This is a genomic window from Corynebacterium sp. HMSC063G05, from assembly GCF_001810555.1.
Classification (GTDB): domain Bacteria; phylum Actinomycetota; class Actinomycetes; order Mycobacteriales; family Mycobacteriaceae; genus Corynebacterium; species Corynebacterium jeikeium_D.
Genome location: NZ_KV801861.1, coordinates 57,099 through 104,472, shown reverse-complemented (window position 1 = coordinate 104,472; position 47,374 = coordinate 57,099). Strand labels below are relative to the sequence as shown.

At 58.0% G+C, this 47,374-nt stretch carries 37 protein-coding genes (1 of these 37 running past the window's edge); 19 read left to right on the top strand and 18 right to left on the bottom strand.

Translation table 11 applies throughout. The features are described 5' to 3' along the window. Positions 1–283 precede the first annotated feature (283 nt). The 6 genes from cas2 to cas7u all read right to left on the bottom strand — a co-directional run bounded on the left by cas2 (position 284) and on the right by cas7u (position 8,622). Complete coding sequence (cas2, locus tag HMPREF2751_RS08525) at positions 284–583, bottom strand: CRISPR-associated endonuclease Cas2 (RefSeq protein ID WP_070595873.1); 300 nt, start codon at positions 581–583, stop codon at positions 284–286. Further along, on the bottom strand, positions 583–1,974 hold the full coding sequence (cas1, locus tag HMPREF2751_RS08520) for a CRISPR-associated endonuclease Cas1 (RefSeq protein ID WP_246823208.1): 1,392 nt from the start codon (positions 1,972–1,974) through the stop codon (positions 583–585). The genes cas2 and cas1 overlap by 1 nt, the downstream gene beginning before the upstream one ends. A 205-nt stretch (positions 1,975–2,179) precedes the next feature. Then, the gene (locus tag HMPREF2751_RS08515) at positions 2,180–3,214 is read right to left on the bottom strand and encodes a hypothetical protein (protein WP_083304434.1); all 1,035 of its coding nucleotides are present in this window, start codon (positions 3,212–3,214) and stop codon (positions 2,180–2,182) included. Further along, the gene (gene cas3u, locus HMPREF2751_RS08510) at positions 3,211–5,862 is read right to left on the bottom strand and encodes a type I-G CRISPR-associated helicase/endonuclease Cas3g (protein ID WP_070595872.1); all 2,652 of its coding nucleotides are present in this window, start codon (positions 5,860–5,862) and stop codon (positions 3,211–3,213) included. Before cas3u ends, HMPREF2751_RS08515 begins: the two co-directional genes overlap by 4 nt. Beyond that, a complete protein-coding gene (csb2, locus tag HMPREF2751_RS08505; RefSeq protein ID WP_083304433.1) occupies positions 5,855–7,420 on the bottom strand; it encodes a type I-G CRISPR-associated protein Csb2 in 1,566 nt (521 codons plus the stop codon). The genes cas3u and csb2 overlap by 8 nt, the downstream gene beginning before the upstream one ends. Before the next feature lie 2 nt (positions 7,421–7,422). After that, positions 7,423–8,622 carry a type I-G CRISPR-associated RAMP protein Csb1/Cas7g gene (cas7u, locus tag HMPREF2751_RS08500; RefSeq protein WP_246823207.1) on the bottom strand — a complete coding sequence of 400 codons (1,200 nt, stop codon included), beginning with the start codon at positions 8,620–8,622 and terminating at the stop codon, positions 7,423–7,425. Positions 8,623–9,195: 573 nt separating this feature from the next. Here cas7u and HMPREF2751_RS08495 point away from each other — a divergent pair. Further along, complete coding sequence (locus tag HMPREF2751_RS08495) at positions 9,196–9,735, top strand: GNAT family N-acetyltransferase (RefSeq protein ID WP_371325900.1); 540 nt, start codon at positions 9,196–9,198, stop codon at positions 9,733–9,735. Here HMPREF2751_RS08495 and HMPREF2751_RS08490 read toward each other — a convergent pair. Beyond that, positions 9,692–10,609 carry an FAD-dependent oxidoreductase gene (locus tag HMPREF2751_RS08490; RefSeq protein WP_049172575.1) on the bottom strand — a complete coding sequence of 306 codons (918 nt, stop codon included), beginning with the start codon at positions 10,607–10,609 and terminating at the stop codon, positions 9,692–9,694. The genes HMPREF2751_RS08495 and HMPREF2751_RS08490 overlap by 44 nt on opposite strands. A 54-nt stretch (positions 10,610–10,663) precedes the next feature. Here HMPREF2751_RS08490 and HMPREF2751_RS08485 point away from each other — a divergent pair, with 54 nt between their 5' ends. After that, positions 10,664–11,662, top strand: a complete 999-nt coding sequence (locus HMPREF2751_RS08485) for an LLM class oxidoreductase (RefSeq protein ID WP_049172573.1) — start codon at positions 10,664–10,666, stop codon at positions 11,660–11,662. On the opposite strand, the gene HMPREF2751_RS08480 is transcribed toward HMPREF2751_RS08485, so the two are convergent. Further along, the gene (locus HMPREF2751_RS08480; protein WP_049172571.1) at positions 11,646–12,683 is read right to left on the bottom strand and encodes an aldo/keto reductase; all 1,038 of its coding nucleotides are present in this window, start codon (positions 12,681–12,683) and stop codon (positions 11,646–11,648) included. The genes HMPREF2751_RS08485 and HMPREF2751_RS08480 overlap by 17 nt on opposite strands. A gap of 145 nt (positions 12,684–12,828) precedes the next feature. Here HMPREF2751_RS08480 and HMPREF2751_RS08475 point away from each other — a divergent pair, with 145 nt between their 5' ends. The 3 genes from HMPREF2751_RS08475 (at position 12,829) to HMPREF2751_RS08465 (ending at position 15,166) form a co-directional block, all read left to right on the top strand. Then, positions 12,829–14,157 carry a PepSY-associated TM helix domain-containing protein gene (locus HMPREF2751_RS08475; RefSeq protein WP_069359349.1) on the top strand — a complete coding sequence of 443 codons (1,329 nt, stop codon included), beginning with the start codon at positions 12,829–12,831 and terminating at the stop codon, positions 14,155–14,157. Between the two features lie 79 nt (positions 14,158–14,236). Then, on the top strand, positions 14,237–14,722 hold the full coding sequence (locus HMPREF2751_RS08470) for a hypothetical protein (RefSeq protein ID WP_070595889.1): 486 nt from the start codon (positions 14,237–14,239) through the stop codon (positions 14,720–14,722). Between the two features lie 108 nt (positions 14,723–14,830). Further along, the gene (locus HMPREF2751_RS08465; RefSeq protein ID WP_049189837.1) at positions 14,831–15,166 is read left to right on the top strand and encodes a YciI family protein; all 336 of its coding nucleotides are present in this window, start codon (positions 14,831–14,833) and stop codon (positions 15,164–15,166) included. A gap of 1 nt (position 15,167) precedes the next feature. Here HMPREF2751_RS08465 and HMPREF2751_RS08460 read toward each other — a convergent pair whose 3' ends face one another. Then, positions 15,168–16,019 (bottom strand): SDR family NAD(P)-dependent oxidoreductase, encoded by an 852-nt coding sequence (locus HMPREF2751_RS08460; protein ID WP_070595871.1) that lies wholly within the window; start codon positions 16,017–16,019, stop codon positions 15,168–15,170. After that, the gene (locus HMPREF2751_RS08455) at positions 16,016–17,233 is read right to left on the bottom strand and encodes a saccharopine dehydrogenase family protein (protein WP_070595870.1); all 1,218 of its coding nucleotides are present in this window, start codon (positions 17,231–17,233) and stop codon (positions 16,016–16,018) included. Before HMPREF2751_RS08455 ends, HMPREF2751_RS08460 begins: the two co-directional genes overlap by 4 nt. Positions 17,234–17,339: 106 nt before the next feature. Here HMPREF2751_RS08455 and HMPREF2751_RS08450 point away from each other — a divergent pair, with 106 nt between their 5' ends. Then, on the top strand, positions 17,340–18,548 hold the full coding sequence (locus tag HMPREF2751_RS08450; protein ID WP_070595869.1) for an MFS transporter: 1,209 nt from the start codon (positions 17,340–17,342) through the stop codon (positions 18,546–18,548). A 200-nt stretch (positions 18,549–18,748) separates the two neighbouring features. Next, positions 18,749–19,963 carry a Fic family protein gene (locus tag HMPREF2751_RS08445; RefSeq protein ID WP_065421712.1) on the top strand — a complete coding sequence of 405 codons (1,215 nt, stop codon included), beginning with the start codon at positions 18,749–18,751 and terminating at the stop codon, positions 19,961–19,963. Positions 19,964–19,977: 14 nt separating this feature from the next. Here HMPREF2751_RS08445 and HMPREF2751_RS08440 read toward each other — a convergent pair whose 3' ends face one another. Continuing rightward, entirely contained in the window at positions 19,978–20,364 is a 387-nt protein-coding gene (locus tag HMPREF2751_RS08440; protein WP_049172555.1) for a Rieske (2Fe-2S) protein, read from the bottom strand. Positions 20,365–20,394: 30 nt separating this feature from the next. Further along, positions 20,395–21,117, bottom strand: coding sequence for a YggS family pyridoxal phosphate-dependent enzyme (locus HMPREF2751_RS08435; protein WP_070595868.1), 723 nt, complete (start codon positions 21,115–21,117; stop codon positions 20,395–20,397). Between the two features lie 58 nt (positions 21,118–21,175). Between HMPREF2751_RS08435 and HMPREF2751_RS08430 the strand changes: the two genes are divergently transcribed. The 3 genes from HMPREF2751_RS08430 (at position 21,176) to HMPREF2751_RS08420 (ending at position 24,746) form a co-directional block, all read left to right on the top strand. Beyond that, positions 21,176–22,366, top strand: coding sequence for a glycosyltransferase 87 family protein (locus HMPREF2751_RS08430; protein ID WP_168164782.1), 1,191 nt, complete (start codon positions 21,176–21,178; stop codon positions 22,364–22,366). Positions 22,367–22,398: 32 nt separating this feature from the next. Continuing rightward, entirely contained in the window at positions 22,399–23,424 is a 1,026-nt protein-coding gene (locus HMPREF2751_RS08425) for an acyltransferase family protein (RefSeq protein WP_070595866.1), read from the top strand. Positions 23,425–23,606: 182 nt separating this feature from the next. Then, a complete protein-coding gene (locus tag HMPREF2751_RS08420; RefSeq protein ID WP_168164781.1) occupies positions 23,607–24,746 on the top strand; it encodes a glycosyltransferase family 87 protein in 1,140 nt (379 codons plus the stop codon). 51 nt (positions 24,747–24,797) lie between these two features. Here HMPREF2751_RS08420 and HMPREF2751_RS08415 read toward each other — a convergent pair whose 3' ends face one another. Continuing rightward, positions 24,798–27,215 carry an ATP-dependent RNA helicase gene (locus HMPREF2751_RS08415; RefSeq protein ID WP_070595864.1) on the bottom strand — a complete coding sequence of 806 codons (2,418 nt, stop codon included), beginning with the start codon at positions 27,213–27,215 and terminating at the stop codon, positions 24,798–24,800. A 43-nt stretch (positions 27,216–27,258) separates the two neighbouring features. Between HMPREF2751_RS08415 and HMPREF2751_RS08410 the strand changes: the two genes are divergently transcribed. The 4 genes from HMPREF2751_RS08410 (at position 27,259) to HMPREF2751_RS08395 (ending at position 30,388) form a co-directional block, all read left to right on the top strand. After that, positions 27,259–28,152: a cation diffusion facilitator family transporter gene (locus HMPREF2751_RS08410; RefSeq protein ID WP_070595863.1), complete on the top strand. Its 894-nt coding sequence runs from the start codon at positions 27,259–27,261 to the stop codon at positions 28,150–28,152. Positions 28,153–28,261: 109 nt separating this feature from the next. Further along, positions 28,262–29,209, top strand: coding sequence for an alpha/beta hydrolase family protein (locus tag HMPREF2751_RS08405; protein ID WP_069359342.1), 948 nt, complete (start codon positions 28,262–28,264; stop codon positions 29,207–29,209). 12 nt (positions 29,210–29,221) lie between these two features. Next, complete coding sequence (locus HMPREF2751_RS08400; RefSeq protein ID WP_049172545.1) at positions 29,222–29,722, top strand: methylated-DNA--[protein]-cysteine S-methyltransferase; 501 nt, start codon at positions 29,222–29,224, stop codon at positions 29,720–29,722. 3 nt (positions 29,723–29,725) lie between these two features. After that, the gene (locus tag HMPREF2751_RS08395) at positions 29,726–30,388 is read left to right on the top strand and encodes a nitroreductase family protein (protein WP_070595862.1); all 663 of its coding nucleotides are present in this window, start codon (positions 29,726–29,728) and stop codon (positions 30,386–30,388) included. Between the two features lie 11 nt (positions 30,389–30,399). Here HMPREF2751_RS08395 and HMPREF2751_RS08390 read toward each other — a convergent pair whose 3' ends face one another. Next, complete coding sequence (locus HMPREF2751_RS08390; protein ID WP_070595861.1) at positions 30,400–32,460, bottom strand: oxidoreductase; 2,061 nt, start codon at positions 32,458–32,460, stop codon at positions 30,400–30,402. A gap of 183 nt (positions 32,461–32,643) precedes the next feature. Between HMPREF2751_RS08390 and HMPREF2751_RS08385 the strand changes: the two genes are divergently transcribed. Further along, positions 32,644–33,405, top strand: coding sequence for an SDR family oxidoreductase (locus tag HMPREF2751_RS08385; protein ID WP_049172538.1), 762 nt, complete (start codon positions 32,644–32,646; stop codon positions 33,403–33,405). 24 nt (positions 33,406–33,429) lie between these two features. Then, entirely contained in the window at positions 33,430–34,161 is a 732-nt protein-coding gene (locus tag HMPREF2751_RS08380) for an SDR family oxidoreductase (protein WP_049193379.1), read from the top strand. An 82-nt stretch (positions 34,162–34,243) separates the two neighbouring features. On the opposite strand, the gene HMPREF2751_RS08375 is transcribed toward HMPREF2751_RS08380, so the two are convergent. Together HMPREF2751_RS08375 and HMPREF2751_RS08370 are read right to left on the bottom strand one after the other, a co-directional pair. Continuing rightward, positions 34,244–35,941, bottom strand: coding sequence for an AMP-binding protein (locus HMPREF2751_RS08375; protein WP_016421788.1), 1,698 nt, complete (start codon positions 35,939–35,941; stop codon positions 34,244–34,246). 539 nt (positions 35,942–36,480) lie between these two features. Continuing rightward, the gene (locus HMPREF2751_RS08370; protein WP_083295689.1) at positions 36,481–37,338 is read right to left on the bottom strand and encodes an HNH endonuclease family protein; all 858 of its coding nucleotides are present in this window, start codon (positions 37,336–37,338) and stop codon (positions 36,481–36,483) included. Between the two features lie 314 nt (positions 37,339–37,652). On the opposite strand from HMPREF2751_RS08370, the gene gltB reads away from it, so the two are divergent. Next, positions 37,653–42,275, top strand: coding sequence for a glutamate synthase large subunit (gltB, locus tag HMPREF2751_RS08365; RefSeq protein WP_070595888.1), 4,623 nt, complete (start codon positions 37,653–37,655; stop codon positions 42,273–42,275). After that, positions 42,268–43,809, top strand: coding sequence for a glutamate synthase subunit beta (locus tag HMPREF2751_RS08360; protein WP_049172536.1), 1,542 nt, complete (start codon positions 42,268–42,270; stop codon positions 43,807–43,809). The genes gltB and HMPREF2751_RS08360 overlap by 8 nt, the downstream gene beginning before the upstream one ends. An 8-nt stretch (positions 43,810–43,817) precedes the next feature. Here the strand turns inward: HMPREF2751_RS08360 and HMPREF2751_RS08355 are convergent, their stop codons facing one another. Further along, complete coding sequence (locus tag HMPREF2751_RS08355; RefSeq protein WP_070595860.1) at positions 43,818–46,385, bottom strand: multicopper oxidase domain-containing protein; 2,568 nt, start codon at positions 46,383–46,385, stop codon at positions 43,818–43,820. 132 nt (positions 46,386–46,517) lie between these two features. Further along, entirely contained in the window at positions 46,518–46,670 is a 153-nt protein-coding gene (locus HMPREF2751_RS10830; RefSeq protein WP_161798520.1) for a hypothetical protein, read from the bottom strand. A 366-nt stretch (positions 46,671–47,036) separates the two neighbouring features. Here HMPREF2751_RS10830 and HMPREF2751_RS08350 point away from each other — a divergent pair, with 366 nt between their 5' ends. Further along, a protein-coding gene (locus tag HMPREF2751_RS08350; protein WP_070595859.1) for a polysaccharide biosynthesis protein crosses the window boundary here: on the top strand, positions 47,037–47,374 show its beginning. 1,540 nt of this gene lie beyond the right edge of the window; 338 of the gene's 1,878 nt are visible here — the first part of the coding sequence; the start codon lies at positions 47,037–47,039; its stop codon lies beyond the right edge, outside the window.

The window sequence follows — 47,374 nt, the reverse complement described above, 5'->3', positions numbered from 1 at the left end:
CTCAATGAAAGGCTGCCACCGAAATGGCAGCAACAGCTTTCCCAGGCCATGACGGGAACATCACTTGACTGGCCTCAATGAAAGGCTGCCACCGAAGTGGCAGCAACAGCCCCCTTGAATATAGCCTGCTGAACAGGCTTTTCAAGAAGGTTTGCGAGTATCCTACCTCTGGCTTTCGACGGCACGGCATTTCAACATGCGGAAGAGGCGGAAAAACAGGGTTTGCCTGCATGTTTTGAGGAGCGAGCATCTACCATCATTGTTGGAGAGTAAGGAATGCTCGTTAGACGATTAACGGTCCACTGCTGGTAACCGTGCGTTCTTGCCCAAGGTAGGAGTAGTGAGTTTCGCTGAGGCGGGAGACTAGACCCAAGTCACAGAAGAGGATTGAGTCTTCCCGGTCGTTTATTATCTTTCGCACTTCCTCTTTGAGACGAAGTAGCGCAGCTGGGTGGATATCAATAACAAAGACGCTGTACTGGACTCGATCACCGTAGCTTTCTAGCGTCTTGGCCACTTTTGTTCTCCTCCGATCATTCTGGATGTCGTAGGCGATAATGGTGCGACGGGTGTCTTTTCGCATCAGCGTGTCACGATACCTTTGTACGACGGCTGCGTCCCATCGATGACTCCGAGCAGCATTCGTGCTTGTACTTCGATGGCTCGACGCCATGTCACTTTGTATCCAAATGTTGGATGTGTGAATTCTTCTTCAAGACGGTTTTCCATTGATCGGACTATGGCCTTTTTGCCGTCATCGGAAAGCCTTAGAGTCTCACCATTCCTACTGAATCCGCGTAGCGGAAATGCCAACTTATTCAACATCCTAATGACAGCTGAGTCAGCGACGATTGGTCGGAACTCCTCCATCAGGTCGAGTGCCAGAGCCGGTTTATTTCGGCTACTACTGTGTAAAACACCAGCATGGGGATCTAGTCCGCACGAGACAAGCGCACGGATACATTCGACCGTCAACATTCCGTAGGCATAATTCAACAGAATATTCATGGGATCTGTTGCACCTCGGCCGTGTCGACCAACCCATTCGAAGGAGTATTTCTCCATTGCGCGTATTTTGACTAATTCACCAAAATTCGAGAAGTAGTAGCTAGCGCCCTCTCCTTCAATCCCAAATAGTTGGTTTATGTCGGTGCACTCCAATGCAGCGCGGGCCAGCTCACGCAAAATTGTTGTATCGGGTGTTGTACGGGAATTCCTTCGTAGAAACGTTGCCTGGTTGTGTAACTTGGCAAAAATCATTTTCTGGGCAATTGGGAGATAACCGTTTTGAAAAAGAACATGTTGTCTCATTCTCGAAGCACCATTGGGACCATCGGCTGGTTGCGACCACCCATACACACGCCCCGTAGAAGAACACCACACTACAGGGTTTCGTCGCCACAGCATCTGACGAAGTAATGGTGCAGAAATATCAATGTTGCCGTGGACGACAATGCCATCGACGTGTTCGGCGGCGACCGTCGCTAACTCTTCCTTGTGCTTAGAAATGCGAACTCGACCACGGGACAATGAGACACGACTACCAGGGACCGTAACGTGCAGAAGCTGACCACCGGAATCGGTAGAGCGGATACGCCGCCTCACTGTTTTCTGCTGGCGTTCGTCTGGGAGACATACTGATAGGTGGGAGCATGAATTGCAGCGGGCATCATCGATATGTGGGGCAGGAGCATTCCTTGACTCGACGATTTCCTGCGTCTGAGCCACGTAATCAAGTGCTGTTTCACGGAGGCGGCTGGAAAGGTCTACCGGGATGGTTCGGTTGTGATCCGTGAATCGGACTGACGCACCGGAAACCAAGAACCCACTTTCTTCGAGGCACAATGCTTGAAGAGCAAGCTGCACCTTTTGAGCCTGGGTCACTGTGGCAGTTTTTCGAAGGGGCGTTGCCTTGTACTCAACCAGGCGTACAGAGACGTCATCTGTATGGACGAGATCCGCTTTGCCGACCACCCATGTGTATCTGAGCGGACGGTTAGACTCCGCAGTTCGTTGGGGCGCGATTGCCCTGGACTATCTACTCGACGATGGGCAGAGTATCTTGCCTCCATCTGATAGGTATCCGTCTTCTCACCATTAGCTTCGAGCCATGTTCGCCGCGGACAAAATACCGTGTGGCATACAAGGCTGATTGGTAGGTATTCGGTATCGGGAAGAGTCATAAAACCACCAGGTTTCCGTTGAGGACTTGGCGTTCAGGTGCAGAAGCACTACCGGCTTTTAGGATGGAAAAGACCGCCACGGCAGGCACGCCGCGATTACGTAGCCAGATTTTCCCAGCCTCGGGTGCGCCGAGTCGATCACCGTTTATTTCGAGCACAGACATGGCTACTTCGTCGAGCTGCTTTGACAGCAATATGCTGCGCAGCCGTTCGCTCGTGACCGGAGTTGTGGGGACTGGCAACACCATCCAGTGAGGATGTGTGATGTTTTGTGGATAGGCTCCTGGGGTTACGCTGAGCGCATCGATATTCCGGATTGGTGGCACCATACCCATACCGAGTAATGCAGCGAACGCTAATGCGTTATCTGTCGGACGTGGGGCGGTAAACCCTGATGCGCTGCGTGAGTCGGCTTTGTTCTTCCCGATAACATCATTGAGAATCTTGCCTTCCAGGCCACCTAGAATCTGTCCCACAGGCCACGTGGCTAACTCGGTTACTAACGGTGCCAGGCGATGAACGATAAACTCTTCCCCGCGGTTACGTGTTTTCATTTCCCATCGCGAAGCTCCCTCGTCGGGACGTGGGGAATTGGATTCTTGACGCCAATACGCTGCTTCACCTAATCCTTGGATGAATTGGAGCGCAATGGAATCAGTGGATAAAGAATCCAGGTACTTGTTGCGAAATGAACTGTGGAGTTCCCAGACTAGAGAATCGCCGAACTGTTTGATGCGCGGTGAGAAAGGTGATCGCGCTACGGTTTGTTTTCCATCGGGATATTCCATTGTTGCCTGTGCCCAGGATTTTCTGTCTGCCCAGCGCTGAGCAATAGCACTCAACGCCGTTGCAACATCGAGGGGCGTGCATCCATTAATTTCAAGAATTGCTCGTGGGTAGGTCTCTTCGGTAAAAAAGACACGTGACTCAGCGCCATCAATATCTGAGTCGATGAGAAGAGCTAGACCATAGGTCGCGAAATGTGTCAACGCACTTGACACATTTCCGGCAATTAACATGCGTTGCGTCACTTCGTCTCCTTCGAAATCTGGGCATCAGCAGCACGCTCAACTGCCTCAGCGAAAGACACCGCGTAATGGCCGTATTTCCGATTCGTCCGCATAATCAACGAGTCCCAACCACCTGTGGTGAATAAGTGCTCAGCAATATCACGCAAAATGGCATCATTTTCCTCATCAAGAATTTCCGCACCTACGTGAGGAAAACTCAGTCTGCCTCGCCCATGGCTCGTCCCGACTACTCGCAGTGCTATTTCATTGTCAGAGGCCAATCCGTGCTTCTGTGCGAGTAGTAGCGCAGACAACTGTTCATGGCGCCACCCTGCGGGTAGCCCACTGAGCATGCGCGCCCTGTGCACCTCTTGCTTTGTTCGTTCGCGACTTTTCGCAAGTTCCGCTTCGTCCTTGATACGGCCTAGCATCGCTTGGAATCGTGGGTCAGATTTACCATCGTCGTGGTGTAGCGCAGCCCGCTCAATCTGTTCAGCGTAAGGATTTGTAATTCCAAGTGCATCTGCAATGAGTCGGGCACGTTCCGCAACCTCCTTTTGATGTTCTTTCAAAAAGACGGCACGGGTAGACGGTGTCCACTCTTGCAGAATCTCTGAACCTACTGCTACCAGGGGCTTCAGGGCGTACCAGGCAACGGCATCGCGGCGATTCGAGTCGACTATCGTCTTTGACAAGACGACTTCCCAGTTCTGCATATCCACGCCGAGTTTCTCTGCGGCCTCAGAGGAATTTAAATTGACGAGCTGGCGGAATATATTTTTCTCTGCTTCGCTGTCACTCGGTGAGTGCACTTTTACTAGGGGGCGCGATGCGTCGTCGATGACCACTTGACATGGGGGATCATCTGACGGGTGTTCATCAACAACAAATTCAGTTGTGAAACGTAGCCCTTCGTCGACGATGATGATGTCACCCGGTTTTAATCCGTCCTCAGATGCGTCAAAGGTGACAACATCGTCGTCACGGTATAAAAATACCCGTAAGTTTCTATCACGTTGGAGGATACTTCGAATCTCAGAAAACTTGGCGGGGAAGACTTCCTCCGCAAAGGGGGGAAACTCCTTCAGAAGTTCGAGGGTTGCTATGCCATCAGTCGGAAGATTGTCGCGTACAACAATTCCGAGTGCTTTTGTGTCATCTTCCAGACTGTCGCGCAGCCAAAGCTCCAAGCTTGGTTCCGCGACAAGAGGGTCAGAAGTTCGAGATAAGAAATCAAGGTCAGCCAGTTCAATTCGCTGCTCGACTACACGGGACAGTTCGCTGGGAGGAGGTGGAATCTTTTCCAGGACAGCGGGAGACGCAGATTCTTCCTCTTCGAGTTTTTCTACCCATTGCCTTGCGGAGCACATGTCGCTAGCGGAATAGGGAGGTGCATCTTTGGTGACTTTTTTATCTGATGGCGGACCTATAACGATGATGTCGGCATTGTCATATTTGCCGAGCCGGTTAGTTCTCCCGAACCGTTGCGCAAGCGATGAAGGGGGAGCTAATTCGGTGACAAGGGATGTAAAACTTATATCTATGCCCACTTCAAGTGTTTGTGTGGCAACAATGACATCCACCGTTGAGTCTCCGGTTACGGTGAAGGCATTTGGATATTTCTTACGCAGCTGCTCAAGGTCCCATGGCCTCATTCGTCCGACAAGGGTCAAGGTCGTGAGACCTGCTTTTCGCAACGTAGAAGCAATGGAAGTGGCGGTCTTTATATGGTTCACTATGATGCCGACAGTGGCGCCATGTGTGCTGTGGAGGCGTTGAGCATGTTCGACTGCAGCATTAATAACTTGCAAGTTTTTTGGACGCCCGTCCCACCGGTTGACCGGCACGTATGTGAACTTTTTGTTCGCGAAGAGGCGCTTGCGCAGCAAAGCATCGCAGTCGCGTGATAGTTCCTGTGCGCGTACAGCAATTGTTGTCGCGGCATCCCCATCGGTGGCTACTGTCGCAGAGGTTTCCGTAACCTGCAGTGTTGGCACACCGATGCGCTGTTCCCGTCGTTGCAGCTGGGCAACCCTACGTGCAGTGGCTACCAGCTGTCTGCATAGGTGGGACTCGTCAACGACAACAACCGAATCCATCCCGACCAAGGCGGTTTCTCTTGGCCGAGCGTGTTTGCTTGAACCATAGCCACGGAACAGCAGGCGAGAGCCCCACATATCTGGAGTCGCGGCAATTACACTGCACGCAGAAAGCTCCTCAAGGGGGAGAGTCCTTGTGGGAAGCTCTCCTCGTAAATGCCCCACTTCCAGCGGAGTGTCATCGCAGTCTCCCCGCAACTTGCACAGTGCCTCAGCTACTTCCTGGAGGATTGGGTTTTCGGTCTCCCCTTGCATCGCCATCTGTAGTAATTTTTTGATGCGCTGCGCGTGATCCGCCTGGTTATCAACAAGAGCGCGACGGTTGACTACGGTGTGCAGCCGGCGAGGAATTCGAGGCCCATCAGCCGATGCCACCGCATTAGCGAAGATATGAACATCGACAACCGCAGATTTCCCGGCCCCAGTGGGAGCCGTCACCTGACGCGGCCATTCTCCATGGTCAAGGATGTAGTCGAGTAATTCTTCCTGCCAGGTAAAAGGAGAGTGTCCACTGTTCACAGCAGCAAAAAACTCGGCGAAGTGCGATCTTTTCACGGTTTGTTCAGGCATCGCGCATTCCTTCCATAAGTCGCGTATACTCCTCGAGCTCTACGTCGTGCGGTACAAGTAAGCCACCACCCATGTGCCGAGACTGCCCGATAGCGACCATGCCAGTTTCTGGGTGTAGGTTTCCGAGATCAACGATGCCGGTCCATGGCTGAACGCTTACGGATTTCGGCATGGTGTGCGCGTAGTCGCGAGGTTTCCTGGCCACCGTCTTCGCCTTTAGGATGTGGCACCCTCGTTGGTATGCGGTGTCACGTGCGCTCAAGTAGAGCGTTTCGTGTCGACCAGAGAAGTCGAGGTCATCTTTGAATGTGAATGCAACAGACAAGAGCCCGGCGTCACGTAGATTCCATCTCCGCCCCAGTTTTTGCTCGCTTACCGGGCGCGTATCGGGCACCACTGGTGTAGCGGTAAACCATAAACGCTTCATTCCTGTTTCCGGTTCTGGCCAAAAATCAGTGGCGGGAACGGAATGCCCATTAAAGGTCACTTTCCGTCTGCCTAACCGTCGTGACCATAATCCGTTCTTGGCTACAGAAGGCAGCGCCGTCGTTAACTGCTTCAAATCTAGCTCCTCTGCACTGCGGGGAATAAGGAGCATGACTACACCGTGGTCATAACCGAAACGTTTCGCTTCTACACGGGGTAGATAATGCACGGCAAGATGATTTGCCGGCCGATTCGATAGGGACTTTGGGTACTTGCCGGTAATCATGGGGGAGGTACCGTAGCCTGCGGCAGCGACAATTGCCCGGTGGACTACCTTCGCCAGTTCCACCCTAAGGTGAATCGGAACTTCGTCACCCGGCAAACCAAGGAAAACGACATGCATCCACGGTCCCGTGGTTGGCTGCTGTTTGAAACCCGCATAGCGATGTCGAGTAATGAACTCTCGAGGCACCGGCGGAGCAACTGGAAGCTCGGACTTACTGTACTTCTCGGTTTTGGGGGGCTTCTGTTTGCGTAGATTCTCGAATTGATTGAGAAGATAAGCTGTGCGACCTGGTGAAGGACAATCCAATCCAACACCACCTCGCTTAAAGGGGGAAGAGGTCTTATCGAGTACTAATGTTGGAGTGACTTCACCCGGTTCGACAACCGCGATGCTTTCGGCTTCGCCGATATAAGCAATGTCCCCCGTAAGATCCTCGATAGTTGAAGCGATTCTCACCGGGACGTTGTTCCACATGAACCCAAAGTGGGAGGCGACTGTCACACCGTCAGAAATTGCACGTTCTTCTGTGCGGTGCTTAAAGTTCACAGAACTGACATTGCGGTAGATGAATCTTCTGTGCGCAGAATCAAGCCAGCGATGCTCAGGCACCTCGATGCCGTCGGGGGCGTGCTGTTCCAGCCACTTGAGAGCAGTAATGGATTCCTCCGAGGGACGTAAGAATCCTTTTGCGGTGCGAATAGCGGCTGTTCCCCTACCTGCAGAATTGAGCAATGCAGAGTGTAAACGTGCTGGCTGAGGCATGAGTTCAGGGCTTTTGTCGGGGGAATGCCCTTGATAGATGCCTCTGAGGAACCGCACACGCAGAGCAAGCGTGGTGGTTTCCATGGTTATGCCTCGGATTTCTCAATAGCGCCGCTCAGGATTACTGGGTCTCCCCGGAATTCGAGGACCTGTCCATGCCAGTCAACGACACCGGCAGAAGTAGCCTTGTCCAGAGCTTCTGCAAGCAATGCGTCAGAGGCTTCCACCGTGAAGGGTTTGAGATTCTCGGTTTCTCCGAAGCGCTTGTCCAGAGTGACCACAGGAACTCCAGATTCAACTAGGTGGCAGTTGGCTCGAAGGTATAACTCTTCCTCGGCTCGAGCTATGAGCGCGACACCGAGAGCAGCTAGGAGGGCACGACCGGCAACGTCCTGCTCCACCGTGCCACCGAAACGTAGCTGGCGTAGCGTTGCAAAGCTCAAAACCCAAGAACGAATGATGTTGCGGCATGAGACTCCACCGAGAGATTCGAGCGTGGGAGGAATTCCGCCTAGCCCCAGGGGTGATGCGGAGATGAGTTCACCTTTTTTGGTTTTCTTGATTTGAGTTTCAAATTTGTCAACCAGATTCGGGCTTAGCTCATCGCGTTGTGCATCCACCAGTTTTTTGGCATCAGTCGGAGTGAGACGCACGCTCATCGCTAGCGGATCGACACGTGCTCCACCTCGTAGTGATTGTTGCTCTTTACCACTGCGTTCCTGGTCGGCAAGGACACCGATGACTTCGCCAACAAGGGCACTGGGTAGCCGTAGCTGCCCCTTGGGGCGGGTGGAATCCCAAGCACCGCAGACGGCGGCGATTGGAGCAGCATTAACCAGCGCTGTGATGTTGTCCGTGGTTGCATTGCGGACTTCCTTATAAGCAGGGTGCTTTGTTGCTTCAACTCCATCAATCGTGGCTGCGCGCAGGTGACCATCAGCAAACCGGTGGGGAAGCTGAAGGTCGGAAAATTCCTCCCCATTTGGGTAGGTCACACGCATCCGTGGCATACGAGAAAGAACACTGTTTCCTGCTTCAATGTCGTGGACGAGAGCCAACTCAGCACGGTTATTGGCGGACTGTTTTGAATCAATTATCACCACAGTCTGCGGTTCACCGTCGATGTAACGGGTTTCAAAAGCGAAAACCGATTCTTGCCGGTCAACGAACTTCGCGGGAGCCACTGACGCGTGAGTGCCTGCCGCAGGCTGTAGGTTGGTGACTGATGTCAAGGCGTTGGCTCCGCCACGTGAACACGCTTCTGAGAGCTTAGAATAGGTCAACACGGTTCCTCCTAAAAAGGTGGTCAATAGCTGTGGGAGGGTATTCGGGGATATGAGTCCGACGTTAACCTTTGGGTTTGTAATCAAAGACTTCTCGTCGTAACCCCAATCTAACAAAGTCGGGAATGCCGGTGTTTTTAGACTTTCAACTGTTTAAAGAAAGTAGCTAGAACAGTTTTATGCACCCTCATGTCTTATTCTCAGTGCAAGCCGAGGTATCGGTCGATTTCTGCTGTATGCAAACGAGTGATGGTTGAGGGCTATCTTCTCGTAGACGAGTGGTAACGTGACGTCAAAAGGGAAAGTCCAACTTTCCACCGTTTATAGAAATCTTCAATGAAAGGCCACGCTACCTTGCGTACATCATACGCATGGCAGCAGGCGTCCCACTGGCAGTATGTGAGATTTAATTCGCCAGGGGAGAACGGTCGGAGAAAATATCGCTAAGAGCGTTTTGCTAGCGAGGCTGTCAGTTTTGGGATTTTCAATACCCCAACAGACGCGGATATCTAGCCAGAAGTCCCAGCTTGCTACTGTTTGATCGAAGTTCAATTTGGGCGAGGTGGTCAACGAAACATGAGTGAGCCAGCGCAGATAATCATCCGACAGGCAACGCGGGAGGACGCCGCGGCAATCGCGGAGATCTACAACGAAGCCGTAATCAACACCGTCGCCATCTGGAACGATGACACCGTCAGCGCGGAGAATCGCATCGCATGGCTGGAGGCGCACTGGGACAAGGGCTACCCGGTTTTCGTCGCCACGCTTGACGACGAAGTCGCTGGATATGCCACCTTTAGCGATTTCCGTGACTTCGACGGGTTTCAGTACACGGTGGAAAACTCCATCTACGTGCATCCGAACTTTCAAGGCAGGGGAATTGGAGGCGCACTGTTAAGCGCGACCATCGATGCTGCTCGTGAGGCGAGAAAGCACGTCTTGGTTGCGGCGATTGAAGGCAGTAACGAGGGGTCGACTGCGCTGCACAAAAAGTATGGCTTTCAGCGTGTTGGGCTACTGCCGCAGGTGGGGACGAAGAACGGGCGATGGTTGGACATGCTGTTGATGCAGGTCATGCTGACAGACGGGCAGCCACCCGCTCGGCCGCGCGCTTAGCAAAGGGGCCAACACCCATGATCGTGGCGGCACCGGGGCCAACCCAGTCGCCGTAGCCGACGAACTCGATGAGGTCAGAGTCGATGCTGCGGAAAGGGTCGAGCGCTGGGCGGAAACCGGTGCACCAGATGAGGTGGTCCGCGTGGACGTCGTCAAGCGAAGAAAACATGGGTGTCCAGGTGAGTGCGCCGGAGTCGCGGGCTTTGCGGACGGGCGGTAGGGCAACGATGTCGCCAATGCTGTCGGTGGCGCCCTGGCGGTAGCGTTTGAACAGGACGCGGCCGTCGACGTCGTCGGGCATCCAGCGTGGTTCGTGGCGGGTGAACCAGGTGGTGTCGATGCCGGAAAGCACCAGTTCAGAGGCTATTTGGGCGCCGGAGTTCGCCGCGCCGACAACGGCAACGCGGGAGCCTTCGAATGGCTCGGGACCTGGGTAGTTGGCCGAATGCCACTGTTTCGCGGAGGTCGTGCCGGGGTAATACGGGACGAAGGGCCGGTTGCCGGTGGCGGCGATGAGCTGTCGGGATTCGAAGTCGCCGGCATCGCTGGTGAGCTGGAAGGTGCCGTCATGGGAGACGTGCGTGACGGTGACCGGGCGCTGGACGCGCAGTTCGTAGCGCTTTTCGTAGGAGCTGAGGTAGTCAATCACGTGGGAAGCGGGCGGGAAACCGTCATAATCGGGCATCTGGATGCCCGGAAGGTTGGAAAAGTCCGGGGTGGAAAAGAGCGTCAGTGAGGGCCAGACATTGCGCCAGGAGCCGCCGGGAGCGGGCTGATTGTCCAGAATGAGCGGATCAATGCCGCGTTTGTGCAAGTAATAGGCGGTAGCGAGGGCAGCTTGGCCGCCACCGACGATGATGACATCCTCAAGCATGCTCCCAGCTTAACGACGAGTGCCGCACCTCGAGCTGTACTACCGTGGAGCACCATGAGCTCGCTGTTTGATCTTTCGGACAAGCCTATCGACGAACTACCCGGTTACCAGCGCACATTCGCGCCGGGCCGACTCACGGTAGGGCTGAGTCTGCCCATCGAGCAGGACGCCGAAGCCGAGCCCAGGGACGCGCTGAGCAACCAGATTCGGCTGATTCAGAAAGTCGAACGCGCAGGCATCGCGGCGGTCTGGGCACGCGACATCCCGCTGCGCGTGGAAACATTTGGCGACGTCGGCCAGGTCTACGACCCCTGGATGTACCTCAGCTACATCGCCGCACACACCACCGATATCGCGCTCGGCACCGGTGCAGTCGTCGTGCCCTTCCAGCATCCGCTGGTGATGGCCAAGCGCGCTGCCACACTGGACAGGCTTTCCGACGGCCGTTTCCTCTTTGGCGTTGCCACCGGTGACCGACCCGAGGAGTTCCCCGCCTTTAACCAGGACAAAGGCAAGCGCGGTGAGCGCTTCCGCGAGCATATCGAGGTCTATGAAAAGGCCCTCAGTACTAGCTACCGGCCCATCCGCTGGTCCGAGGGCAAGATGGGCGGATCCGATGTGGTGCCCAAGCCACTGGCACGCCGAGTTCCGCTGTTGGCCACTGGCTCCTGTCAGCAGAGCCTGGAGTGGAAGGCCGCGCATACCGACGGGTGGTTCATGTACCACAAGGGCCTGGAGATGCAGAAGAAAAACATCGCCAACTGGCAGGAGGCTGTGGCTCAGGAGTGCGGTGAGGACGTGTTCAAACCATTCCTGGAATCACTGTGGATTGACCTGCATGAAGATCCCGACGCCCCCGCGCAGGGCGGCCACTTCGGGTACCGCCTTGGTCGCAACAAGCTCATTGAACTGCTGCAATCCCAGCGACAGCTCGGCATCAATCACGTCAGCATCAACTTCCGCACCTCGAAGCGGGATGCGGAAGAACAGATTGATGAGCTGATCGAGTATGTGCTGCCGGCGCTCGATGAGCTCCCTACACAGACTCCGTAGCGCCCTGCCACTGATTAATCCCGCGGTCGACAGCCCACTTGTCGATTTCCGCGAGTTCTTCATCGCTAAACGGTGCAGCGTCCAGGGCGCCGAGGCTGTTCTTCAGCTGCTTCACCGAGGATGCACCGATCAGGGCTGAGGTCACTTCGTCACGGCGGAGCACCCACGAGATGGCCATCTGTGCCAGGGACTGGCCTCGTCGTGAAGCAATGGCGTTGAGCTCGCGGATGGCGGTGAGCGTGTCGTCGTTGAGGAACCCCGAGTTCATCTTGTGCGCCCCGAGACGCGAGGACTCCGGCACGCCATCCAAGTAGCGGTCGGTGAGAAGCCCCTGCGCAAGCGCGGAAAAGGCGATGACGCCCATGCCTTCGTCGGCGCAGGTTGCCAGCAGCTCGTCCTCGATCCAGCGGTTGAACATGGAGTAGCTCGGCTGGTGAATGGTCAGCGGTGTGCCCAGCTCACGGGCGATTTTCTGCGCGCGGCGGGTGAGTTCGGGGGAGTAGGAGCTCACGCCGACGTAGAGCGCGCGACCCGAGCGGACGAGGAAGTCGAGGGCGGCGACGGTTTCCTCGATAGGCGTATCCGGGTCGGGGCGGTGGTGGTAGAAAATGTCCACGTAGTCCAGCCCCATGCGCTTCAGCGAGGCATCGCAGCTGGCCACGAGGTACTTCCGCGAGCCGCCGAAGCCGTAGGGGCCATCCTGCATGTACCAACCGGCCTTGGAGGAAATAATCATTTCATCGCGGTAGGGAGCGAAATCCTTGGCCATGATGCGACCGAAATTCGCCTCCGCAGAGCCCTGCGGTGGGCCGTAATTGTTGGCGAGGTCGAAGTGTGTGACGCCGTGGTCGAACGCGGTGCGCAGAATCTCACGCTGCGTTTCCAGCGGCCGGTCATCACCAAAGTTATGCCAAAGTCCCAGCGTAATGGCTGGAAGCTTCAGCCCCGTGCCGCCGGAGCGGTTGTACGGCATCGTCTCATAGCGGTTGTCATCGGCGCGGTACACGTCTGGATAAGCCATGTATTCGAGGGTACGCGGGCTTTACGACGAGTAGTTGTGCACAAGGTGGCCGACAACGAGGCGCGTGGCCGAATGGCTACCCCTGGAAGTAATAAAAGTGAGCTTGCTGGGGAACAACTGGGGCAGTTCGTCCGACTAATAAGGCATGACTTCAATAGCCACAGGCGATGCCGCTGGAACGCCAGCCGCAAACCCCGTCGCACAGACTCAGAAAAATGGTGGGCCACGAGCATTACTGCACCGAATCCATGTCGTTGCAGGCATCCTCGTTGCGCCACTACTTGTTATTGCAGCTATCACAGGCGTGGCGTATGCCCTCGCCCCGAGCATAGAAAAGGTGGTTTACCACGAAGAGCTAACCGCAACATCAAGCCTTCCCGCACAACCGCTGGAAAAGCAGGTTGAGGTCGCGCAGCGCGTGCACCCTGACCTGCCGGTGACCGCAGTGCAGGTCCCGGAAAAGCCGGGGCAGACAACGCGAGTCATGTTCAATGACGAGCAGCTGAAGTCGGAGTCCTACCGACATGCGGTGTTCGTTGACCCAGGCGACTTGAGTATCAAGGGTGACCTGGTGCAATACGGTTCCTCGGCGGCGCTGCCACTGCGGGCGTGGATCTCGGAAGGGCACCGCAGGCTCTGGATTGATAGCAACTTTGGTCGCCTCTACTCCGAGACGGCAGCATCCTGGATGGGCGCACTGGCTATTGGTGGCCTCTGGCTCTGGTGGGATCGTTCGCGTCGCAAGCGGACACAGGGAACGAGTAAGAGGGCGCATCATATGCGTCGTCACGCGAATGTTGGCGTGGCGGTTAGCGTTGGACTTCTGTTCCTGACTGTCACCGGCCTGACGTGGTCGTGGGTGGCTGGAACGGGCATCGCAAAGCTGCGCGAGACGATGGACTGGTACGCGCCGAAACCAGCCATGACTGCGACTGCGCCAGCGAATTACGACTGGTCAGAGGCAGATAATGTTATGAACCTCGCACGTTCCGAGGGCCTGTCCGGGAAAGTCGAACTGACACCACCGGAAGCTGGCACGGTGTGGATGGCCAAGGAAGCCCGCGAGGAATGGCGGATGGGTATTGAGACCGTCACCGTTGACGGGTCGACCGGAACGATGGTCGATCGGATTCACTTTGCGGACTGGCCGCTGCCGGCGAAACTGACCGAATGGCTGATTAACGCGCACATGGGCATCTTGTTCGGTTGGGTGAATCAGCTGGTCCTGGCACTGATCGGTGTCGCTCTGTTGGCGATGATTGTGCGCGGGTACGCCATGTGGTTTGGGCGCGGTCGAGGTGGCCGCCCTGGCAGGCTCCCGGCGCCGACGCGTTGGCGGGACATTCGCCCGGGTGTTGCAGCAGCTGTTGTGGCGCTGTTGATTGCCTACTCGGTGGTTGCACCACTGTTTGGTGTGACGCTTGTTGGCTTCGTGATTGTTGATTGGGTCTGGCGGAAGCTGCGGAGAGGTTAGTGTAGGTTCTGTCGCCTTCGGGTTCCCTGTACCTAACGGCGTGGTAAGACCCATGAAAAACACTCAGGAGGGTAAACGCATGACAAGGTATTGGGATCACAGCGGCAGTATCTACAAAGACGACGGTCAGGAAGACTGGTGCGTTTACAATCCGTCTTTGCGTGATTGGGAGCGCACCCCGCGTGCTAAGGAAGCCTACGACAAGGCAGGACAAGACTCGTTCGACCCCATCACCGAGCAACAGGCACTCGCTGAGATCGCAGAGCAGCAGGAACAGCATGACGAAAGGACGAAGAACAAAATCAAGGAACTGCGCGCGAGAATGAAATCGGTCGGCGCGCAGGCCAGGCAGACCACCGAACAGCCGTATCCAACCTTTTCTCAGCAATCCGCCGCATACCGTGAGGGCGCGCAGGCCTACAACGAGGGCAAATCTTGGCGCGATAACCCGCATGCCCCCGAGTCAGGTCTAGCCGCCCCGTGGCGCATGGGTTTCAATACCCGCAAGCAGCAGGTAGCGGAGATTAGGGCACAGCGAGCCGCCGCTGCGAGACAGGAAAACTAGGCCCTGGCCGCAAGAACGCTCAACCAAAGCCCCAAATTCCCCGCAAATTCCCGGTTCCAGCCCCGCGCAATCTGTTACACTTAGCAAAACGAAACTCAGGAGCTTGGTGTGCAGTACTTTTTCACGGTCCATGGCCGCAGAGATATCAACGCGTATGACTCTGATGAGGAAATGCACGCTGCCTTTGAACGGATTGGACGCTTCAATCAGAAGCTTCAGGACGAAGGCCACTGGGTTATGTCCGGCGGGCTGGTTCCACCGGAGGATGCCATGACGGTGCTGCCGGATGGTTCACATAGTGATCTGCCGTACTACAACGCGATGACGTTCCCGTCAGCTTTTTGGATCGTCCAAGTCGCAGACGAGCAAGAGGCCATCAACCTAGCCCACGAAGCCGCGGAGGCGTGTGCGCAGGCCGTTGAAATGCGCGCCGTCGCCGATTAACTCACCGCAGCCCGTGCACCCGGCGCATGATGGTCAACATCGCTTGCGTCGGGATTCGCCGCATGAAGGGCACTGCCACGCGTGCCGACGACCCCCGCGCCACCAGGGCCAAAGGTCGCTCGGCAGCCACTTCGCGCATAACCACTTCAGCAATCTCAGAAGCGGGAATGCCGCCTTTCTCATTGGCGTTCAACTTCGTCAGCATGCGGTGGACATCAGCAGCGTAAACGGAACCGTCATCGCCATACGTCGTCCGACGTGTAGAAATCCCCGTGTTGATGGCACCCGGTTCGACAACCGTCACCCCAATACCGAACTGCGCGACTTCACCGCGCAACGAAAGCCCAAAGCCGCGGATAGCGGCCTTCGTCGCCACATAGGAAGAACGGTAGGACAGCGGCAACCCGCCGAGCATCGAACCAACCAGCACAATTCGGCCACGACCGGCCTCGCGCATGCCGGGCAGCAGCTGCTGTAACAGCTCCACCTGCCCCAGAACATTGACTTGGAAGAGACGCTCAAGCGCCTCGCGGGGTAGCTCCTCGAAAGCGCCCGACTGGCTCTCACCGGCGTTGGCGACGACGACGTCGTAAGGCCCGTGGGCGACCACAGCAGCGATGTCGTCGGCGCTGGACATGTCGAGCGCCACCATCTGCACGCCCTCGGGGTGCGGCGCCTCCGCGCCCCTGCGGGACGTACCAACGACCTCGAAACCGGCCTCGACCAGTGCCTCCGCGCATGCCCAGCCGATGCCGGAGGAAGCGCCGGTCACTAACGCACGGCCGCCACCTACACTCGGCAGTTTCGGTCCGCGGGTGAGATTCGCAAAAGCACCGGTCAGGCCACCAATCATCGAGCCTGCACCGCCTCAATGGTCATGCCGCCCGCGCGGAGACGGCGGGATAGGGCGTCGCCAAGCGCGACAGTGGGAGTGAGCACGCCGGTAGCGTCCGGCAGATCGTCGTGGACGAGCGCGAGGGCGGCGCTGGAAATCATGATCGCGGTGCCTGCGTACCCCGGGTCTTCCTCGAGCGACACCTTGGAACGCCAGTGAATACCGGAAGTATCGACGGTGTAGGCCTCGATGGTGAAGCGTCCCTCGGCCTGTTCTTCAGCGCTCGGGCCCTCACCCGGCTTCGGCAGCTTCTTATCAATGAGCTTGGCCGTCGGCCCGAACGCCATCGCCGCCAGTGCCAACCTGCAGACAGCCGCAAAAATATTTGCGCGGACGAAAGCCCTCGGACCACGGCCGACATTGAGTAGCTCGCGGTAGCGGAAGGAATCACCGTAATCCGCCAGCATCGCCGAGCGCTGAACAATGCGGGTGTTGAACGGCGACATGAAGAAGGGTGCTCGCCAATGGCGGCGGAAGCGCGCCGGGCGCAGGTCGACGCCGAACTTACCCTGGTCGGGACCCGGCTCAGCCAGGGCGTACTGATCGGCGATGATGCGACGCAGCTTGGGGTCCTTCTTGGCCTGTGCAAGCTGGACGCGGACCGAATCGATAGTGCCGCCGGAGACCCCGCCCTTGACGTGCTTGAACAACAGGGTTGTCTCACCGAGCTTGGTGTGGGCCGCCTCGTGGAGCTCGCGGACAGCGACGTCGGAAGGAATCGAGTCGAAGCCGCAGGAGTGGACAATCTTCGCTCCGGTCTGCTGCGCCACCTCGTGGTTATTCGCAATGGAGTCGTGGACGAACAGCACCTCGCCACACAGGTCGACGTAGTGAGTACCGGCCTTGGCGCACTCGGCCACCAGAGTGCGGCCGTACTTCGCGTACGGTCCCACAACGGTCAGCACCACCTTTGTGCTGGCCGCAAGCTGAGCCACCGCTTGCTGGTCGGCGGCATCCGCAACAATGACCGGCCAGTCCGATACGCCTGCGTTCTCCGCGACGTCGGCAAGCTTCTGGGCGTTCCTGCCTGCGAGCGCCACCTTCGTCTGACCGGCGTGTTTAGCCAGATAGTCCACAATCAAGCGGCCCACGAAACCCGTGGCACCGTAGACGACGATGTCGTACTCGCGGTCGTGATTGCGACTCTGTGGCTGTGCGGAAGAAGTAGTCATGCCTACGAAACTAATAAAACGAAAGCGATACCGCGGGCGAATTAAAAAGGTTTTCTGAATCCGGGTACTCAGCGAGAGGTTTGGAGGGAGGGCTAACGTAGGACAAGTGACTAGCGCTAACGAAAACCCCGAACAGATCGAAGGACTACGGCCAGAAGATCCCGGATTCCGTCGCGCGCTTATTGCTGTGCTTTTCGCTGGCCTGGCATCGTTCCAAGCGCTCTACGCAACGCAGGCGCTACTGCCCACGCTTTCCGACGAGCTATCGGTCGACCCCGCCACCGCCGCGCTGACGGTATCCGCCACCACCGGTGGCTTGGCCTGTGCGATTATCCCGGTGTCCATTTTGTCGGAGCGCTTTGGGCGCAGGCGCGTCATCGTCATCAGCGCATTTGTGGCAACGCTACTGGGGCTCGTGGTGTCAATTGCGCCGGGCATCGGTTCGATGATTGCGCTGCGCCTGTTGCAGGGCATTGTCATTGCCGGTGTGCCCGCAGTGGCTATGGCGTATGTCAGTGAGGAAGTCCACGCCGACCATGTCAGTCGCGTGATGGGGCTGTATATCTCGGGCACGACGGTCGGTGGCCTGCTCGGCCGTATTATTCCGTCCATTGTGCTGGAGTTCGCCTCCTGGCGGGTGGCGATTGCGGTCTCGGCGACGGTGGCGTTTGTTTTCGCCATTCTGACCTGGTACTTCCTGCCGCAACAGCGTAGGTTCCAGCCGAAGCAGCTGTCGTTTGCAGGGGAGGGGCAGGCCATAGCGCGGCACTTGCGCGACCCGCGCATTCTCGCGCTGTGCGCCCTGGCGTTCCTGTTTATGGGGTCGTTTGTCTCTCTGTACAACTACCTGGGCTTCCGACTGGGCGATAAGTTCGGGCTCTCCCCGGCACTGGCAGGGTTCGTATTTATTCTCTACCTGTCGGGCACGTGGTCGTCGGCACGCGCGGGCGTGTGGGCGAAGACGGTGAGCCGCCGTCGCCTCATCGCCATTGCGACTCTGGCCGCGTGCGTGGGCCTGGGGCTGGCGCTGCTGCCGTGGCTGCCCGCATTGGTTGTGGGCGTACTTGTATTCACGGCATCGTTCTTCGTGGCGCACTCACTGTCCTCGTCCGGCGTGGGGCTGGTGGCGCAGCGCGACCGCGCCGAGGCGTCATCGATGTACCTGTTCAGCTACTACGCGGGCTCATCGATTGTCGGTTGGGTCTCCGGCATGGTGTTCAGCCACTTCGAGTGGGCAGGGCTGATTCCGTGGCTGGTGGCGCTGTCCTTCATCGCTGGTGCGTGTGCTGTGGCGGGGTTGAAGCCGCGGCGGTAAGGGTAACGCGGTAGGGGGAGAATCGCCAGCAAGGTACATTTAGACACCAAGAAACGAACCCTTAATGTAAAAAACGGTGATTTTTTACATTAAGGGTTCGTTTTTAGGGCACTATATGTAGAAAGCATCATGTAAAAAGCATTGGAAACAGAAGGGGGAGACTCGCCGTGAAGCACTATCCGCTTAAGAGGATCTTCCACATGTCTGCACACGATGCGGAACAGGCAGTGGAGAGCGAGTACCAGTCACGCAAAGACTCCCCGTCGACGATTCAGTGGCACTTTCCGCTGGGGCAGTGGCCACTCTTTTGCTGCATTACAAGCGATCTCGCAGCCAAGGTTGAAAAGATTCTGTCTCTAGAGCTGCAGATTTCACAGTTGTGGAATCGTCTGCCGGGTGCAGCGCGGACTCACTATCTCTTCAATCTGCTCCTGGCCGAGGTGGTAGCCACCAATGAGATTGAGGGAATCCACTCCACACGGCGAGAAGTCGCCGAGGCGTTGGACAACACTTCGGGAACCCAGCACAAGCGCTTTCATGAGTTCAGTCAGCTCTATTTCCGGCTGGCAAACGATGAGCGGATTGAGTTTCCGACAACGCTCACAGGGATCCGGCAGCAGTACGATCAACTTCTCGGCGATGAAATTGGCGCCGAGGACGAGTTAGACGGTGAACTCTTTAGAGCATCAACGGTCACAATTACCGATGGGCAGCGACAGATTCATCGCGGTGTTGAAAGTGAAGCTGCCATTCACCAACTTCTCAATGAGTTCCTGGAAACGGTGAATTCCTCAGAGGACAATCGGCTTATTCGAATCCTGGCAAGCCATTTCATGTTCGAGTTCGTTCACCCGTTTTATGACGGCAATGGTCGGATGGGGCGTTTTCTGCTGTCAGTGGCTTTGCGGGAGACACTCTCACCTGCCACAGCGCTGACTATTTCTCGCCAACTCGCTGAGGATAAAGCGAAGTATTACAAGGCTTTTACCACTACGGAAGACCCAATGAACCGGGGCGAAGTCACGTTCTTCGTCGAGGTGATGGCTGATGTCATTCTGAATGCTCAGCAGTATTTGCTGGAAGAGCTGCAGATGAAGTCCCACCAGTGCGAGAAGCTTGAACAGCGGGTAGCTGAGCTAACCAACTCGCCCGAGCAGGCACTATCCGTGTCGCTGACAGACAACGAGATCGGGACGCTGTTTGTCCTGGCACAGGCTCGGTTGTTCGGACCTGATTATGGAATCAAGCTCGAACACGTCGCCGACACCATCGGCAAGGAGAAGCGGACAGCGCGAAAGTATCTCGCCGAGTTAGAGGCTCAAGGACTGGCAACGCCGACGAGCCGCCGTCCGCTGCGATTCCAGCTGGCGCCGGCTGGCGTAGATCTTCTAGGCCTTGAACCCACCGACCACTAATCTGCTTCCGGAACCTACTTCTGGCCCACAATCAGCTCAGTGCCTTCGGCTGAAAGCGATGCCTGACCAGCGGGCTTACGCGAGGGGCCAGAAACAACCTCACCAGTAGCAATATCAAAGTGGGAGTTGTGGTTCGGGCAAATCATCACACCATTGCTGACCTCAGTGATACGACCATTCTGGTGCGGGCAGGAGCTGGAGAAAGCGGCGAACTTGCCTTCCTCCGGCTGCGTGACGACGTAATTGCCGATCACCACACCGCCGCCAACCGGAATGTCGGCAGCGTCAACCTTCTCCACCGCAGACTTTGGTGCACAAGCGGCTACGAGTGCGCCAGCTGCAGTGGCGGCAGTTCCCAGGAGGAAACGACGACGGGAGCACGGGGAGACATCAGAACTCATGGCACTGAGATTACCTTCATTTGATTACCTTTATTTCTGATAGGAGCGCTCACCGAAGATGGCGCGTCCCACACGCACGGTAGTCGCCCCCTCGGCGATGGCTTCGCGGTAGTCGCCGGACATACCCATTGACAGTTCGTCGAGGCTGACACCCTCCGGCAAATCCCCGAGCAGACTGTCCCGCAGCTCCCGCAGTTCCGCGAAGGTCTCGCGCACATTCGGATCATTCTGGGCCGCGATGGTCATAAACCCGCGTAGACGCAGGTTCGGGTATTCGCCATCGGGTCCAAACATGCGGACAAACTCCGCCGCGTGGCTCGGCGCCAGACCCGACTTCTGCGGCTCGCGGGAGGCGTTGACCTGAATCAGCACATCGAGCGTGCGCTCGGAATCGGCCAAGCGACGCTGCAGCGCCCCGGCCACCTTCGGGCGGTCCAGAGCCTGAAACTCATCGGCACAACTGACCAAGTGGCCGGCCTTATTCGTCTGCAGTGGACCAATGATGGCCATATGCGGTGCCTTGTCGCCGAAGGCCTCCCGGAATGCCTCCGCCTTGGCCACCGCTTCTTGGACGCGGTTTTCCGCCAGGCCAGCGCAGCCGGCTGCTGCGAGCTCCGGCCAGGATTCCACCAGGGCGTCGACAGGCACAGTCTTGCTGACGGGCAGCAGGCGGACCTCGGAGGGTTGGCGCCCTGCCCGTCGACAAGCATCGTCGATCTCAGAGCGAACCTTGCGATAATTTTCGGCGAACATACTTCCTAGTCTAAGGCCTGAACTGGGTGCGTAGTGCGGTAGTGTCGGAGACATGCTAATGGACAGACTCTCGACGCTTTCCGCTCTGCAGCGGCGGATTTTAGCAACTGTATTTTGTTTACTCACAGCTGTAGTGTCGGCTACCTCACTTTATGATGCTGCGACGGAATATCTTATGGATCTCGAGGTATTTCAAGACGCAGGTTGGGCGATCCGTCGAGGGGACGACTTGTATTCGGATGAGTTTCCTACGCGATCAGGGTTTCGATTCATATATCCGCCATTCGCTGCATTAATCTTTTTCTTTCTAACATGGTTAAAAGCAGTGCCACTCCAAGTGGTTTGGACGGGGATCACAATTGGAGCTGCATGGGCAGTATTGGTGATGGTAAGTGCGAAGCTAAAATTGCCAAGACCAATGCTTATCGCAACCTGCCTTTTAGGCCCGGTATTACTGCTTGCGCCGATTCGAGATAATCTTGGATTTGGACAGATTAACGTAATTTTAGCATTATTAATAGTCGCCGACTTATTCGGATACGTTCCAAAACGGCTTAAAGGAATGGGGATCGGTGTCGCAGCAGGTATTAAAATTACGCCGGCCGCTTATGCATTAGTATTCCTTATGCGAAAAGATTATGCTGGTGTGGTGAAGAGCTGCCTCTGGTTCAGTTTCACGGTAGTGCTAGGGTTCATCGCAAGATTTGAAGAGTCAAAGTATTTTTGGTCAGATGAATTTCTTAAGACAAATAGAGGTGGCAGCTATTCTACCGAAGCGAACCAGGCTCTTAGTGGCCTGATAGCAAGAGCTGGCGTCGATTATGACGTTGTACAGTTAATTGTTCCTATGTTCCTACTTCTGTCGGCTATCCTGGCCGCATTGATAGTCAGGGACTTAGAAAAAACAAGCCAATCAGTACTAAGCGCAGCCGTTGTTGCACTTTTTGTTTGCTTGTCATCGCCGATTTCTGTCAACCACCACTGGTCTATTTTAATGCTGTTTTTGCCGACGGTGCTAGCTCTAAGAGATAAGTCCTTGATTATATCAATAATTGTTCTAATAGGCGCGTTCTACTGGGCGCCATGGATTGTTTTTAAAGATTTACCATCGCAAATAGCAACGAGCCCGGCCTTATGGCTGTATGGAAATATGCAAGGAATAACTGCCCTGATATTGTATGTGTTGATCACAGCCCAGTGGATAACAGAAAGACAGAGAACCAAAAGTAAGAAACAAATATCAAGTTAGTCTCTAGTTGGATATTTCATCAGGAAACTTCTGTGACCAAGCAACGATTACTATGGCCGGATATAGCGAAGGGCATATCTATTTTGGGCGTTGTACAGTATCACGCTGTACTCGCCTCGGAAACGTCCGGGACCTGGAGCGCAAACCTATCTGAAATGATAATGCCCTTAAGAATGGGCATGTTCTTTTTTGTTTCAGGAATATTTGCATATAAAATTAGACGCCAGTCGCTAAAAACCATTCTTGCAAGCCGGATCTATATGTGGGCTGTACCGTATTTTCTTTGGGCGATTTTGACCTGGAGTATCGGCAACTATTTAGGAGTCAAAGTTCTGGCTGAAAATCCTTGGATCGGGATGGTATATCCTGTAAACGGTATGTGGTTTCTGTTTTCATTAACGGTTTGCACTTTTTTTGTGTATTTGACAAAAAGATTACCAACAATCATGGCGCTTCTATTGGCAATGTGCGTGCCATTATTGGTAACTTATTTTAATTGGCATTGGACTTATTTGCGGGTTTTTCAATTTTTGCCAATTTTTGTTGCGGGGATTTATCTCTCCGGGAATATGAAAAAGTTAAATGAAAAGCTAGCAAAAGAAGCTTCAAGAAAAATGAAGTTCACTGCTGGCGCGTTGTCGGCAGCTCTATTCGTAGTATCTTTATCGATCCATAATGGATGGATGTCCGTGCCGGCCATACCAGGCTTTATTCCTGAGCGAGTTGCTAATCAAGCATGGAGATTGCTCGTTTATTTTTTCGCGTTACCTTTCGGTACTATTTTGGCAATTATTATTTCAAAGGATCGTATCCTCTCTAAAATTCTATCTTGGTATGGTCGCCATACTTTACCGATTTATATAACTAACGAAATGTTAGTCTGGATTGGGGCTATCCTTTTTAGGAAGCTGGGCGTGCTCAAGTGGGGAAGCGACGATCTGTATATATCGCTAATATTTGTCCTAGCGATACTTGGCGGACACGTGGCTATTTACCTTAGTGAAAGAAAATACATCGGCTGGATATTTATACCGCCGAAGCTTCCGGTTGGAAATTAATATTAGTCGTGCAGCCCATTACTGCTGACGTTTTTCGCTATTATCATATTTAATTAGTTCTGCATATTTTGGATGGAAAGTGTATGATAAAAATTAATCTAAATGCGGCTCGCGACCGATATGCTGAGTATAGATCTGTAATCTGTACGGTACTTGCAATTGCGACTGTATGTCTTCTTGTTGTGCGCACTATTGAGGCGATGTGTAGTGGTGGAACGGATTTCAGTCCAATATGGCGGGCCGTTGAATCATTTTCCCGTTCAGAGCCGGTTTATGATGAGAATTATCAGGGAAGCTTTCCACATTATTTGTATTCTCCCGGTGCGACTTTACTCGTCGCCCCATTTTCTATTTTTGGCACGGAGGAGTTAGCTCGCAATGCTGCCGTCATTTTAGGCTTCGCCGCTTTTATTTTAGCCGTTTCTATCTTTGCTGCCATCTTGGTAGACCATCATAGGACAGAGGTCGCCCTGCTGTCTTTGTTTCTGAGCTTAATTCCTTACGAGCCACTCAATTCAACGCTACAGTTGACGAATATTAACGCGTTTCTTGCTTTAGTACTCGCAGTGTTTGTCGTCGGTCTTGTAAAGCCGGGACTCACTAAATGTGCGTCCGATAAATTGTCCCAACCCTATTTGAAATCGATGAAATTCAGATACTCATTGGCTGGTGGGGTAGCATTTGGCTTTTTAGTGACTTTTAAGCCACAATTTGGTGTGCTCGGGGTGTTAGCTTTAATTCAGCTGGATTTTGCGCTTTTGTTTGTCGCGATTCTTTTTTTCGTGTTGTTTTTCGCCGCCGGTTACTCATTAATTTCGGAGCCGCGACAGTATTTTGAGAATTTAATTCCGTATCTTAGGGAGCCGCGTGCCGCTGCCAATGGTTCCGTTGGAGGTTTAGCGCACGTTCACAATTGGAGTCAAAGTACGGTTATATATATCTGTATAGTTCTTGTGGCTTTATGCGTTGTTTCGCTGATACTGATAGACCAGCTAAGAACTTGTAGCCCGGAGGTTTGGGCCGTGTCGGGAGTGGCCGTGCTCCTTAGCACTGGGTTTCTGTGCTCAGGTTTGCTTCAGCATTATTATTCCATCTGGCTTATTCCCTTCGCGATGAGTATTTTTAGCCTTCGATCGCCAATGCACTATTGGCTTAACTGGTTGTGCATAATTGGCTGCACTGCGGCGCCGCCGCTGCTACTTGGCTTTCTTTTTCGCGCAGATACGCAGCTAGCTGTCTCAGCCTGTTGGTCACTAATTCCGGTCGGGATTATTTTATGGAAGTTGTCCCCGATGATGTATTTAATTTATGAATCGAAGTAGGATGGATTTTTTGCGGAGGGTGCTCAACTTCTAGCTCGTTACGGCGAACGCTTAACGACGGCGCTTCGTTCTCGCAGTAGCCTGCTCCTCCCACGGGTTCTCCGGCCACGGGTGCTTGGGGTAACGGCCCCGCATCTCGGAGCGAACCTGTGCGTAGGCGCCATTCCAGAAACTTTCCAAGTCTCCAGTGACCGCGAGTGGTCGCTGAGCCGGTGACAGCAAATGCATTGTCACCGGCTTTTCCAATACCTGCGGGGTCTCCGCCAGGCCAAAGCACTCCTGCAACTTCACAGCCAGGACAATCTGCGCCTCTTCGTCGGTGGGGTCCTCCGGGTACTCCAGGCGAATCTTCGAACCGGATGGGACCTCCAGGCGTTCGGGCACCAGCCGGTCGAAGTCCGAGGCCTCCGGCCAGGGCAGCAGGCGGCGGAGGTGCTCGGCATCTAGCTTGGGTGGGGTCGGACGGTCCAGCTCACCAGCGAAGAGAAGCTCTGTCTGGGCCGCGAGCCCTGCGGGGGAGACATCCGGCCACGGAGCACCGCGATGAGCGTGGAGAAAGGCCATGCGGCGGCGGAGCTGTTCGGTGTCGCGGTCGAAGTTGGGGGAGGCGTCGGTAAGCGCGGTGGCAAGCCAAGCGGAGTTGGCGGCGATGCACTGCTCGGGCGTCGGGGAGACCTGGCGGGAGGACAGTTCGATGGCACCGAGCAGGTCGCGCGCGCGGGCGCGAACGCGGCCCTGTTCGACGCGCGCCGTGGTCTCCGTGCGGGCAAGATGACCGGCGGCGAGCATGGCGATTTCCAGGTCAATTGCCTCGCCGTCGCGAATCAGCGCGCGCCCATGGGAGAGCCGCGAGATGTCGGCGGCTGCGATCCATTCGTGGCCGCGCAGGTCAGAACCACGGGTGAGTTCCGCAGCGGTGCCGCCGGTGAAGAGGTATTCGTCGGAGTTCGCACTGCGGCGTCGCCCGATGAAATCCGGCCACGCCAGGGCCGTGACCAGAGCGGGGATTTCCGAGGGCAGCAGGTTGGCGGGGGCCGCAGTATCCAGCTCAATGCGGCGAACCTGCTTGGCCAGACCATGGGCATCGGTGAGTTTCTCCACCGCGCGTGCGACCGCGTCGGCGTGCTGCGGCATCATGGCCGTGGCGGTCAGCAGCGCGCGTCCCATGCGCGGATGCACCGGCAGGGTAGCCAGGGTGCGGCCGAGTTCCGTGATGTCACCGGCCTCATCAACAGCGCCCAGACCAGCCAGAATGCGGTTTGCGACCTCCGCGTGGTGGGGTGGTGGGGCGTCGAGAAGCTTCAGTCCCTGCATCCCCGGCGTGCCCCACGCGGCGGCGTCGAGGAGCGCCTGGGTCAGGTCGGCGACCTCGATTTCCGGCGCGGGCCAGGCGGGAAAGGACGCGAATTCCGACTGGGAGACGCAGCGCACCACGATGCCTGGGCCTTCACGTCCCGCTCGGCCTGCGCGCTGGTTCGCCGAGGACTGTGCACACGAGCTGGTGACCAGGCCGGAGAAGCCACGCGCAATGTCGAGTCGCGGTCCGCGCGCGAGGCAGGCGTCGACAACGGCGCGCACGCCCGGCACAGTCACGGATGATTCCGCAATCGCGGTGGACACAATTACGCGTCTACCATCCGCTTGCCGACGGAACACGCGGTCCTGCTCCTCGGAGCTCTGCTGGCCGTGCAGCGTCAGCACCGCCACCTCCGAGGAGTCCGCGATATAACCGGCGCAGCGTTCCACCTCGCGGATGCCGGGGAGGAAAACCAGCACATCACCGGCGGCTTCTTCCGCGAGTGTGCTGGCCTGTGCAGCAACGTGCTGCAGGAAGTCGTCGGTCACACCGCGTGCATCCAGCCGCTGCGGAAAGGGCGCGTAGCGGATGTCCAGCGGGAAGATCTCTGCCTCCGCCGCCACAATGGGGGCCGGGGTGGAGCCGCCGAGCAAGGCCGCGAACTTCGGTGCGTCCACCGTTGCCGACATAGCGACAAGGCGCAGGTCATCGCGGATATCCCGCAGGTCGCGCACCATTGCCAACGCCAGGTCGGTGTCCAAGCCGCGTTCATGCACCTCATCGATGAGCACCGCGCTGGCATCCACATCGCCGTCGCGCAGCAGTCGGCGCAGCAGCACACCGGGAGTGACAAACTCCACGCGGGTGGCGCGGGAAACTTTTGCGTCGCCACGCACCGAGTAGCCAACTTCCTCACCGAGCTTGGTGCCCGACAACTGCGCCAACCGCCGCGCCGCCGAGCGCACCGCCACGCGCCGGGGAGCCGTGACCACAATGCGGCCGCCCAGGGTGTTGGCCACCGCCGGTGGAACCAAAGTGGTCTTGCCGGTACCCGGTGGGGCCTGGACTACTACGTCGTGGTCGCGCACGGCGTCGGCAAGCGAGGCGAGTTGCGACGCGAACGGCAGGCCTGCAGAAATGTTCTGCAAATTGAACTGGAAATCGGTGCTCATAGAACTGGTAGTAACTCCGGAAAGGCGGGTAAAGTGCCCGCATATGCAGGACTTATCTCGTTTTGGTTGGCTTTCAGTGGGGGCGGCGGTCGTCACCATCGCGCTGAAGTTTTGGGGCTACACTCTGACCGGATCGGTGGGCCTGCTTTCCGACGCGACGGAGTCGATTGTCAATCTGGTTGCGGCAGTTGTCGCAATTATCGTGCTCAAGGTTATCGCGCGGCCCGCAGACCGCGACCATGAGTTCGGCCATTCCAAGGCAGAGTACTTCTCGGCCGGGCTGGAAGGTGCCATGATCTTCGTGGCGGCGGCGGCCATTATTTATGTCTCCATCGAGCGGTTGGTGAACCCGCAGCCGATTGAGCAGATTGGCCTGGGCCTCATCGTGACCGTGATTGCCTCGGTGATCAACGGTGCGGTGGCGCTGGTTCTGCTTAAGGCCGGGCGCCAGCACAACTCCCTGGCGCTGACCGCCGACGGCAAGCATCTTATGACCGATGTGTGGACCTCCGCCGGCGTTCTGGCGGGTGTGGCTCTGGTGTGGGCTACCGGCCTGTGGTGGCTCGACCCGATTATCGCGCTGGCCGTGGCCGTAAACATCCTGGTCACCGGCTACAAGCTGCTGCGCGATTCCGGTAACGGCCTGATGGACAAGGCCATGGAGGGCGACGACCGCGTGGCGGTGGATGAGATTTTGGCCTCGCACCGTGACCGGAGTCGTGGCATCGACGTCCACGAAATCCGCACTCGCGAGTCGGGGCATCAGAAGTTCATTGAGTTCCATGTGCTGGTGCCGGGCGCGTGGAGCGTGGAGCGCGGTCACGATGTGCTTACCGCGATGGAAGATGAGCTGCGGGAGCGTTTCCCAGGTGTGCATATCTCCTCGCATCTGGAGCCAGTTGAGGACGAACGCGCCTATGGGGATGTGCAGTTGTAACGCGTGTGAGGCAAATTCCACGAAAGCGCTGAAAGTGATGAGCCTTACACTTTAAGATTGTGTATACAAAATCATGCACTGTTTAAGTCCACTCGAAGGAACTGCATAAATGACCTCCGAAGCCTCAACCACTTCCACTGGGGATAGCCGTTTTTCCGCGAAGAGCCCGAAGTTGCCGGAGCCGTGCCCTCGGCAGGACATCATTATTCCGGCTAATGACCGCGTCCTGCTGCGCGGAACCATGTTCCGCCCGAAGGAGAACCCAGAGAACATTCCCAACGGCATCATCACCGTTCACTCCGGTACCGGTGTGCCGCAGGGTTTCTACCACCGTTTCGCTGAGACCGTGGCAGAAAAGGGCTACGGCGTTATCACCTATGACTACCGCGGAATTGGCCAGTCCGCTCTGAAGACTGACCAGAACAATGAAGACATCCGGATGTCGGACTGGATCACCAAGGATATTCCGGGTGTGATTGAGTGGGCCAAGGAGACCTACCCGGACGTGCCGCACTTCGCTGTCGGCCACGCGGTTGGTGGTCACGGCATCGTCTACGCCGGCTCCGAGGGCACCTATGACGCAGCGGCGTTGGTCAACTGCCGCGGTATGCGTATTTCCAAGGTGCCGTCCCTGGCGGGCAAGGTCCGCGCATTCTTCATCTTCAATATTCTCGGCCCGATTAGCGGTTTCATTACCGGCCATATTCCGGCGTCGGCGTGGCGTCTGGCTGTTGAGCCGCCGAACGGTGTCATGCGTCAGTGGGCTCGCTGGGCTCGCAAGGAAGGCTACTTCTTCGACGACTCCGAGTTCGACTTCGCTAACCGCTTCTCCAAGGCTCCGCAGCCGTTCCTGTCCATCCGCGTTCCGGATGATTACTGGACTGAGGAGTCCTCGGCAGACCTGATCACCAATGTGATGAGCTCTGCTGAAAAGATTGAAAAGCGCCAGGCTCAGCCGGCTGGCGGCAAGGGCGTGGGCTACGGTGGTTACTTCCGCTCCGGTCACGAGAAGGAGTGGGACGAGCTGCTGGCCTGGTTCCAGGCCAACAAGGGCTAAGTAGGAGGTTTTATGGCGATTTCCCAGGTAGAAACGCCTTTCGGCGTGCTTGGAATCGCCACCTCCGCTCGCGGGGTCGTCGAAGTCAATCTCTTAGGCCCCGTGCTTGACGACGACCCCAGCGCCGCCGACCCCGAAGCGCAAGCGGTGGCGGAACAGGCAGCGCAGCAGTTCCGCGAGTACTTTGCCGGGCAGCGCCGCGAGTTTGCGCTGCCGCTGGACTGCGACATATTCACCCAGGATTCTTTCCGCGCCCGTGCGCTGACCGCACTGCGCGATGTGCCGTATGGCCAGGTTGTGACCTACGGTGAGCTCGCTGAAATGGCCGGCTCACCCCGTGCCGCCAGAGCTGCCGGTTCGGCCTGTGCCACCAATCCGCTGGGCATTCTGATTCCCTGTCACCGCGTGGTGCCCGCCAGTGGGGGAGCGGGGTCTTTCGGATCTTATGCCGGCGGCCGCGAAATGAAGCGCTGGCTGCTCGAACTCGAAGGTTGGCAAACAGTTATTCTTTAATGCATGACTTCGCATTCTCCGCGTGACCAGTTCGCCACCGAATTTGAGAACATCATCCGCAACCGCCGTGCCACGCGCGTCTATGCTGACGAACCGCTTGACGACGCTGACGTGCGCCGCCTCCTGGAGCTATCTCTGGAAGCTCCCAGTGCTTTTAACATTCAGTCTCGGGCTATCGTGCGCATCGAGGACCCTGAGGTGCGCCAGCAGGTAGTGGAAGCTGCCGGTGGTCAGAAGCAGGTTGCCAATGCGCCGCTGCTGCTCGCCTTCATTGGTGAGCCGACCGGCTGGAAGCGCGGTATTCCGCGCCTGGTTGAGGCCAACAAGGCGACTGGCCTGTGGGACGAAGTTGCCGCTGCCGAGCGGGAGGCCTCGATGACCTCCTTCCATGAGGCCCGCGAGGAAAAGGGTCTCTCCCGTGAGTTCGCAATCCGCGACGCTATGATTGCCGCTTCTTTCGCTATGGTCACCGCCAGTGCCTTTGGTTGGGCTAGCTCCCCGATGACGGGCTTCAGCGAGCAGGGGGTCAAGGAAGCTATCGGTGCCGGTGACACCGATGTGGCGGTAGCGCTGTTGCTGGCCATCGGTGTCCCGGGTGAGTTCCCGGCTCACCCGGGCCGTTTCGAGTTCGAGCAGCGCGCCTACACCGACCGCTACGAGGCGTAGCAGCCCTAGCCCTACAGCGCGAGCGCTACCTCGACGGCCTGGCGGATGGCACGCTTTGCGTCCAGCTCAGCGGCCACGTCCGCGCCGCCGATGATGGTGACATTGGAGTTATCGCCGGTGACGCTCTCGCGATCCTTTCCGCCCAGGCAGTCCAGATTGGATACCTGACCAGTACAGACAATCACGTTGTCAACCGCGATGACCTGTGGCTTTTCATCGATGGTGATGTGTAGGCCCTCGTCATCGATACGGTTGTAGGTCACGCCGGTGTACTGCTTGACACCGGCCTTCTTGATCTCCGCACGGTGAACCCAACCAGTGGTCTTGCCCAGGCCCTTACCGATGCGGGAGGTCTTGCGCTGCAGCAGGTGCACCTCGCGCTCAACCTCAAACTCCTCAGCCGCGCCAGAGACCGTGCCCGGCTTGGTCAGACCCGCGCGGAACTCCGCAGGGTCACCGACGCCCCAGGCGTCCTTCCAGGCTTCGATGGTCTGGTTCGGCTTGCGCGTGAGGTATTCACACACGTCCACACCGATACCGCCAGCACCGATGACGGCCACCTTGTTACCGGCCTGCTTTGCACCCGAGAGCAGCTCGTCGTAACGAATGACCTTCTCGTGGTCGATACCGTCAATGCCCGGGATACGCGGGGTGACACCCGTGGCCACAATCACGTGGTCAAACTTGGTCTTGAGCTCGTCGACGTCGGCACGCGTGTTCAGGTGAACCGGAACTTCGAGCACCTCCAGGCGACGGGAGAAGTACTTCAGCGTCTCGCCGTAGTCCTCCTTGCCCGGAATCTGTGCGGCGAGGTTGAACTGGCCACCAATCTGGTCGGCGGCCTCGAAAATCTCCGGGTGGTGACCGCGCTGAGCTGCGGCTTCCGCGAAAGCGAGTCCAGCCACACCAGCACCGATGACGGCGACGCGCTTGGCCTTGTCCTTCGCAACCGGCACGGATACCAGCTCGGTTTCGTAGGCTGCCTTCGGGTTGACCAAACAGGTGGAGCGCTTGGCCGCGAAGGTGTGGTCCAGGCAGGCCTGGTTACAGGCGATACAGGTGTTGATCTGGTCAGCGCGACCGTCGCCTGCCTTGATGGCGAAGTCCGGGTCGGCCAGCAGTGGGCGGGCCATGGAAACCAGGTCCGCATTGCCGTCAGCGAGGATCTTCTCCGCAACCTCGGGGCGGTTGATTCGGTTGGAGGCTGCCACCGGGACGTCGACAAGCGAACGGAGACGACCCGTCAGATCTGTGAATGCGGCGCGCGGCACGGACGTAACGATGGTGGGGACGCGTGCTTCGTGCCAGCCGATACCGGTGTTGAAGACATCGACGCCAGCCTCGACCAGACGCTGCGCGAGTTCAGTGGTCTCGGACCAGGTCTGGCCGTCTTCCACCAGGTCAAGAAGCGAAATGCGGTACTGCAGCAGGAAGTCCTCGCCCACTTCGGCGCGAATGCGGCGGACGATCTCGATGGGCAGGCGCATGCGAGCCTCGGCGCTGCCGCCCCAGTTGTCCGAGCGGTGGTTGGTGCGCTCGGCCAGGAACTGATTGAGCAGGTAACCCTCGGAGCCCATAACCTCGATGCCGTCGTAACCAGCACGTTTCGCGAGCTTCGCGGCGCGGACATAGGCGCCGATAGTGCGCGAGACATCAAAGCCGGTGAGGCGGTGAGCCTTAAACGGGCTAATCGGCGACTGACCGGTATTGGCGGAGCGAGCCAGCGGGCTGTAGCTGTAACGACCGGCGTGCAGCACCTGCAGCACGATGTGGCTGCCGTGGGAGTGCACGAGGTCAGTAACGCGGCGGTGATTGTCCGCCATGCGCTTCGACGCCATCATCGAACCGGCCGGAGTCAGCCAACCCTCGATGTTGGGAGCATAACCGCCGGTGACGATGAGCCCCACGCCACCTTCGGCGCGCCGACCCAGGTAGGCAGCCAGCTTGGGGATATCACGGGTGCGATCTTCCAGGCCGGAGTGCATTGAGCCCATGATGATGCGATTGCGCAGAGTTAGAGGACCGACGTCGAGAGGGGAGAGAAGATGTGGGAAGTGAGGCTGGTCAGACATGCAACCAGTATCGCGGTTTTAGCAGCTGCGTATGAGGTGAATCGGGAAAATTCCTGCACAGTTTTATATACGTTTCACGTGGAACATCAGGTGTAAAGCACGCGCAGTCTTCGGCGCAGGAGGGTGTCGTATGACTACAGTCGGGAATATCAGTAGACGCATGTAGCAAGGAGTTAAGCCCCCATGACCTCTGAAACTTCAACTAATGGCAAGAAAGTAGCTGTAGTTACCGGTGCTTCTTCCGGTATTGGTGCAGCCACTGCCAAGCAGTTCGCAGCTGAAGGTTTCCGCGTCGTGCTGGGAGCCCGCCGCGAGGACAAGCTTGAGGCTGTCGCGGAGGAGATTCGCGCTGCCGGTGGTGAAGCGACGGTCTACAAGGTTGACGTGACCTCTGACGCCGATGTGGCGGCGCTGGCTAAGACCGAACCGCGCGTCGACGTGCTGGTTAACAACGCCGGTGGCGCCTGGGGCATGGAATCGGTTGAAGGCGCTGTCGAGGAAAAGTGGCGCTGGATGTACGAGGTCAACGTGCTGGGCACCCTGCGCGTCACCCGCGCGCTGCTGCCCGCATTGAAGTCCACTAGCGGCATTGTGCTCACCGTCGGCTCGATTGCCGGCCGTCAGGTCTACACCGGCGGCGCCGGTTACAACGCAGCCAAGCACGCTGAGCGCGCGCTGGTGGAAGTCCTGCGTCAAGAGGTTGCTGCCGATGGCGTGCGCGTCACCGAAATCGATCCGGGGCGCGTCCACACCGACTTCTCACTCGTGCGTTTCGACGGCGACGAGACCAAGGCCGCAGCGGTCTACGATGGCGTTGAGTCGCTGACCGCCGATGATGTTGCCGACATCATTGTGTTCGCGGCCACCCGTCCGAAGCGCGTCAACATTGACTTCCTGCAGGTGACCCCCATCGACCAGGTGGGCGGCGCGAAGCCGAAGAAGTAAACCGACTACATAGAGGAGCCGTACATGAGCATCGATATTGCCGCTGACACCAAGATTGCCCTGGTCACGGGTGCAAGCCGTGGTATTGGCCTGGCGGTCGCCAAGGATCTCTCCCGTGACCACCATGTCATTGTGGGCGCTACCAGTGCTGAGTCTGCCGAGAAGGTGGCGTCGCAGTTGCCGTCGGCAAGCGTATTCGTTGCTGACCTGGGTGATGTCGACGCCGTAAACGCGGAAGTGGAAAAGCTGTTGGAGGCGCTCGGTGGGCGCGGGCTGGATGTGCTCGTGCACTCGGCGGGTGTGTACGTCGATGGGGACGTGGCGGAGGTTTCGCGTGCGGACTGGTCGCGGATTATGGACATCAACGTCGTCGCCGTCGCCGACCTGACCCGCCAGCTGCTGCCGGCGCTGCGCAAGGCGGAGGGCACGCTGGTGACCATCAACTCGGGCTCGGGATTCCGCGCTTCAGCTGGTACTTCGCCGTATGCAGCATCGAAGTTCGCGCTGCGGGCGTTCACCGATGCGCTGCGCGAGGAAGAGCGTGGCGCGGTACGAGTCAGCTCCGTGCACCCCGGACGCGTCGATACCGATATGCAGGTTCAGCTGCAGTCGAATTGGCACCGCGATGATGCGGATTGGCGTTACGACGGCACGAAGTTCATGCGGCCTGAATCGATCGCAGCCGCAGTACGTCTGGCCGTTGATACCGGAGCGGACGCCAACGTGGATGAAATCCAGGTGCGCCCGCGCGGATAGCCGCGCAAAAGGTAGCGAAGATACACAAAAAGTGTGCCCACGCGGCGGATAGCCGGTGGGCACACTTTCGTGTACACGCTTCTTACTGAGCGTCCAGGTTCAGGCGCTCGTGCATTGCCTTGACCTCGCGCGGAACAACCTTGCCGATGGCGTTGCGCGGCAGGGAGTCGACGAAGAAGACGCGGTCTGGAGTGGAGTGCTCGGCCAGAGTTTCGCGGACGTACTCGCGCAGCATGTCCTCGGTGAGGTTCTTGCCGGCCTCATTGTCCTCGCGGACAACGTAGAGGAACAGGTCAGCGAAAATCTCGTCGTTTTCGTTGCTGCCGTGGCAGAAGACGTCGGCGATACCCGGCACCGGGCCGAGAATTTCTTCGACCTCGCGTGGGAAGACGTTCTCGCCGCCCTTGATCACCATGTCGTCGGAGCGACCACAGATGTACAGGTAGCCGTCCTGGTCGATACGGCCGAGGTCACCGATCTGGAACAGGCCATCGACGGTGGTGAACTTGTCCTTCTTGTTCAGGTAACCGATGAAGGAGAGCTCCTGAGCGGTGTGGATCATGCCAACCTCACCCGGCTCGACTTCCTTGCCGTCGTCACCCAGGATGCGAACCTTGGCGCCAATTGCCGGGCGACCTGCGGAGTCCGGGCGGGCTGCGAGGTCCGCGCCGGATGCGATGGAGCACAGGCCGGCCTCGGTGGAGCCGTAGAAGTTACAGATAACCGGACCGAAGCGGTGAGTCAGCGCGGAGACGAGCCAGCCCGGGATGGCGTTACCAGAGGAGACAATGAAGCGGAACGGGCCAATCTTGCGGTTCGGCTCCTCATCCAGAACGTCCTTGATCTGGCGCAGGAAGAAGGCCGCGGAAATCATGCCGTTACAGCCGTACTGTTCACACTGGTCAACAGCCTTCTTCGGGTCGAAGACACGCATGGTGACAATGGTGGAGCCGGTAGCCATGCCAATCAGCACATTTGCCCAGCCCCAGGCGTGGAACATGGATGCGGACTGGTGAATGACCATGTTGCGGCGCCACGGAATACGATCGGCGATTGCACCCACAGTTGCCGGTGTCTTCGGCTCATTGCGCAGGACACCCTTCGGGATGCCGGTGGTGCCGGAGGACATGATGATGATGCGTCCCTGCTCCGGCTTCGGATCTAGCTTGGCGTTCGATGTACGACCTTCTTCAATGAGGTCTTCCATGAACACGAAGTTCTTGCCCGCGTTCTTGCGGGTCTCCGGCTTGGTCACGGAGGTAATAACGACGGTGACATCGTCGAGGTCTTCTGGCAGGTTGCCCAGGAACTCGTCATCGACGAACAGGAACTTGGCCTTATTCTGGTCAACGACACCGCGAATCTGAGTCGGGCCGGAGCCGATGTTCATCAGCATAATTTCGGAGCCGATGAATCCCTTGATGGCCATCGGCAGGATGATGCCGCGGCCGTTGCGTGCGATAACGCCGAAGCTGGACTTCTGGGTCATGCCACGGTCCATCAAGGCGCGAGCCAGGGCGTGAGAGTTGTCAAGCAGCTGAGAATAGGTGAGTTCACCGTCATCGTCGACAAGGGCGAGGCGATCCGGGTAGCGCAGCGCACTCATGGAAATCAGGCTGGCGACGGAGAACTTCAGGCGACGCAGGTAATCGAGAATCTTCGGCGCCGTCTTCGGAGTCATGTACAGGGCACCAGTACGCAGGAGTGGTGGAATCGACTGGGCAAAAGCCTTGATTTGGAGCCCAAGTGGTACTTCCGGAGCCTTCATTTCAGCTGCCATGGGTGAGAATCCTCCAAGATGATGGACAAGCGATTAATAGCGCCAAGCGACTCTTTAGTCACACTGACACCATCAGTCACGGTAGTGCGATTTTGTAACAACCAGACTTTAACAAACCTGTGCCGCGTCAAAAAGTAGTTTCCACGAAGAAAAGTAAAAAATACGCAGTCGGCGTGCGCAATGCTTTACGACGGATACCTTTTCGCGTACGGGCTCGAGGATACAGTGTTATCAAACAGTTATAAACCGACAGGAAGCAGTGAATATAACGAAAGGATAACACTGCGGTAACGAATTCAATTCTGATATTGACGTATATAACTCTATGAACCCAGGGGTTTTCGGTTGGTTTGTTTGACGGGGCGGGCAGTAGCTGAATGGCGGTCGCCCCCAGAAATTAGGGGGCTAGGAATCTTCTGAAAAATAGAAATGTTCGAGACTAGGAGGGGCGGAGGTTGCGAGTGCGTAGCTGAATAGGTGGCATATTCGCTGGCTTGAGCCTCGGTGTGCGGCATCGGTGAGCGTCGGAGGAAGTTGCCCTAATTCAGGGTTAGGGCGGCAAGTGTGGGCTCATCCTCTGGTGTGCAGGTAGAGAGCCAACGGTCGATGGCATCGTACTCCGCCTGTGTGAGCCACAGGTGGTATTTCTGTTTTACTGCCACCTGGCGAGCAACATACTGGCAGCGAAATGGCTTATTGGCGGGTACCCAGGATGCGGCATCGCTATCCCGCTTCTGTTGATTGGCGGGGCCATCGACGGCCAAGAGGTTGAGGGGGTCATTGGCAAAGTCCTGCCGAACCTCGGGCGGGAGTTGCTGTGCCCCCTTTTGCCAGGCGTCGCTTAAGGCTACGACATGGTCGATTTGAACGGCAGAAGAGGTATCGCGGCCACGCTGGAACTCAATCATCGTGCCGGTATAGGGATCCAGTAATTGCCCTGAAAGCACGACGCAATCGTGGCTATTTGGTTTGTACTCCTTATTAATAAGGTCACGATTCAAAATATCGTTTCGCGTGTCACATCCGTTGTGCCCAAACTCGGCAGAGACGTCGTCGCTCCAACGTTGCCCGAACTCATCGCGCGCATAGCCGGTTTTCGGTGCGCGCCCTTTTACCTCCAGCTGGTTGAGGGCGCTACGGATGCCGTCGATAGGCGATGTGCCGGGCGCTGGGGTGTCCGGGGCGGCGGGGGCGTGGGGCACTTCGGGAATCTCGGGCGCGGGTTCCTCTGGCTCGGGCGTAAATGCGGGTGCCGGTGCCGGGCTGTATGACTGGCTCTCTGGAGTGGGGGCTGTGGGAGCCGTGCAGCCGCTGAGGATTGTCGCTGCGCCGATAAGGAGGGCGAGGCCCTGCAGTGGCGAGCGGAAACGACGGTTGGCGAGCATGGAGCTAACCATAGCGGTGGGGGCGGATTGGGTATGGAGAGAGGTGCGCTAAAGAATCGAACAATTGTGCGTAGTTAGCGGGGGTGGTAGCTCGATTAGGGGGTTATGGCGTTAAAGCGGGTAGTAAAAGCCCGGTTTTAGTCGAACGGGAAGGGTGTTCTAGCTCCTTCGGGGGTGGGTAAATATAGCTAGTTCCCTAAATACGTATTGCAATACGCCTAGGTGAAAGTGCATTGTTAAAACAGTTGGAAATATAGATAACCCGTGTCCCCCAATTGGCACATTGCACCTACAAGGGGAAAACAGCCATGACAGCTAAGACAGCCATGACTCTGACCGAAACAGCGACCACATTGCCTCGTGGTCCTCAGAGGGAAGGTCTCTACCACCCGTCGAACGAACATGATGCGTGTGGCGTGGCCTTTGTTGCCGACATTTACGGTCGCCAGACCCATGACATTGTGGAAAAGGGCATTCAGGCACTGGTCAACCTCGACCACCGCGGTGCCGCCGGCGCCGAGAAGACCATCGGCGACGGTGCCGGCATTCTCATTCAGGTTCCGGATGCCTACTACCGTGCTGAGCTGAGCAAGGAAGGCGTTATTTTGCCGCCGGCCGGAACCTACGCCACCGGTATTGCGTTCCTGCCGCAGTCGCGCATGGCCACCCTCGATGCCATCCGGGCTATTGAAGACATCTGCGCCGAAGAGGGCATCGAGATCTTGGCATGGCGCGATGTGCCGATTAACGCTGACGGGCTTGGTCAGATGGCTCGCCAGGCTATGCCGGTGCTGCGTCAGCTCTTCGTTACCGCGAAGAACTACGAGGGTCGCCAGCTCAGCGATATCGATCTCGACCGCAAGATGTTCTTCCTGCGTAAGCGCTGCGAGCGTGAGCTGGGTGAACAGGGCGCCGGCGAGGGCTCTGGTGGCGACACCGTGTATTTCCCGTCGCTGTCCAGCCGCACGATCGTCTACAAGGGCATGCTGACTACTCCGCAGCTGAAGGATTTCTACCTTGACCTGCAGCAGAAGGAAGTCACTTCCGCGCTCGCCATCGTGCACTCGCGCTTTTCCACGAACACTTTCCCGTCCTGGCCGCTGGCACATCCGTACCGCTACGTCGCTCACAATGGCGAAATCAACACCGTGCGCGGCAACGAGAACTGGATGCGCGCCCGCGAGTCGCTGATTCGCTCTGGCAAGCTGGGAAACATCGACCGCGCACTGCCGGTGTGCGACCCCAACGGTTCTGACACTGCGCGTTTCGACGAGGCCCTGGAGCTACTGCATCTCGGTGGTCGCAGTCTCCCGCACGCGGTCATGATGATGGTTCCGCAGGCCTGGGAGCACGACGACAATCTCAGCCCGCAGGTTCGCGCGTTCTACGAGTACCACGCCTGCCTGATGGAGCCGTGGGACGGCCCCGCTGCCATCTGCTTTACCGACGGCCAGGTCATCGGTGCCACCCTGGATCGCAATGGTCTGCGCCCGGGGCGCATCTGGGTGACCGACGAGGGCCTGGTGGTGATGGCCTCCGAAGCTGGTGTCCTGGATATCCCGCCGGAGCAGATTGTGCAGCGCACGCGCGTGCAGCCGGGGCGCATGTTCCTGGTGGACATGAAGGCCGGTCGCATTATTGAGGACAAGGAGATTAAGTCCACGCTGGCCGCCACCGGTCCATACGAGGAATGGATCAAAGCGGGCCTGGTCGACATCACCGACCTGCCACGAGAGCGCTACCAGTACATGCCGCATGTCCGCGCGGTGTTGCGGCAGCGCGTCTTCGGCATCACCGAGGAAGACGTTGACCTAATCATCCGCCCGATGGCACTCACCGGCGCGGAGGGCCTGGGTTCGATGGGCTCGGACACGCCAATCGCGGCACTGTCCAACCGCCCCCGCATGCTGTTCGACTTCTTCTCGCAGCGGTTCGCACAGGTGACCAACCCGCCGCTGGACTCGCTGCGCGAAAGGTCCATCACCAGCATGAATACGTTGCTGGGGGCAGAGACCAACATCCTGGAGCCCACTGCCGATGCCGCGCGTCGCATCCGGCTTGAGCATCCAATCCTGGACAACCACGACTTTGTCACCCTGTGCCAGGCGGGCAAGAACGAGGAGTACTCCGAGTTCCGTGCCGAGGTCATCTCCGGCCTGTACCCGGTCGCCCGCGGTGGCCGTGGCCTGCGCAACGCTATCCGTCGTGTTCGCCGTGAGGTCTCTGAGGCCATTGACCGTGGTGCCCGACTGATTGTGCTGTCTGACCGTGAGTCCAACGAGCGCTTTGCCCCTATCCCGTCGCTGCTGCTGACCTCCGCGGTTCACCACCACCTGGTGGAGGAGCGCACTCGCACGCGCGCCAGCCTCATCATTGAGGCTGGCGACGCCCGCGAGGTGCACCACATGGCCATGCTGCTGGGCTTTGGCGCCGATGCCATTAACCCGTACATGGCTTTCGAAACCATCGATGAGCTGCGCATGAAGGACCAGCTCGGAGCTCTGACGTTGGATCAGGCCTGCTCGAACTACTGCAAGGCTGCCTCCAAGGGCGTGCTGAAGGTCATGTCCAAGATGGGTATCGCCTCACTGCAGTCCTACCGTGGCGCTCAGCTGGCCGACACCGTCGGTCTGTCGCAGGAGTTCCTGGACGAGTACTTCACCGGCACTGTTTCTCCGCTGGAAGGTATTGGTCTCGACGAGGTCGCAGAAGATGTTGCCGCGCGCCACCGCAGCGCATTCCTGCCGCGCCCGGAAGAGCAGGCACACCGCGAGCTGGATCTCGGGGGCGAGTACAAGTGGCGCCGCGAAGGCGAGTACCACCTGTTCAACCCGGAGACCATCTACACGCTGCAGCATGCCACCCGCACTGGTCAGTACGCGGTCTTCCGCGACTACACCAACAAGGTCGATGAGCAGACCAAGCAGCTGGCAACTCTGCGCGGCATGCTCGAGTTCGCCTCGGACCGCGAGCCAATCGACATTGAAGAGGTCGAACCGGTCTCGAGCATCGTCAAGCGTTTCTCCACCGGCGCAATGAGCTATGGCTCCATCTCTGCGGAGGCACACGAGACGCTGGCCATCGCTATGAATCGCCTGGGTGCGATGTCCAACTCCGGCGAGGGCGGCGAGGACCCAGACCGTTTCGAAATGGAGGCCAACGGCGACTGGAAACGCTCTGCCATCAAGCAGGTCGCATCGGGCCGCTTCGGTGTGACCAGCTACTACCTGTCCAACTGCACCGACATCCAGATCAAGATGGCCCAGGGTGCAAAGCCCGGCGAGGGTGGCCAGTTGCCACCGAACAAGGTCTACCCGTGGATCGCGGAGGTCCGCATCACCACCCCGGGCGTGGGGCTAATCTCGCCGCCACCGCACCACGACATCTACTCAATCGAGGATCTGGCACAGCTCATCTACGACCTCAAGAACGCCAATCCGCGCGCCCGCATTCACGTCAAGCTCGTCTCCGAGCAGGGCGTGGGTACCGTCGCCGCTGGTGTCTCGAAGGCGCATGCCGACGTCGTGCTGATCTCCGGCCACGATGGCGGCACTGGTGCCTCGCCACTGACCAGCCTCAAGCACGCCGGCGGTCCGTGGGAGCTGGGGCTCGCTGAAACCCAGCAGACCCTGATGCTCAACGGGCTGCGCGACCGCATCCGCGTGCAGTGCGATGGCCAGCTCAAGACCGGTCGTGATGTCGTGGTCGCGATGTTGCTGGGTGCTGAGGAGTTTGGTTTTGCTACCGCTCCGCTGGTGGTTGAGGGCTGCGTCATGATGCGCGTCTGCCACCTGGACACCTGTCCAGTTGGTATTGCCACCCAGAATCCGAAGTTGCGGAGCAAGTTCACCGGCCGTGCCGAGCACGTGGTCAACTTCTTCACCTTCATCGCCCAGCAGGTCCGTGAATACCTCGCTGAGCTGGGTTTCCGCACCATCGATGAAGCGGTCGGACATGCCGAGTGCCTGCGTCCGCGCAAGGATCTCGACAACCTTCCGCGCGTCGCAAAGCTTGACCTGGAGCGAATCCTGCACGTTGCCGAAAGCCCCTTCTTTGCGGACCAGGATTCCTACTGCACGAAGGCGCAGGACCACGGCCTTGAGGGCGCGTTGGATGAGCGCCTCATCGACGAAGCGCAGCCCGCGCTGCGTACGGCGCGCGCGAATGGGCTGGCGCCGACACCGGTATCGCTGCACCACGCCATCAGCAATGTGAACCGTTCCGTGGGCACGCGCCTGGGGTATGAAGTCACCAAAGTCGCAGGTAAGCAGGGGCTTGCCGACGACTCCATCGTCGTCAACCTGCTCGGTTCCGCCGGTAACTCGCTGGGTGCGTTCCTGCCGGCCGGTGTGACCATCAAGCTGGAGGGCGATGCCAACGACTTCGTCGGCAAGGGCCTGTGCGGTGGCAAGATTGTGGTTCGACCTTCACGTTCGGCCCCGCCGACCGCGGATGTGGCTACCGACACCATTGCCGGCAATGTCATTGGTTTTGGTGCCACCAGCGGTGAGATCTTCGTCCGCGGCACTGTCGGTGAGCGCTTCTGCGTGCGTAACTCCGGTGCTACGGCCGTGGTCGAGGGCATCGGTAACCACGGTTGCGAGTACATGACCGGTGGCCGCGTCGTAGTGGCGGGCCCGGTCGGTCACAACTTCGGCGCCGGTATGAGTGGCGGTATCGCTTACCTGCTGGATAACGAGGCGACGCGGGCGAACATCAACACCGAGCTGGTCGATATTGTGCCGCTCGATGATGAGGACATCAGCTGGTTGGAGGCCACGCTGTCGAAGCACCGCAAGCTCACGGGTTCTAAGACTCGGTTCCCGGCTGCACAGTTCATCAAAATCATGCCGCGTGATTACGCCCGAATTCTCGACGTAGTCGCGAAGGCAAAGGACAACGACGCTGACATCAACGAAGCAATCATGGAGGCAGTAACCAATGGCTGATCCGAAGGGGTTCATGAAATTCCAGCGCGAAGAGCCTGCACATCGCCCGGTTCCGCTGCGTCTGATGGACTGGAAAGAGGTCTATGAGGAGGCTAGCAACGAGCAGGTGCAACAGCAGGCGACCCGCTGTATGGACTGTGGTGTGCCGTTTTGTCACTCGGCCTGCCCGCTGGGCAACATCATTCCGGAGTGGAATGACCTGGTTCGTCAGAACCGCTGGCACGAGGCTTTCGAGCGCTTGCACGCCACCAACAACTTCCCGGAGTGGACGGGCCGCCTGTGCCCGGCACCGTGTGAGGGCGGTTGTGTGCTCGGCATCAATGATGATGCCGTGACCATTAAGAACATCGAGCTGGCCATCGTTGAACGCGGCTTCGATGAGGGCTGGGTGCAGCCGATTGTGCCGACTTTCGACACCGGCCAACACATCGCTGTCATCGGCTCCGGGCCGGCGGGCCTTGCTGCAGCACAGCAGCTGACTCGCGCCGGGCATGATGTCACGGTCTTCGAGCGCGACGACAAGATTGGTGGTCTGATGCGCTACGGCGTGCCGGACTACAAGATGGAGCAGCGTTTCCTCGACCGTCGTCTCGAGCAGATGGAAATCGAGGGCACTGAGTTCCGCACCAACATCTCACCGACGGCTGCTGACCTGGCCGAATTCGATGCAGTGGTCCTAGCTACCGGCGCGTCACTGGCCCGCGACCTGCCTGTCGATGGCCGTGATTTGGAGGGTATTCACCAGGCTATGGAGTACCTGCCGGGTGCCAACCGCGTTGCCGCAGGCGAGCTCGACACCCCGCCGATTGATGCGAAGGGCAAGAAGGTCGTTGTCATTGGCGGCGGTGACACCGGCATTGACTGCTTCGGTACCGCGCTGCGCCAGGGAGCGGCGTCCGTCACGCAGTTCGATATTCGCCCCCGTGCACCGAAGTCCCGTGCGGCGTCGACTCCGTGGCCGATGTACCCGCTGGTCTGGCGCGTGGCGACTGCTCACGAAGAAGGTGAGTACACCATCACCGGTTCCGAACCGCCAGAGGTTACCGAGGCGCTCGGCCTTAACGCTCGCGTCACCGGCGAGACCCTGGGCAAGCGCGTGTTCAACGTCAACACCGTCTCCTTCCACGGCGAGGACGGGCACGTGACCGGCCTGTCCGCCAACGAGGTCGAGGTCATCGATGGCAAGCGTGTGCCTATGGAGGACACGGATTTCGAACTCGATGCCGACCTAGTTCTCATCGCGCTGGGCTTCTCCGGTCCGGAGCGCGGCGGTCTGCCCCATGAGCTGGGGATTCAGTTCAACGATCGCGGTGTGATGATGCGTGACGACGACTACCTCGCCGTGCGCAGCGACATCGAGCAGAACTTCGACGGTCCGGTGTTCGTGGCCGGTGACAATGGCCGTGGTGCCAGTTTGATTGTGTGGGCTATCGCCGAAGGCCGCGCTTGCGCCGAGGCCGTGGACCAGTACCTGATGGGCGAGTCCAACTTGCCTCGCGCGGTGGAGCCAGAAGACGCTCCAATTAAGTTGTAAACCCTGGTTTAGTTCACCACTATGTTGCCGCGTGCCCCCATTTCGGCATGCACCATCTGGTGGTCAACAAAGCGGTACGTGCCTGGCTCCGGGAATTCGGCCTCAACATAACCGCCCTGCGCGGCACCGAGGTCAAGGGCTTGGGCACCGCCCACGCCGTCGTCAAGCAAAAGCGCGCCCTCCTTGTACACGCGATGGAACTGCGTGCCGACGATATGGAAGCTCGTGCCCTTGTTGGGGCCGGCGGCAAGTACCCAGAAACGTACCGTCTCACCTGCGCGAATGCGAATTGGGTGGGTGAGATACTGGTCGGGGTAGCCGTTGAACTTGTAGATATCGGGATCCTCGGCCATGGCCTTGTCGGCGTCGGGACCGTCCTCGCCCCAGTAGCTTTCCGACTGCACCAGAAGAACCTCGTGGTCGACATCAGTGAGATTCGGTGGGTCGATGATGACGGCACCGTGCATACCGGCAGCGATGTGCATGGACATGGGCATGGTTGCGCAGTGGTACATCCAGATGCCCGCGCGGTCAGCACGGAAGCGGTACTCAAGCTTCTCACCAGGGGCGATGTCGCGCATTGGCTCGTCCGGCGAAACAATGCCGGCGTGAAAGTCGATGGAGTGACTCATGGTGCCGTCATTAATGAGCGTGACGACGAACTCGTCGCCCACCTTGCCGCGCAAAGTTGGCCCCAGCGGTTTGCCGTTGAATACCCAATGCTGCTGCTCGACGCCAGGGGCAGCGTAGCCGGTGAACTCGCTGGCTCGCAGCGTGACGTGGTGAACCGTGGCGTCCTCGGCGGGCGTCAACATTGGATTGATGGTGGGGGAGTCCGGACCGGGCTGTTCGCCGACATTCCCGAGTGCGCCTGGCGTTGCGTGGTCGGAGTGGCCGCTGTTCCCGGTGCGGTGTGAATGATTCGAGCCACCTGCATTGACCGTGAGCGTCATGCCCATCTGGCGGTGACCAGCAATGGTGCACCAGCCGTCAATGTCACCGGGAACAACCGGCACTTCAATGGTGGCGGAGTTGCCAGGGGCGACACGTCCGGTGTCCTCGCCGGTGGCCAAGCGCAGATCGTGGACCTGGGAATCAGCGTTGACCATGGTGATGACCAGTCGGTCGCCGGGGTTCGCCTCTATAACGTTCGGGGTATAGGTCATATCGTTGGCAGTAACCGTCACCTCGACGGTTTCTCCGGTGGGCGCAACATCGCTGGTGGTTTCAATGCTTCCCGTACCGCCACCGCCACCGCTCAGCGCAACGCCGACGGTTACTACCAGGCCCAATACAGCCAGAGCAGCGGTAGTTTGAGCACCGAGTCGACGTGCAGTTGCGTGCAGTTCGACCGGGTTCGGCGGTGCTTCCTTGTTCGCCCGTGCCTTCTGACTCTCTTTTAACGCACCAATCTGAGCCTTCGCGGCACGGCCGACAAGTGGCAGATAAGACACCAAGGCAAGGGAGACCATTGCGGAGACCGCCACTTTGGTCCAGGAAGGCAGCGGCATTAGCCACAGTGCCAGACCAATATTGATGGTCGACCAGCGGAATGCGCCCGCGCGGTCAAGTTCCTTCATACCGGCAGAGACTGGACCAGCACCTCCGCCGATGGTTGCGGGCAGGAGTTGGCTCATCATGCCGATTAGCAGTTGTGCACCGAAACCGATTACCAGCGGCAGCGTGAGGGATGAGATTACGAAGCCGTCGTCAAGCGCCTTGACTGTGGCGACTGCGAGTGTGCCGATTAGCCATACGATGGCGGCCGCGACAGACAGCGCCGGGTAGCTGAGGCGGTCGCGGGGGTCTTTAGCGACGGTCATGACGTTGTGCGCCCACGGGATGGCGGCTATGACCCAGCCGATAGTGATGATGCCAAGGCCGACCGAGGCGATCCAGTTGATGCTGGTCAGTGCACCGATCGCGGTAATCGCGATACCTATGAGCTGTATTGCTAGTGCCAGCTTCGGGCGGGAATGCGGCGACATCTGGGTTCGCCACAGCGCTGGGAACATGGTGATGAGCGTGCCGCAGGCCGCGAGCCCGAGGAAGCCAATGAGGTTGACGGCTTCGTGTGCCAATAGGAGGTCGTCGTGAAGCGCTTTGCCCTTCGGAGATGCGAGGATGGCGCCGAGTGCAGCGCCGATGGGCAGTAGGCATGCCGACGCGACGTAGTGCGCAACGGAGATGGCGAATGGTCGATCGCGCTTCGCTACCAGGTCGCGTCCGAGGGAAATCGCATGCCATGCGACGGCGACGCCGACGACCGTCGCGCCGGTGGTGGTCACTGGCCACCAGTCACCGAGCTTGCCGACGACCGTTGCGACAATACCTACGTTGAGCAGGTAAATATTTGCCAACTGAATCTTCCGATTGCCAACGGGCACGTCGATTTTCAGTAGCTTTTCGGTGAAGTGGCGGCCCCAGATGAGGATGGAGTTGGTGACGGCGCCGAGGGTAAAGAGATGCACCAACAGCCAACGGCTATCGGTGACGAAAGGGTGAATGAGTGCTGCCACGATGATGGAGGCGAACCACCAGCGCACTGGCATGCCGGCCTTGCGGTGCCAGGACATGCGGCGCTTCTTGCCAGGCTTAGTAGGCGGTTTGGTTGTGGGGGATTGGGGTTCTGGTGTGGCGTGCGACGACATATATCAATAATACGCATACTGGGTGCGCATTTAATATGGGCGCATGTAAGAGTGCTTTTATTTGGTCGGGTCTTCGCCGTTTTTGTGGGCCTGCCAGAACTGTGTGGTCTTCTGTGTCTGACCCATCCGGTTTTGAATCAGCATCAGGGCAGCAAGGAAGGGCTTCCGGGTGATGAAAGCGCGTGCCCGACGCATTGATGATGTGCTCACGGGGAAGTGTAACCCTTTTGTCAAAAACGATTGTTTGAGTATTCACGCAAATACTTCCTTGAATAAATATCTCAATAAAGAGGTGATTGTGCATTAATTGCAATCGTCAGGAAGTGGTTACGTTAGAAGCTAGTTTGTACAGCTAGTTAGATGAATGTAAACAGATTGAAGCTTCAGTAAACAGTTGGTGAAACGTTGTTTTACCAGGGAGAATGATGAGTGGTAAAGGTGGCTTTTTGGCTACCCGAACGATGGGGTAGCCCTTTGTAGTAGGGGGCTGTAAATGTAGTTCATATCGCATAGTATGCCAAGCCTGTGGAACGCATTGTGCGTAAGAAAATTTAACCAGCAGTAAAAGGCATAAGAATGTTTATCCGAGACTGGAAGCAGCTCGCCTGGTGCGTATTTGACGTACTCGCCTGGCTGATTGCGCTGTCCGCCGCTAACGGAATCGTCCGCGGTGAATTGGTATCTTTCTCTGAAATATCAGGCACTAATTTTTTGGTTGTCGCTGTCGCCGTGGCCGTCATCGTCCTGCTCGGCCTGCTGCTCGGGGAGTACACCAACCCACAACGCGTATGGCCCGGCAGTCGAACTGAAGATATTGTTCTGCTGAGCATCAGCATGGGCGGCGCTACCGCAGCCACTGGGGTAGCTCAAATCCTGAAGACCTTCCCGGAAATTGCGTGGTACGTTCCGTTCGC

What these genes read in the sequence shown, in the direction of transcription:
- cas2 (WP_070595873.1), bottom strand. Translation starts at nt 583, where the DNA reads ATGCGAAAAGACACCCGTCGCACCATTATCGCCTACGACATCCAGAAT.
- cas3u (WP_070595872.1), bottom strand. Translation starts at nt 5,862, where the DNA reads ATGCCTGAACAAACCGTGAAAAGATCGCACTTCGCCGAGTTTTTTGCT.
- csb2 (WP_083304433.1), bottom strand. Translation starts at nt 7,420, where the DNA reads ATGGAAACCACCACGCTTGCTCTGCGTGTGCGGTTCCTCAGAGGCATC.
- HMPREF2751_RS08495 (WP_371325900.1), top strand. Translation starts at nt 9,196, where the DNA reads ATGAGTGAGCCAGCGCAGATAATCATCCGACAGGCAACGCGGGAGGAC.
- HMPREF2751_RS08490 (WP_049172575.1), bottom strand. Translation starts at nt 10,609, where the DNA reads ATGCTTGAGGATGTCATCATCGTCGGTGGCGGCCAAGCTGCCCTCGCT.
- HMPREF2751_RS08485 (WP_049172573.1), top strand. Translation starts at nt 10,664, where the DNA reads ATGAGCTCGCTGTTTGATCTTTCGGACAAGCCTATCGACGAACTACCC.
- HMPREF2751_RS08480 (WP_049172571.1), bottom strand. Translation starts at nt 12,683, where the DNA reads ATGGCTTATCCAGACGTGTACCGCGCCGATGACAACCGCTATGAGACG.
- HMPREF2751_RS08475 (WP_069359349.1), top strand. Translation starts at nt 12,829, where the DNA reads ATGACTTCAATAGCCACAGGCGATGCCGCTGGAACGCCAGCCGCAAAC.
- HMPREF2751_RS08470 (WP_070595889.1), top strand. Translation starts at nt 14,237, where the DNA reads ATGACAAGGTATTGGGATCACAGCGGCAGTATCTACAAAGACGACGGT.
- HMPREF2751_RS08460 (WP_070595871.1), bottom strand. Translation starts at nt 16,019, where the DNA reads ATGATTGGTGGCCTGACCGGTGCTTTTGCGAATCTCACCCGCGGACCG.
- HMPREF2751_RS08455 (WP_070595870.1), bottom strand. Translation starts at nt 17,233, where the DNA reads ATGACTACTTCTTCCGCACAGCCACAGAGTCGCAATCACGACCGCGAG.
- HMPREF2751_RS08445 (WP_065421712.1), top strand. Translation starts at nt 18,749, where the DNA reads ATGTCTGCACACGATGCGGAACAGGCAGTGGAGAGCGAGTACCAGTCA.
- HMPREF2751_RS08440 (WP_049172555.1), bottom strand. Translation starts at nt 20,364, where the DNA reads ATGAGTTCTGATGTCTCCCCGTGCTCCCGTCGTCGTTTCCTCCTGGGA.
- HMPREF2751_RS08435 (WP_070595868.1), bottom strand. Translation starts at nt 21,117, where the DNA reads ATGTTCGCCGAAAATTATCGCAAGGTTCGCTCTGAGATCGACGATGCT.
- HMPREF2751_RS08430 (WP_168164782.1), top strand. Translation starts at nt 21,176, where the DNA reads ATGGACAGACTCTCGACGCTTTCCGCTCTGCAGCGGCGGATTTTAGCA.
- HMPREF2751_RS08415 (WP_070595864.1), bottom strand. Translation starts at nt 27,215, where the DNA reads ATGAGCACCGATTTCCAGTTCAATTTGCAGAACATTTCTGCAGGCCTG.
- HMPREF2751_RS08410 (WP_070595863.1), top strand. Translation starts at nt 27,259, where the DNA reads ATGCAGGACTTATCTCGTTTTGGTTGGCTTTCAGTGGGGGCGGCGGTC.
- HMPREF2751_RS08405 (WP_069359342.1), top strand. Translation starts at nt 28,262, where the DNA reads ATGACCTCCGAAGCCTCAACCACTTCCACTGGGGATAGCCGTTTTTCC.
- HMPREF2751_RS08400 (WP_049172545.1), top strand. Translation starts at nt 29,222, where the DNA reads ATGGCGATTTCCCAGGTAGAAACGCCTTTCGGCGTGCTTGGAATCGCC.
- HMPREF2751_RS08395 (WP_070595862.1), top strand. Translation starts at nt 29,726, where the DNA reads ATGACTTCGCATTCTCCGCGTGACCAGTTCGCCACCGAATTTGAGAAC.
- HMPREF2751_RS08390 (WP_070595861.1), bottom strand. Translation starts at nt 32,460, where the DNA reads ATGTCTGACCAGCCTCACTTCCCACATCTTCTCTCCCCTCTCGACGTC.
- HMPREF2751_RS08385 (WP_049172538.1), top strand. Translation starts at nt 32,644, where the DNA reads ATGACCTCTGAAACTTCAACTAATGGCAAGAAAGTAGCTGTAGTTACC.
- HMPREF2751_RS08380 (WP_049193379.1), top strand. Translation starts at nt 33,430, where the DNA reads ATGAGCATCGATATTGCCGCTGACACCAAGATTGCCCTGGTCACGGGT.
- HMPREF2751_RS08375 (WP_016421788.1), bottom strand. Translation starts at nt 35,941, where the DNA reads ATGGCAGCTGAAATGAAGGCTCCGGAAGTACCACTTGGGCTCCAAATC.
- HMPREF2751_RS08370 (WP_083295689.1), bottom strand. Translation starts at nt 37,338, where the DNA reads ATGGTTAGCTCCATGCTCGCCAACCGTCGTTTCCGCTCGCCACTGCAG.
- gltB (WP_070595888.1), top strand. Translation starts at nt 37,653, where the DNA reads ATGACTCTGACCGAAACAGCGACCACATTGCCTCGTGGTCCTCAGAGG.
- HMPREF2751_RS08360 (WP_049172536.1), top strand. Translation starts at nt 42,268, where the DNA reads ATGGCTGATCCGAAGGGGTTCATGAAATTCCAGCGCGAAGAGCCTGCA.
- HMPREF2751_RS08355 (WP_070595860.1), bottom strand. Translation starts at nt 46,385, where the DNA reads ATGTCCTGGCACCGCAAGGCCGGCATGCCAGTGCGCTGGTGGTTCGCC.